Origin of the sequence: Oryzicola mucosus (assembly GCF_014534685.1) — a bacterium.
Taxonomy (GTDB): Bacteria; Pseudomonadota; Alphaproteobacteria; order Rhizobiales; family Rhizobiaceae; genus Oryzicola; species Oryzicola mucosus.
The window spans coordinates 57,332-115,002 of record NZ_JACVVX010000009.1 but is presented as its reverse complement, the minus strand read 5'-3'; the positions used below and the strand labels follow the sequence as shown (position 1 = coordinate 115,002).

General features: G+C 60.2%; 44 protein-coding genes and 6 pseudogenes (2 of these 50 running past the window's edge). 28 read left to right on the top strand and 22 right to left on the bottom strand.

The window, feature by feature from the left end; genetic code table 11:
* Positions 1-657: the 3' portion of a hypothetical protein gene (locus tag ICI42_RS21030; protein ID WP_188166596.1), read on the top strand. 402 nt of this gene lie to the left of the window's left edge; only the last 657 of its 1,059 coding nucleotides appear in the window; its start codon lies off the left edge, out of view; its stop codon occupies positions 655-657.
* Between the two features lie 390 nt (positions 658-1,047).
* Here ICI42_RS21030 and ICI42_RS21025 read toward each other — a convergent pair whose 3' ends face one another.
* The 6 genes from ICI42_RS21025 to ICI42_RS21000 all read right to left on the bottom strand — a co-directional run bounded on the left by ICI42_RS21025 (position 1,048) and on the right by ICI42_RS21000 (position 5,605).
* Positions 1,048-2,079 carry an IS110 family RNA-guided transposase gene (locus ICI42_RS21025; protein ID WP_188166564.1) on the bottom strand — a complete coding sequence of 344 codons (1,032 nt, stop codon included), beginning with the start codon at positions 2,077-2,079 and terminating at the stop codon, positions 1,048-1,050.
* A 114-nt stretch (positions 2,080-2,193) separates the two neighbouring features.
* A protein-coding gene (locus ICI42_RS21020; RefSeq protein WP_188166563.1) for an IS5 family transposase occupies positions 2,194-2,948 on the bottom strand; the annotation gives its coding sequence in 2 pieces (ribosomal slippage) (positions 2,194-2,615 and positions 2,615-2,948; 756 coding nt in all).
* A 331-nt stretch (positions 2,949-3,279) separates the two neighbouring features.
* Complete coding sequence (locus tag ICI42_RS21015; protein WP_188166562.1) at positions 3,280-3,576, bottom strand: hypothetical protein; 297 nt, start codon at positions 3,574-3,576, stop codon at positions 3,280-3,282.
* A gap of 332 nt (positions 3,577-3,908) precedes the next feature.
* Complete coding sequence (locus ICI42_RS21010) at positions 3,909-4,238, bottom strand: DUF736 domain-containing protein (RefSeq protein WP_188166561.1); 330 nt, start codon at positions 4,236-4,238, stop codon at positions 3,909-3,911.
* Between the two features lie 614 nt (positions 4,239-4,852).
* A complete protein-coding gene (locus ICI42_RS21005; protein ID WP_188166560.1) occupies positions 4,853-5,293 on the bottom strand; it encodes a hypothetical protein in 441 nt (146 codons plus the stop codon).
* A gap of 144 nt (positions 5,294-5,437) precedes the next feature.
* Positions 5,438-5,605, bottom strand: a complete 168-nt coding sequence (locus ICI42_RS21000; protein WP_188166559.1) for a hypothetical protein — start codon at positions 5,603-5,605, stop codon at positions 5,438-5,440.
* A gap of 334 nt (positions 5,606-5,939) precedes the next feature.
* Here ICI42_RS21000 and ICI42_RS20995 point away from each other — a divergent pair.
* Positions 5,940-6,501 (top strand): annotated as a pseudogene (locus ICI42_RS20995) (flavin reductase family protein).
* A gap of 10 nt (positions 6,502-6,511) precedes the next feature.
* On the opposite strand, the gene ICI42_RS20990 reads toward ICI42_RS20995, so the two are convergent.
* From ICI42_RS20990 to ICI42_RS20965, 6 genes and pseudogenes are all read right to left on the bottom strand, one after another.
* Positions 6,512-7,447: a DUF2493 domain-containing protein gene (locus ICI42_RS20990; RefSeq protein ID WP_188166558.1), complete on the bottom strand. Its 936-nt coding sequence runs from the start codon at positions 7,445-7,447 to the stop codon at positions 6,512-6,514.
* Positions 7,448-7,761: 314 nt separating this feature from the next.
* Positions 7,762-8,808 (bottom strand): DUF7146 domain-containing protein, encoded by a 1,047-nt coding sequence (locus ICI42_RS20985; protein WP_188166557.1) that lies wholly within the window; start codon positions 8,806-8,808, stop codon positions 7,762-7,764.
* 167 nt (positions 8,809-8,975) lie between these two features.
* Positions 8,976-12,397 (bottom strand): annotated as a pseudogene (locus tag ICI42_RS20980) (strawberry notch-like NTP hydrolase domain-containing protein); the annotation flags it as partial.
* A gap of 152 nt (positions 12,398-12,549) precedes the next feature.
* Positions 12,550-12,951 (bottom strand): hypothetical protein, encoded by a 402-nt coding sequence (locus ICI42_RS20975; protein WP_188166556.1) that lies wholly within the window; start codon positions 12,949-12,951, stop codon positions 12,550-12,552.
* 97 nt (positions 12,952-13,048) lie between these two features.
* Positions 13,049-15,192 (bottom strand): annotated as a pseudogene (locus ICI42_RS20970) (ParB/RepB/Spo0J family partition protein).
* Positions 15,193-15,366: 174 nt separating this feature from the next.
* A complete protein-coding gene (locus ICI42_RS20965; protein WP_188166555.1) occupies positions 15,367-16,560 on the bottom strand; it encodes a DUF932 domain-containing protein in 1,194 nt (397 codons plus the stop codon).
* Between the two features lie 350 nt (positions 16,561-16,910).
* Here ICI42_RS20965 and ICI42_RS20960 point away from each other — a divergent pair, with 350 nt between their 5' ends.
* The 3 genes from ICI42_RS20960 to ICI42_RS20950 all read left to right on the top strand — a co-directional run bounded on the left by ICI42_RS20960 (position 16,911) and on the right by ICI42_RS20950 (position 19,292).
* On the top strand, positions 16,911-17,516 hold the full coding sequence (locus ICI42_RS20960; protein ID WP_210317434.1) for a type IV toxin-antitoxin system AbiEi family antitoxin domain-containing protein: 606 nt from the start codon (positions 16,911-16,913) through the stop codon (positions 17,514-17,516).
* A gap of 166 nt (positions 17,517-17,682) precedes the next feature.
* Entirely contained in the window at positions 17,683-18,060 is a 378-nt protein-coding gene (locus ICI42_RS20955) for a helix-turn-helix domain-containing protein (protein ID WP_183825920.1), read from the top strand.
* Positions 18,060-19,292 carry a type II toxin-antitoxin system HipA family toxin gene (locus ICI42_RS20950; protein WP_188166553.1) on the top strand — a complete coding sequence of 411 codons (1,233 nt, stop codon included), beginning with the start codon at positions 18,060-18,062 and terminating at the stop codon, positions 19,290-19,292. The genes ICI42_RS20955 and ICI42_RS20950 overlap by 1 nt, the downstream gene beginning before the upstream one ends.
* Positions 19,293-19,513: 221 nt before the next feature.
* Here the strand turns inward: ICI42_RS20950 and ICI42_RS20945 are convergent, their stop codons facing one another.
* Both ICI42_RS20945 and ICI42_RS20940 read right to left on the bottom strand, forming a co-directional pair.
* Positions 19,514-20,428, bottom strand: coding sequence for a hypothetical protein (locus ICI42_RS20945; RefSeq protein ID WP_210317432.1), 915 nt, complete (start codon positions 20,426-20,428; stop codon positions 19,514-19,516).
* A gap of 68 nt (positions 20,429-20,496) precedes the next feature.
* Positions 20,497-22,581, bottom strand: a complete 2,085-nt coding sequence (locus ICI42_RS20940) for an ATP-binding protein (RefSeq protein ID WP_188166552.1) — start codon at positions 22,579-22,581, stop codon at positions 20,497-20,499.
* 502 nt (positions 22,582-23,083) lie between these two features.
* Between ICI42_RS20940 and ICI42_RS20935 the strand changes: the two genes are divergently transcribed.
* The 16 genes and pseudogenes from ICI42_RS20935 to ICI42_RS20860 all read left to right on the top strand — a co-directional run.
* A complete protein-coding gene (locus ICI42_RS20935; protein ID WP_188166551.1) occupies positions 23,084-23,377 on the top strand; it encodes a HigA family addiction module antitoxin in 294 nt (97 codons plus the stop codon).
* Positions 23,374-26,172, top strand: coding sequence for a class I SAM-dependent DNA methyltransferase (locus ICI42_RS20930; RefSeq protein WP_188166593.1), 2,799 nt, complete (start codon positions 23,374-23,376; stop codon positions 26,170-26,172). Before ICI42_RS20935 ends, ICI42_RS20930 begins: the two co-directional genes overlap by 4 nt.
* A complete protein-coding gene (locus ICI42_RS20925) occupies positions 26,169-26,951 on the top strand; it encodes a hypothetical protein (RefSeq protein WP_188166550.1) in 783 nt (260 codons plus the stop codon). Before ICI42_RS20930 ends, ICI42_RS20925 begins: the two co-directional genes overlap by 4 nt.
* A complete protein-coding gene (locus ICI42_RS20920) occupies positions 26,948-29,008 on the top strand; it encodes a DEAD/DEAH box helicase (protein WP_188166549.1) in 2,061 nt (686 codons plus the stop codon). The genes ICI42_RS20925 and ICI42_RS20920 overlap by 4 nt, the downstream gene beginning before the upstream one ends.
* Positions 29,001-30,200 (top strand): GIY-YIG nuclease family protein, encoded by a 1,200-nt coding sequence (locus ICI42_RS20915; protein WP_188166548.1) that lies wholly within the window; start codon positions 29,001-29,003, stop codon positions 30,198-30,200. The genes ICI42_RS20920 and ICI42_RS20915 overlap by 8 nt, the downstream gene beginning before the upstream one ends.
* A gap of 37 nt (positions 30,201-30,237) precedes the next feature.
* On the top strand, positions 30,238-30,930 hold the full coding sequence (locus ICI42_RS20910) for an HNH endonuclease (protein WP_188166547.1): 693 nt from the start codon (positions 30,238-30,240) through the stop codon (positions 30,928-30,930).
* Positions 30,927-31,565 (top strand): hypothetical protein, encoded by a 639-nt coding sequence (locus ICI42_RS23485; protein ID WP_210317430.1) that lies wholly within the window; start codon positions 30,927-30,929, stop codon positions 31,563-31,565. The genes ICI42_RS20910 and ICI42_RS23485 overlap by 4 nt, the downstream gene beginning before the upstream one ends.
* Complete coding sequence (locus tag ICI42_RS20900; RefSeq protein ID WP_188166546.1) at positions 31,565-31,852, top strand: nucleotidyltransferase family protein; 288 nt, start codon at positions 31,565-31,567, stop codon at positions 31,850-31,852. The genes ICI42_RS23485 and ICI42_RS20900 overlap by 1 nt, the downstream gene beginning before the upstream one ends.
* Before the next feature lie 354 nt (positions 31,853-32,206).
* Entirely contained in the window at positions 32,207-33,082 is an 876-nt protein-coding gene (locus tag ICI42_RS20895; protein ID WP_188166545.1) for a sigma-70 family RNA polymerase sigma factor, read from the top strand.
* On the top strand, positions 33,075-33,665 hold the full coding sequence (locus ICI42_RS20890; protein ID WP_188166544.1) for a hypothetical protein: 591 nt from the start codon (positions 33,075-33,077) through the stop codon (positions 33,663-33,665). Before ICI42_RS20895 ends, ICI42_RS20890 begins: the two co-directional genes overlap by 8 nt.
* Positions 33,666-33,668: 3 nt before the next feature.
* Entirely contained in the window at positions 33,669-37,073 is a 3,405-nt protein-coding gene (locus ICI42_RS20885) for a UvrD-helicase domain-containing protein (RefSeq protein ID WP_188166543.1), read from the top strand.
* A gap of 84 nt (positions 37,074-37,157) precedes the next feature.
* The gene (locus ICI42_RS20880) at positions 37,158-37,901 is read left to right on the top strand and encodes a multiubiquitin domain-containing protein (RefSeq protein ID WP_188166542.1); all 744 of its coding nucleotides are present in this window, start codon (positions 37,158-37,160) and stop codon (positions 37,899-37,901) included.
* The gene (locus ICI42_RS20875; RefSeq protein WP_188166541.1) at positions 37,901-38,284 is read left to right on the top strand and encodes an E2/UBC family protein; all 384 of its coding nucleotides are present in this window, start codon (positions 37,901-37,903) and stop codon (positions 38,282-38,284) included. The genes ICI42_RS20880 and ICI42_RS20875 overlap by 1 nt, the downstream gene beginning before the upstream one ends.
* Positions 38,281-39,627 (top strand): HesA/MoeB/ThiF family protein, encoded by a 1,347-nt coding sequence (locus ICI42_RS20870; protein ID WP_188166540.1) that lies wholly within the window; start codon positions 38,281-38,283, stop codon positions 39,625-39,627. The genes ICI42_RS20875 and ICI42_RS20870 overlap by 4 nt, the downstream gene beginning before the upstream one ends.
* Positions 39,624-40,148 (top strand): DUF6527 family protein, encoded by a 525-nt coding sequence (locus ICI42_RS20865; protein ID WP_156631028.1) that lies wholly within the window; start codon positions 39,624-39,626, stop codon positions 40,146-40,148. Before ICI42_RS20870 ends, ICI42_RS20865 begins: the two co-directional genes overlap by 4 nt.
* A 676-nt stretch (positions 40,149-40,824) precedes the next feature.
* Positions 40,825-41,618: pseudogene (locus ICI42_RS20860) on the top strand (tyrosine-type recombinase/integrase); the annotation flags it as partial.
* Here the strand turns inward: ICI42_RS20860 and ICI42_RS20855 are convergent.
* Together ICI42_RS20855 and ICI42_RS23785 are read right to left on the bottom strand one after the other, a co-directional pair.
* Positions 41,584-41,870, bottom strand: a pseudogene (locus ICI42_RS20855) (helix-turn-helix transcriptional regulator). The pseudogenes ICI42_RS20860 and ICI42_RS20855 sit on opposite strands and share 35 nt — an antisense overlap.
* Positions 41,871-42,323: 453 nt before the next feature.
* Positions 42,324-42,947, bottom strand: a complete 624-nt coding sequence (locus ICI42_RS23785) for a DUF3299 domain-containing protein (RefSeq protein ID WP_230980482.1) — start codon at positions 42,945-42,947, stop codon at positions 42,324-42,326.
* A gap of 191 nt (positions 42,948-43,138) precedes the next feature.
* Here ICI42_RS23785 and ICI42_RS20845 point away from each other — a divergent pair, with 191 nt between their 5' ends.
* A complete protein-coding gene (locus ICI42_RS20845; protein WP_330999214.1) occupies positions 43,139-43,759 on the top strand; it encodes a methyltransferase family protein in 621 nt (206 codons plus the stop codon).
* A gap of 101 nt (positions 43,760-43,860) precedes the next feature.
* On the opposite strand, the pseudogene ICI42_RS20840 reads toward ICI42_RS20845, so the two are convergent.
* The 4 genes and pseudogenes from ICI42_RS20840 to ICI42_RS20825 form a co-directional block, all read right to left on the bottom strand.
* Positions 43,861-44,401 (bottom strand): annotated as a pseudogene (locus ICI42_RS20840) (DinB/UmuC family translesion DNA polymerase); the annotation flags it as partial.
* A gap of 166 nt (positions 44,402-44,567) precedes the next feature.
* Entirely contained in the window at positions 44,568-45,881 is a 1,314-nt protein-coding gene (locus ICI42_RS20835; RefSeq protein ID WP_188166539.1) for a TRAP transporter large permease, read from the bottom strand.
* A 2-nt stretch (positions 45,882-45,883) separates the two neighbouring features.
* Entirely contained in the window at positions 45,884-46,462 is a 579-nt protein-coding gene (locus ICI42_RS20830) for a TRAP transporter small permease subunit (RefSeq protein WP_188166538.1), read from the bottom strand.
* Between the two features lie 76 nt (positions 46,463-46,538).
* Positions 46,539-47,564 (bottom strand): TRAP transporter substrate-binding protein, encoded by a 1,026-nt coding sequence (locus tag ICI42_RS20825; protein ID WP_188166537.1) that lies wholly within the window; start codon positions 47,562-47,564, stop codon positions 46,539-46,541.
* Between the two features lie 276 nt (positions 47,565-47,840).
* Between ICI42_RS20825 and ICI42_RS20820 the strand changes: the two genes are divergently transcribed.
* Entirely contained in the window at positions 47,841-48,548 is a 708-nt protein-coding gene (locus ICI42_RS20820) for a FadR/GntR family transcriptional regulator (protein WP_188166536.1), read from the top strand.
* 518 nt (positions 48,549-49,066) lie between these two features.
* Here ICI42_RS20820 and ICI42_RS20815 read toward each other — a convergent pair.
* A complete protein-coding gene (locus tag ICI42_RS20815) occupies positions 49,067-50,392 on the bottom strand; it encodes a class-II fumarase/aspartase family protein (protein WP_188166535.1) in 1,326 nt (441 codons plus the stop codon).
* A gap of 75 nt (positions 50,393-50,467) precedes the next feature.
* Positions 50,468-51,442: a tripartite tricarboxylate transporter substrate binding protein gene (locus tag ICI42_RS20810; protein WP_188166534.1), complete on the bottom strand. Its 975-nt coding sequence runs from the start codon at positions 51,440-51,442 to the stop codon at positions 50,468-50,470.
* Positions 51,443-51,600: 158 nt separating this feature from the next.
* Between ICI42_RS20810 and ICI42_RS20805 the strand changes: the two genes are divergently transcribed.
* The 5 genes from ICI42_RS20805 to ICI42_RS20785 form a co-directional block, all read left to right on the top strand.
* Complete coding sequence (locus tag ICI42_RS20805) at positions 51,601-52,740, top strand: GntR family transcriptional regulator (RefSeq protein WP_188166533.1); 1,140 nt, start codon at positions 51,601-51,603, stop codon at positions 52,738-52,740.
* 1 nt (position 52,741) lies between these two features.
* Positions 52,742-53,218, top strand: coding sequence for a tripartite tricarboxylate transporter TctB family protein (locus tag ICI42_RS20800; RefSeq protein WP_188166532.1), 477 nt, complete (start codon positions 52,742-52,744; stop codon positions 53,216-53,218).
* Between the two features lie 10 nt (positions 53,219-53,228).
* Complete coding sequence (locus ICI42_RS20795; RefSeq protein ID WP_188166531.1) at positions 53,229-54,731, top strand: tripartite tricarboxylate transporter permease; 1,503 nt, start codon at positions 53,229-53,231, stop codon at positions 54,729-54,731.
* 272 nt (positions 54,732-55,003) lie between these two features.
* Positions 55,004-57,151, top strand: a complete 2,148-nt coding sequence (locus ICI42_RS20790) for a TonB-dependent receptor (protein WP_188166530.1) — start codon at positions 55,004-55,006, stop codon at positions 57,149-57,151.
* A 77-nt stretch (positions 57,152-57,228) separates the two neighbouring features.
* Positions 57,229-57,671 carry the 5' portion of an AraC family transcriptional regulator gene (locus tag ICI42_RS20785; protein WP_188166529.1) on the top strand. It continues 373 nt past the right edge of the window, so only the first 443 of its 816 coding nucleotides appear in the window; it begins with the start codon at positions 57,229-57,231; its stop codon lies off the right edge, out of view.

Below are 57,671 nucleotides of genomic sequence, written 5' to 3'. Positions count from 1 at the left end.
ATCAACGACTTGCGCAAGATCGTCGCCGGGGATGACGAACTTGCTGAGGCGCTGGAGGACCTGATCGCCGACACGATCATTGATGAGGTAATCGAAAAGCCAGAGGTGGATGGTCCAAACGATCAAGGGATGCGGCTGGCGACCAGGCTGCGATCAATCGAGCAGGCGGAGCCGGGCTGGAAGGCGTTCGAACTCGCCTGCGAGGAGGCAATCCGTTTCCTATTCAGCGCTCATCTCTCGAACTTCGTCCGCCAGCAAAGAACCAGCGATGATCTTAACAGAATGGATCTTGTGGGCAGGATCAGGTCAACCGGAACATCGTTTTGGTCCGATTTGGCTTCTGACTTTTCGACGAGATACGTGGTCTTCGAAGCAAAGAATTACGCAGACCCCATCGGTCAGCGCGAGATTCAAATTACCGAGAAGTACCTCGTGGCCAATGGCTTAAGAACTGTAGCGATCATCATTGCCCGAAAGGGCGCCTCGAAGCACGCGGTAGACGCAGCAAAGGGGATCCTTCGGGAGTATGGGAAGTTTATTCTTACCATCTCGTTGAATGACCTCTGCAAGATGCTCGAAGGGGCTTCGAAAGGCGATCAGCCCGAGAATATCCTTTTCGAGCGTATGGATGCTTTTCTGATGGCCCTCGGGCGGTAGTACAAAAACGACATGGAAGGCACAGACCGCTCTAGGCTCAGGACTTCGGTAACGGGGCCGATGCAGTCAAGCAAAAAGTGACTACCGCAGCAGCGCGGTCATGCTGCCAGTGCGGCAAATAATTGTCATGGATTCCCTATCGCCGATACCTAGCTCGCTTAGCCCTTCGTTTTTGGTCGCCCCGGGTTCATGCTTCGGTCCGTGGTCAGCGCGATGGCCGCCAACATGATGCTGGTTCAGTGCGGCAATTCCGATGTGCCCATCTCATTGGCGTGCTCGACCGAGGCCTGCTACAGTCCTGACCACGGCATCATCGGAACCGCGTCCCGGTTGGGGACCTCGAAGGCCTGCGCTCACGCAGACATCAACGATCTGGTTCTGATATAACGCTCAGGCCGACGTGGCGATCAACGGGACTGCGGAGAATTCAGTACCATCCTTCCACATCCGGTGCAGGATGGTGCCGATGCGCCTTGCCAAAGCCACCATCGCACGCTTTGCACCTCGGCGTTTGGCAACTTGCGCAGCCCAGCTTCTCAGCCATGTCGAGCGGCCCCGATGTATCATGACGGTAGCCGCTTGACACAAGGCTCTTCGCAGATTGGCGTCCCCAGCTCGCGTAATGCCGCCGATCACGTCGCGCTCCCCGGACTGGTTGCGCGACGGTGTAAGACCAACCCATGGACCAACTTTCTTGGACGATGAGAACCGCCCGGGATCATCGACAGCTGATCGGAAAGTTAAGGCGACGACCGCCCCGACGCCTGGCATCGTCATCAACAGCCGGCACGCAGCATCGTCCTTTGCAAGCAGACGAACCTGACGTTCGAGCCCGGCTAGTTCATGGCGCAGGCTGGTGCGCGCACGTAACATCGGCTCGGCCGCTGCTTGTAGCATGGAATTGCCGTCCACCAATTCCCTGATCCGGGCGTCGAACTGGCCGCGTGAGATGGCGCCAACCTTCAGGCCAAAGTTTCTCAGCAGTCCGCGCAGCGATAGCTCCAGCGCGATCATGCCTTGCTGAATCGCCTTACGGGCGGCCAAAAGCGCGCGAACCTCCTGTGCAGACACGGATTTGCAATGTACAGGCCTGAACCAGCCCAGATGAAGCAGTCGGGCAATCCCCTCAGCGTCGCGCCGATCCGTTTTGATCGGCATTGCCTTCAGTGCGCCCTTCACTTGTCGGGTTTCCATCAGAACGACGTCCAGTCGGGCATCGGCCAGACCGCGATGCAGCCACTGGGACAGCGGTCCGGCTTCCAGCCCGATGATGGCGACCGCTCCCTGCAGGGTGTTTGCAAAGTCCACGATCGCCTGGGGATCACTGGGAACCTGCGCTTCCTTTGCGATCTTGCCATGCTCATTGATCACACAGACGGCGGTCTTCGCCAGCGATACATCCAGTCCGATAAACAGTTTCATCCCGTATTCCTCCGATTGAGACTGATACGGGAACAGCGACAGCTTGCCGTGAGCAATTGCAAGATGCTTGAGCCGGTGGCGCACGGCGCAGGCCCCGTTACAGCATCTCATTGATCAGAGCCAGAAGATGACGGCGGCTGCGATGCAGATTGCCGAGAAGAAGGTGTGGGCGCATCGGTCGTAGCGGGTTGCGATGCGCCGCCAGTCCTTGAGCTTGGCGAACAGGTTCTCGACCTTGTGGCGCTGGCGGTAGAGGGCTGTGTCGTAGGGGTATGGGATCTTGCGGCTTCGGCACGACGGGATGCACGGCTCGATGCCCCTGGCTTCCAGTTCCTCGCGGAACCAGGCGCTATCGTAGCCACGGTCGGCAATCAGATGAGAGGCTGGCGGCAGGGCACCGAGCACCAGGCGTGCACCCTTGTGGTCGCTCATCTGGCCTTCCGACAGGAGCAGGATGATCGGTCGGCCGTCACCGTCGCAGACTGTGTGGAGCTTGGAGTTCAGCCCGCCCTTGGTTCGCCCGATACGGCGGGGAACATCCCCTTTTTTAGCAGACTCGCCGCAGTGCGATGAGCCTTCAGATGGGTTGCGTCGATCATGATGCGCTCGGGCTTCGGACCCTCGCCGGCAAGCCCGGCGAAGATGCGGTCGAACACGCCCATCAGGCTCCAGCGGATGAAGCGGTTGTAGAGCGTCTTGTGCGGGCCGTAGCCTGCGGGGGCGTCCTTCCACTGCAGCCCGTTGCGGATCACGTAGACGATGCCGCTCACCACCCGCCGGTCATCCACCCTTGGTACCCCGTGCGACAGCGGAAAGAACGGCGATATCCGCGCCATCTGGCGCTCGCTCAGCAGAAACAAATCACCCATCACGGCCTCCTTCTCGGAAACCGTGAATCACAACTCAAACGGAATTAATAGGTCCTGAGCCTAGATAAAGCTCCCCAGGACCACTGTATTCCTGCCTGCCCTTCTAAAGCATACCGTTGTATTAAACCCATCGCGGCCACGGGAGCCCGGGCCCGAAACGTCCGCTTTGGGCCAACATGAGACAGAGACTAGAGACTACGCTGGTCGCCAATGACGGCAATGGTGTCGGTTGCGGACAATCAGGTGCTTTGGTCGATAATTGGGGCGAAAGGCATGGGCAGCAATTGCCTGTGATCCCGGCTCGTCGATATGAGTGACGAGTTTAGCTTCGTTAGCCCATAATTTCCACGACCTCATAGTCGATGATAATTGGTTCAAGGCCCCAGTTAATCAATGTCAGCAAAGACTCCTTTGTGGCGGGTAGCGTCGTGATCCTCTCGATCTGAATACGCCGCTTGCTGTTCGGCGATGTCTCGTCTGTATCTTCAAGCAGGTCGATTACTTCCGTACGAACCTCGTCGAGCGTCTCGAAGTATGCGTTGTCCGGAAGCTCGGCATATTTCCAGCGCGTGTTGTGCGGATCCTCGCTATGGAGTGTGTAGGTGTAAAGGACGCAAAGTTCGCTCATGACTACTGGTCTCCAAAAAGGTTGAACGCGGCTTTGAATAGACCGGGGAAGCATGCGGACAAACGTCAAATCTGCATTCTAGCCAGAAGCTGTTTCGTGGGTCTCTGTTGATGCCATTGCCAAGATATCGGCTGCTGCGCCATCCGCTTTATCAAGAGCTGCCGTTATAGAGAGGACGAATCCGCGGGCGTAGGGCGGCCCACCATCACAGCGAGAGCGGTGCAATTTGTCCGCGAGTAAGACGAAGTCATGATGCATGGACGATGGGCTCGCAGAACTGCGGCCTGTAAGGGAGGCCCCACCCGATTGTCCGGGCAGGGCCTTGGTGGGTGCTATTCTCCGTTGCGGCGACCGTTCGGGCGGGACCAGATAAGGCTGAAGCCTTCGCCTTCCTCGTCGTCGAAGAGGTTGGCGTAGATCGGTGCGTTGAAGCTGGGATCGTCGAGCTTCAGGCCCAGATAGGCGCGGCCCTCGTTGGAGGTCTTGGACCAGGCGGCGCCAATCTCGGCGCGGCCGACAAAGACGCGGTGGCTGGGAGCGTTCTCGCCGGTGGCGCGGGCGTCGGGGACGATGCGGACGTTCTTGGTCTGGACGCTGAGGGTGACGATTTCGCCGTTGAACTCGTTGTTGCCGGTCTTCTTGAAGGTTCCGATGGTTGCCATGGTATTTCTCCTTGAACTCTGTTCCGAGCCCGCACCATTGCGGCCTCGATGGCGATCGACCGGCCGAAGGCGATGGACGACGCACCCCAAAGGGGCATGACAGCAGAGGAGGGGCTTTCTTGGCGCGCGAGGAATGACGGCGACCCGGGGTCCCTGCGCGGTTTGCCGCGTGGGGTGGGTTCCGGCAGGGGAAGAAAGTTCCTACGCCGCTGTTGCGTCATAGGCGATCGAGGCACAGCCGACCTTCGGCCAGATCAGCCCATTGACGAGGCCGTTCTGGAGCGGTCGACCTGACAGAGACGCATCACAGGAGAATATGGCGGCCATCCCGGACCGATATGACCGTAGCGACGCCTGACACCGCGGGTCAAACCAACTCCGCCAGACGCTACGTACCGCCGTTTCCTGCCCGTCGCCCACGGGATCGCCCCCTCCCGGCACTTGCACCGTCTGCGCGCTGTCACGGCATTGCCCCCGGCACCGTCACCGATGGCATGGCACGTCAGTTGGAGTAGCCCTCGATCCGGTCAGCGCGATTGCAAACGAGCCTGGCGACGTGGAAGGCGCGACCGCTAAGACATCAATTTACCATCCCGCCGGCGCCTGCACCGATGTCAGGCCCGCGCGATGGTCTGCCCGGTTGGTCCGGGCGCGGCCATTGCCGTCACCCGGATCAGCGCCGTGACGCCAACGGCGATTGCGCCGATAACTGAGAAGATGAGCTGCCAGATGTCGGAGGGCATGGTGTGTTTCACGATGCCATGCGTCGCGTGGTAGCCGGCGAGCGCCGCGGGCGCGACAGAGGCGAGTGCGATCGCGAGCCGTATCGAGAGCGGACGGATGAAGGCGAGCAGGAACTGCCCGACGCCGAGTGTGAGTGCGGCGGCGACAAGGCCGAGGAGGATTGCGCCGAGCCAGCCGGCGCCGGTCTGATAGGCCCATGTCCCGACGCTGACGCCGGCCAAGAACGGCAGCGCGAAGACAGCCAGCGTGAACAGCAACCAGCAGAGAACGCTAGTCGCCGCGATGCTGGAGATGATGCCGATGAAGATCATGGTGGTGTTCTCCGTGAGATAAAGGTCTGACGGTTGCGCCTCCACCACCACCACGGCGCATTGATAGTATAGCCGAAGAGAAGGCAGGACGGGAGCGGAAATCCCATGGGACTTCCGCTTGCGGCCCTGTCACCTTGCCCGCGACTAGCGGGCGAAGGGGTCGATCTCGTGAACGATGGCGGCGAAATCGCCGTCATATTCGCTGGCGGGCATGACGCCCATGGTGCCGTCGCCGGTCTGGAAGATGACGATGGAGACCATGAGGGTGGTGGCGAGGCTGAAGGCGAAGGCGTGAGCTTGATTGAGGGACATGTGACCGGCTCCTGTTGGAGGCGGGAGACCATCTCCCGCGCGACAGGCGCCCGATGTGTCCAGCCGATGGCCGCAATCATCGCGCAGGCGAAGCCGGAGCGGCGGCACGCTTTGCGTAGTCCGACCCTTTATGGGTTGATGGCGTCAGGCCAACGGTTGGACCAAGGATCAGCGCAATGGAAGCGGGAGATGGTTTTCCGCCATGAAAGGGGCCACGAGGGAAACGCCCGTTCAATGCTTTCGCACCAAAGCAACGCCGCGATGCTGTCGGTCGTGATGCTGCCGACATGGGCGGGTATGTTCATGCGAAGCGCAACAGCCGAAGAGAACGCCCATGCCGAAGCTTCCCGAGAGGATCGATTTCCCCGTCAGCCAGGTGCGGCGCTATCTGGAGCCCGGCCCGATCGTGCTGGTGTCGTCGAAGTGGCAGGGCGCGACCAACATCATGACGCTCGGTTGGCACACGATCCTTGAATTCTCGCCGTCTCTGGTCGGCCTGATGATCTCCGGCGGTAATCACAGTCACCGCATGATCCGCGAGAGCCGGGAGTGCGTGATCAACCTGCCGACGACGGCGCTGACCGATACCGTGGTCGGGATCGGCAACACGTCAGGAGCCGAAATCGACAAGTTCGTCAAATTCAATCTCACGGCGGAAGACGCGACCAAGGTTGATGCGCCGCTGATCGGCGAATGCCATGCCAGCTTCGAGTGTCGCCTTCACGATGATGCGCTGGTCGACAAATACAATTTCTTTCATCTTCGAGGTGGTGAAGGCACATGTCGCAGCGTCGCCAAAATATCCCGAGACGCTGCACTATGCCGGCGAAGGCGTGTTCGTGGCGTCCGGCAAGATCATCAGCCGTAGATCGCTGTTCCGACCTGTGATGCTGTGAGAGGCGGCGCTTACGCGCCGCCTCTCTTCGGCCGGAAATCGTACAGCGGGATGCCGAGCTTCCTCGCCTTGTCGGCAAGGTTGTCCTGGATGCCCGTGCCGGGGAAGACGATGACCCCGATCGGCAGCACGTCCAGCATCTGATCGTTGCGCTTGAACGGTGCGGCCTTGGCGTGTTTCGTCCAGTCGGGTGCGAAGCCGACCTGTGGCACCTTGCGGGCGTCGGCCCATTTGGCCGCGATCTTCTCGGCGCCCTTTGGCGACTTGCCGTGCAACAGCACCATGTCGGGGTGTTTGGCGTGGACCTGATCGAGCTTGGCCCAGATCAGGTGGTGATCGTTGAAGTCGAGCCCGCCGGTGAAGGCGATCTTCGGACCGGCGGGTAGCAGCACCTGATTGTCGGCGCGCTTCTTGGCTGCGAGGAAGTCCCGGCTGTCGATCATCGCCGAGGTCAGATTGCGATGGTTGACCATCGATCCAGAGCGCGGACGCCAGTTCGAGCTGGTCTGGCGCTCATAATGTTCTGCGGCCTGGTCGCGCATCAGCTCGAAAGCGTTGCGGCGTTCGATCAGGGTCTGGCCCTCGGCGGTCAGGCGTTCCAGCTCGACAGCCTTCACCTCGCTGCCGTCCTGCTCGCGCTGGCCGCGGCGCTGCGCCTGCTCGTTGTCGTCCAGCTCGCGCTCGATCCGGTCGGTGGCACGGTGGAAGAGGTTGACGGTCGACCAGAGGAGATCGTCGAGGTCGGGTTCGAGGCGGGTGTTCTCCAGGGTGACGATCAGAGCGTCGAAGATGTCGGCGATGGCGCCGGCGACATGGTCGCCCTCCGGAAGCGGTCGTGGATCGGGTTCATCCGTGAAGGGACGGTAGCCGTAAAGCTGGAGTTCGCTCAGGACATGGTCGGTGGGGGAAGAGGTGTGGTGCGGCTCAAAGTCATCGTGCTCGCTCATGGGATGCTCCGTCGGTTCGACCGCAACCCTCGCGGCCTTCATGGCGACGAAAGCCGGCGGGCGGGCCGGACCTGCACCCGCAGCGAAGCGGAGGGCCGGAGCGCAGCGGAGGAGGGCGAAGGGCGGGCTATTTTGCCTCGCGATGGAAAGAGGCCCGCGGCCGCGCCGGAAAATAGTCCGCCGCAGGCATTGCGGGTCCGGGCCGTTTGCTGGCCGATCGCCCTCTCGAAGGCCGGGGCGCGGTTCTCTCCGACATAGGATCATCCGAGCGATGCCGACGATGGCGCTTCCACCGACTGCATTCTCCTGTCGGCCTATTCCGCCAGCGCCGTGAAGCGCGCTACATCCTGTGGCGCGATCTGCACCCGGGCCGCTGCCCGGAGGCTGTCCAGACCAGCCATGCGGAGATCCTCGTTGAAGTCGCCCAGGTTTGGAGACACCACGACTGCCTCGATCCCGGCCGCGTTCGCGCGTTCGATTAACGTGGCCATCGCACCGTCGCCGGCCGGATCGTTGTCGCGGGCGATATAGAGCCGTCGCAGCGTGTCGGGGAACAGGATGGCCGAGAGATGCGCCGCCGAGAGCGCCGCCGCCATCGGCATGTTGGGCAGCGCCATCCTGAGCGACAGCATCGTCTCGATGCCTTCGCCCGCCGCCATTACGTCGCCAGCCACACCGAAGCGAACGGCATGTCCGAGGAGGTCGCCCATCGCCCGTCTCGGCGTGTCGATTGGTGCCTTGTCCGATCCGTCCGGGGCGAGCCAGGTGCGATGCGCGCCGGTTTGACGTCCGTCCAAATCAGTGATCGATGCGATCATTGCTGGCCAGGTTTCGGTCGGGGAGTGCTCGTCAGGCCGGTAGTAGCAGCGGGGGTGGAAGCGGAGGCTTCCGGTTCCGTGCAAATCCGTAATGCCGCGTGTGCGGAGATACGTCTTTACGAGTGTGCCCGAAATCGGCTGCGCCATGGCAAAGAGCCGACGCGCTGCTTCCGGCGATCCTGATGGCGCCGGCGACTTGCGCTCGCCAGAATGCGGACGATCCGGCTCGGGATGCGGCATCGACAGGAAGGTGCGCGCCTCATGGGCGACGTCCTTGAAGTCGACCAGGCCGCAGCTCTCGCGGATGACGTCGAGGAGATCGCCATGCTCACCGGTTGCAGCGTCGGTCCATTTGCCGGCGGCGCCCTTGCCGGTTTCGCCACCCTTCAGCCGTACGAACATCGAGCGGCCGAGTGTGTTGCGGACATCGCCGACAAGCCAGTAGCGGCCCTCGCGATGTCCCGCGGAGAGATAGTGACGGCATACCGCCTCGGCCTGTCGGCCGAGACGTATCGCCAGTTCGGAGGCGTCGTGCCGTGCCATCACGCCGCCTCCCGCTCGCCGATATGCTCGACCGGGTAGCGATCCAGCACCTTGGTCAGGATCACGGGGCCGGTGGGATCGGTCGGCACGAACATCCGCAGCTTCCACGAGATGATCTCGTGAAACAGGCCATAGGCCCGGAGGCGATCACGCATGGCGTCGGTGAAGCCGGACAGTTCGATGCGGTTGGCGCCCATGACCCGGATCGGCGGCAGCTCGTCTTTGATGCCGGTGGAATCAGTCAGCGACAGGCCGGTGGCGTCCTCGAACATCTGGAGCGAGCAGCCGTCAACCTTGCCGCGCACCAGCAGCAGGTAAAGCTGCCGCAGGGCGTCGCGGGCGTAGTAGCTCTCCAGATTGTCTTCGGGCCGGAACAGACCTTGGCCGCCAGTCTGGCGCTGGCCGCGTGTGATCGCGCCCAGGGTGTCGAGGCGGCGGGCGATGGTCGAGAGGAAGCGCTTTTCGGCCTTCACGTCCGTCGAAATCGGTCGGAATAGCGGTGGCTGCGCCTGATTGGTCCGGTTTGTACGGCCCAGGCCCTGAATGGCGGCGTCGGCCTTCCAGCCCGGCTCCAGCAGATAGTGGACGCGCAGCCGCTGGTTCCGCGCCGACAGATCGGCGTGATAGCTGCGCCCGGTGCCGCCGGCGTCGGAGAAGATCAGGATACGCTTCTGATCGTCCATGAAGGCTGCGGCCTCAGCGAGATTTGCGGAAGCCGCACGGTTCTCCACGGCGAGGCGGTCAATGCCGCCGGGGCTGGTCATGGAGTTGGCACCCGACTTGCGGACGATGCGGCGCGAGCGTCCGGTCACCTCCGCCACGACATCGGTGCCGAAGCGCTGGACGATCTGGTCAAGCGCGCCGGGGACTGGTGGCAGCGAGGCGAGTCTTCCGATCAGACGGTCACGTCGGGCAACGGCATCGCGGCTCTCGACGGGCTGACCGTCGCGAAACACCGGCCGCGACGACAGATTGCCTTCGCTGTCGGTGAAGGGTTCGTAGAGCTGCACTGGGAAGGAGTGGGCGAGATAGTCCAGAACGTACTCGCGCGGGGTGATATCCACCCGGACGTCGTTCCATTCCTCTGTCGGGATTTCCGCGAGGCGACGCTCCATCAGGGCTTCGCCGGTCGACACGATCTGGATCACGGCGGCATGGCCGTCGGCGAGGTCCTGCTCGATCGAGCGGATCAAGGTTGGCGTCTTCATCGAGGTCAGGAGGTGGCCGAAGAAGCGCTGCTTGGCGGATTCGAAGGCCGAGCGGGCGGCGGACTTGGCCTGCCGGTTGAGCGTGCCCCCACTGCCATCAGGGCCGCCGGTGATGTTGGCGGCCTGCATCGCGGCGTCGAGATTGTTATGGATGACGGCGAACTCCCCAGCATAGGCGTCATAGATGCGCGTCTGCTCGAGCGTAAGCTGATGCTCGACCAACTCGTATTCGACACCGTCATAGGAGAGCGACCGCGCCGTGTAGAGGCCGAGCGAGCGCAGGTCGCGGGCCAGCACCTCCATGGCCGCCACGCCGCCGTCCTCGATCGCTTCGACAAATTCCGCGCGGGTCGAGAACGGGAAGTCCTCGCCGCCCCAGAGACCGAGGCGCTGGGCATAAGCGAGATTGTGGACAGTGGTCGCGCCGGTCGCCGAGACATAGACGACGCGCGCATTCGGCAACGCATGCTGGAGTCGAAGGCCAGCACGGCCCTGTTGCGAGGCGGCGACATCGCCGCGTTCGCCCTTGCCGCCGGCGGCATTCTGCATGGCGTGGCTCTCGTCGAAGATGATCACTCCATCGAAGTCGGAGCCCAACCATTCGACGATCTGCTTGACGCGGGAAAGCTTCTCGCCGCGGTCATCGGACCTTAGCGTGGCATAGGTGGTGAATAGGACGCCTTCGGACAGGCGGATGTCCTTGCCCTGCGGGAAACGCGACAACGGCGTGACCAGCAGCCGTTCCATGCCGAGGGCCGACCAGTCGCGCTGGGCGTCCTCCAGCAGCTTGTCGGATTTGGAGATCCACACCGCCCTGCGCCTCCCTCTCATCCAGTTGTCGAGGATGATGCCGGCCGACTGGCGACCCTTACCCGCGCCGGTGCCGTCGCCAAGCATGAAGCCCCGGCGGAAGCGCACGGCGTTGGCCGCATCGTCTGGCGCTGCCGAGACGATGTCGAAGGTCTCGTCAACCGTCCACCAGCCTGCGAGGAAGTCGGAATGCGCCTCGCCGGCGTAGATGACGGTTTCAAGCTGGGCGTCGGAGAGAAGCCCGTCGGTGACGATGTTGGCTGGAAGCCTGGGCCGATAGCTCGGCTTGGGCGGCGCGACCGAGGCCATCGCCACCGACTGCACGAGCTTGGTCGGGTGAGCTTGAGCGCCGGGAATACGGATCGCCTGCAATTCGTATTCTTCATAGATTGCGTCGGTGATCCGGCCGTCTTCGGCGGGTGTCCACTCCACGGTCTCATAGGCGAGTTCGACGCCTTCGGGCTCGATGGACGCGGGCGTGGCGGGACGTGCCGCAGTAGTACGCGCGGGGTATCCGCGAACGGTCCGAGGCGTCGCGGTAGACGCCGAAGTTGCCACTGGCGGCAGGGTGGCAGTCGGACGCGGCGGAACCTGAGTCTCGATCCAGCCGAGCAACGTGTCGACATCGGGCGCGATGCCGGGCGAAGGGGGAATGCCGAACGATCGTCAGCCGGCAGCTTGTCGATGACCGTCAGCCGCGTGTCGATGGTCGTGCCGTGCTTGGCATAGACCGAGCCGTCCACGGCCGCGGTGAAGACGATGCGGCCACGCTCCTGAAGCCGGACGAAGGCCGCGGCCCAAGCCGGATGGTCGGGGCTGAAGTTGGCGCCAGTGATCGCCACCAGCCGCCCGCCATCGGCGAGCCGGGCCAGCGCCGAGGCGACATGGCGATAGGCGGTGTCGACCACGCGGCCGGAGACGTTCGCCATAACGGAGAATGGGGGGTTCATCAGCACGACTGTGGGGGTGGCGTCCGGCGCGAGGTGATCGTCGATCTGGGCCGCGTCGAAGCGCGTGACGGCAGGGGCCGGAAACAGCGCAGCGAGAAGATCGGCACGGGTCTCGGCCAGCTCGTTGAGGAGGAGCGTTCCGCCTGAAATCTCCGCCAGGACGGCGAGCAGGCCGGTGCCAGCCGATGGCTCCAGCACGATATCGCCAGCGGCAATGGAGGCGGCCGCCACTGCGGCGAGGCCGAGCGGCGCCGGCGTCGAGAACTGCTGGAGCGCCTGCGATTCTTCAGAGCGCCGCGTATGCGTCGGCATGAGCCCGGCGATTTTCCCAAGAGCGGAAAGACGTACAGCCGGAGACGCGGCCTTGCGGAAAAGCGCCTTTCCGTATTTGCGCAGGAAGAGGACTGTCGCGACCTCGCAGGCCTCATAGGCCGCCTTCCAGTCCCAGGCGCCGCTGGTGTCGGATGCGCCGAAGGCTGTTTCCATCGCTGCACGAAGGATCGCGGCATCGACGCGCTGGCCGCGTTCGAGATGTTCGAGAAGCTTTTGCGCCACGGCGAGGGTCTGGGACGCACGCGTGACGGGCACGGCCGCAAGGGCCACGGGAGACAGAATGTTCATGGAAGGAACCTTGGGAGAGCGGAAGGGACAAGCTCGGTTGGCGCTCTCTCTCGACCGCCCGAACTCGACCCATCCCGGCCGTCCTCTTCCTCTTGTCCGCTGACATTAAAAAAGCGCCCGACCGTGAGGCCGGGCGCGCGCATGGTCGGGGATCATCGCATTCGGCTTTCGGCCAGCCAGCGGCCGGTACTGATCCATTCAATCGTGCGGCCTGTGCCGAGGTCGAGCAGATGGGCGCCGCCGGAGAAGCCGTCCACGACAGGGTCAGAAGCAATACCGGCCCACTGAAACCTCCAGGTGCCGGTGAGTGCGAATGTCTCCGCGCAGCGGGTGACGAAGGTGACCAGCAATTGCGGATCGGCGGTTCCGGGGTCGCGAAGCCAGAGGCGTGTCGCGCCATGCTCGGGCGTGAGCGAGAGCAGGAAGGGTTCGGCGGGCGGGTCCTCGCGACCGTTCTCGGCCATCAGCGCGGTGTAGATGTCGAAGGCCCGCGCGACATTGGCCACTGAGCCGACGTCGAGCAGGCAGGAGAAGCGGGTGAGAAAATCGGGCATGTTGGGCTCCTGAAACGAAAAGAGCCCGGCGCTGTGCCGGCCTCGGAGTGGTTGGAATTGGAAGGTGCGGAGCGGCCGAAGCCGCCCCGCGAGCCGATCATTCGGCGGCGACGAGGTGACGTTCGTCGTCCTCGCTATCGGCCTGCGATTCTGAGTCCTCGTCGGTGCTGAGAAAGTCAGGCGGTCTGGGCCCTTGGCTTCTTCGCCACCACCCGCGTCCGATGCCGGATCCCCGTCAACGCCGGCAAGCCGAAGCGGCTCGGGCAGCCAGCCGCTGTCGGCCAGGAGACGCTCGGCCTCCTTGGCCATATCGCCCTTCTTCAGATGGTCGATGAGCTGGGCCGCCCGTTCGCCGGCGCCTTCCCGGACGGCTTCGAGAATGCGCGGCTTGGTGACACGGCTGAGATAATTGCCGAAGGTCGGGCGCCAGCCCGCTTCGACCATGTCGAGCCCGGTCGCCCGCGTCAGCCGATCGGCCTGCGCGAGCCTCATATCGAGCGTGTGCTGCGACACGCCGCCCGCGCTGTGCGGGTTCGGCCGCTCATAGAGCGCGTTGACCCCGTAGCTGACGCAGTGTGCCAGCAGCGCCATGCGGCTGGCGTCGTCGAGCCCGGCGAGCCAGTCCCAGAGGGCGTCGTCGTCCTTCGGGATGTCGGCGGCCCAGGCGTCGTGACGCTCCTGCACGGCCCGCGCGGAGGGGCTGTCCTTCAGCGTCTCGTCCTGAACCGGGAAGAAGATGTGCTTCACCCCCGCTTCCATGGCGCCCGTGTACATGCGGGTCATGAAGTTGTCCGAGACCAGCATGTGGAGAAGCGCCGTCATGGCGATGTGCGGATTTTCCGCGACCGCGTTGCGCAACGCGAGGGTGCGGTAGGCGGTCAGCTCGATGACAAGGCGTTCGGGCAACGGCTTGATCCTGTCGTCCTCATCGTCGTCCTCCGGTTCGACAGGCCGGCCGCCGATGGTGATGACGGCGCGCTGCAGCGACGGGCTCGCGGTGCCATCGGATTCGATGTCCGTCTCCGATCCTTCCTCACCATCGGTCCGGACCTGAGGCACATCCTCGGGCCGGACGTAGCCGCGATCGACCGAAAGCGATCCGTTGGCGTCGATGCTGACGAAAACGCCGGCGATGGCGATGTCGGCCGGGTCGAAGTGCTCGGGCCGGTCGTCGAAGGCTGCCAGAGCGGTCTCGATCTCGCCCATGCGCTCGTCGACCTCATCGGGCAGTTCGTCGGCGTCCTGATATTCCGCTTCGAGCCTGGCCTGCTCGGCAGTGAGCGCCTCGCTGGTCGCCTGTTCCTCGGCCGATAGATCGAACGGCGTGCCGGAGACCTGGTGCAGGCCGCGCGTGGCATCGTATGGGAAGCTGACCGCGACCTCGATCCACTTCCAGCCCTCGGCGGCGATCGCCTCGGCCTCGGCCTTCAGCTTCTCGGCGACGAGGCGATCGAGAAGACCGACGTCCTGCAGCCAACCGCCATCATCGGCCTGGAACAGGTCGCGCATGACGATGCCGCCAGCCGCCTCATAGGCTTCGATGCCGAGGAAAACGGCACGCTTGTCGGAGGCGCGCACTGTGGTCTCGGTCAGCATGCGCCGGATCTGATAGGGCTCTTTCGACCAGGCGTCCTTGATCGCGTCCCAGACCTGCACCTGACGATCGTGGTCTTCGGAGACCGTGAAGGCCATGAGCTGCTCCAGCGTCATGCCGTCGTCGGCATAGACGTCGTGCAGCGCGGGCGACACGGTTGCGAGGCGCAGCCGCTGCTTGACCACGTTGACGGGGACGAAGAAAGCCGCGGCGATCTCCTCCTCGGTCATGCCCTTGGTCAGCATGTCGTGGAAGGCCCGGAATTGATCGAGCGGAGGGAGCGGCGCGCGCTCGATATTCTCGGCCAGCGAGACCTCCTCGGGGAGGATGGCGCCTTCGCGATCACGGACCACGCAGGGCACGGGCGCGATCTTGGCGAGACGCTTCTGCTTCACCAGCAGTTCGAGCGCGCGGAAGCGGCGGCCGCCGGCGGGCACCTCGAACATGCCGGTCTCGTTGCCTTCGGCATCAACGACGGGAAAGACGCTGAGGCTCTGGATCAGGCCGCGACGAGCGATCGAAGCCGCCAGGTCTTCGATTGAGACGCCGGCCTTCACGCGCCGGACGTTGGACTGGCTGAGCACCAGCTTGTTGAAAGGGATGTCGCGCGAGGACGACAGGATGATCTTCTGAACGGCAGTAGCCATCGGGATTTACTCCGCGACGGGCGGCCGAGAGACTCTCTCTCAACCTCCAACCCGTCACGGAGCGAAGCGCCGCCCTCTTCCTCTAAAGGGGGCAGCGCACGGACCGGCGAACCAGAAAGGCACGGAAGCGCAAAGCCGGAGACACGGAAAACCGCATCCCCGGCTTCGCGGCGATCAGGCCGCTCGATCGAGCAGCTTCTTGGCCTTGCCCTCCATGTCGAGGCGGGCGTCCTGATGCGGCTTGTCGCGCGCGACGGCGGTGATGCCCTGCACGAAATCGAAGATGGACTCCGGAGGGCGGCCTTCCTCGGCCAGCACTCTGTCGATGATTTTGCCCGTCTCGGCCTTGGAGAAGCCACGCCGACGCAGGAAGTCGGTGCGGTCTTCGTCGGTCCTGGCGACGATCCGCTCGCGGGCCGCCCTGATGCCGTTGACGAACGGCAGGGGTGAGGAATTCGCGAAGTTCAACAGCGCCGGGGCTGCCTCGTGCGCAAAGCGATTGGCCGCGTATTTGGAGTGGCGGATGGTGATCTCCTCGAAATTCTCCACGCCCCACAAGTTTCGATTCTGGCAGACGGCGCGGAGATAGAAGCTCGCCATGCCGAGCGTCTTGGCGCCGACCTCGGAATTCCAGCAGTAGAAGCCCCGGAAATAGAGATCGGGAGAACCGTCAGGCAGCCGGCCGGCTTCGATGGGGTTCAGGTCATCGACGAGGAACAGGAAGACGTCGCGGTCCGAGGCATAGAGCGTCGTCGTGTCCTTGGTGATGTCGACGCGCGGATTGTAAATCCCGGTCGACCAGTCGAGCACGCCCGGGACCTTCCAGCGGGTATCGCCCGTGCCATTGCCGGCGATGCGTTGGACGGCCTCGACCAGCTCGTGGTCGTAGATGCGGCCATAGTCCGGGCCAGTGACGGCGCGCAGTTCGACGCGGCCGGTGTCGGTTTCGAGCGTCTTGATCTGCTCGGCCCGATTGGAGGTCAGGCCGTATTGCAGGTTGATGCCAGCAAGGGCGGCGGGGAGCTGCCGCAAATAGGCGGCGGGCGCTCCGACCAGGCTAGCGAGTTGTCCGAAGGACCAGTGCGTCGGCGCGATTGGCGCATCCGTGCCCGGCAGGATCAGGGCCAGCCGCTCCGGGTCGTTGCGGTTCGCCTCGACGTGGATGAGCGCGCTCTCCACCACCCGCGTCCGGCTGCTTTCGGTGCGGTCGCGGACCGTCCGCGCCAACTCGGAGAGGGACAGGTAGCGCTCGTCGGCCGGACGCGAGAACCATTCGGACGAGACGCGGCCGACCCGCTCGCCACGGCCGACATCGACCTTGTAACCGCCGCTGGTGTCACGGCGCGCATTGAGGACCTGCATGTTCATGGGACCAATCTCCATGACGGGCGTCAGAGACCTCTTCTCCGACCTTCAACCCGTCACGGGAAACAAGTCCACTCTCTCACTCTCAGCGGGGCGTTGCGGGGCAGCCGCCCCGCAGAAGGGGTCGGTCGAGACCAAGGCTCGGACGCAGGGGAAGGCCTTCCCCTCCCGGTGTGGATGCAGAAGACGATCCGAAGATCAATCGTCGCTGTTTGCTCAAGTCCGTTTGAGGCGGACGCGTTTCGTAGGGCGGCAGCCTCTTCTAGCTGGCACCTTTCCTCGCCATGCGAAAATGATACAAATCCTCGGATAGTAAGTCCTATGTTCCGAGTTTCCGTATCGTGCCATTATCCATGTCCCAACGCCAGATTGCCCATACCATTTTGACCGCGCGCGGAATTTCGCGCCTGGCAGAGCTGCGCGAGGCGGGCGTAACAGCCGCCACCATGAGCCGCATGGAACGGGACGGCGAGGTGCTTCGGCTCGCGCGAGGACTTTATCAACTTTCTGATGCACCCCTCGACGTTCACCACAGTCTGGCAGAGGCCGCCAAACGGGTTCCCAAGGGCGTCGTTTGCCTCGTTTCCGCCCTTGCGTTCCACGGGCTGACCGATCAACTGCCGAGGCAGGTTTGGCTCGCCGTGGGCCAGAAGGACTGGCCCCCGAGATCCGAAGGCACGCCCATTCGGCTGGTACGTTTCACAGATCGTCTCCTGACGGAGGGGGTTGAAACCCACCCTGTCGAGAGGGTGCCCGTGAAGGTTTTCGGCGTCGCAAAGACGATCGCCGATTGCTTCCGATATCGAAACAAGATTGGCCTGTCGGTGGCGATCGAAGGCCTGCAGGAAGCGCTGCGTCAGCGCATGACGACGCCAAGCGAAATTGCCAGCCAGGCCGAGCGAGGAACGGTCGCCACGGTCATTCGGCCCTATCTCGAGGCACTGACCGCCAATGACTAAGGAGATCGAGAATATCGGCTCCTCAGTTCGCGCCCCGCCTGTCGCAGATTGCCAAAATGAGGTGATGGTGGACCGGGCGGGCGCGGACTAGAATTCTTGACCTTGGAGCTAATTAGTCATATATGATGGGTTTATAAATTTTTTGCATCATATATGGATGATTGAGATGGGTTCTCCTAAGGCGAAGCCAGCACTGGAACGGCTGGGCCAGGATATCCGCAACGCGCGTCTGCGGCGCGGCATCGCCGTGGCGGATCTCGCCGTGCGTGCGGGAACCTCGCCAAGTTCCATCGCGCGCCTTGAACGGGGCGATCCGGGCGTTGCCATCGGAACGCTTGCCGACGTTCTCGTTGTGCTGGGGCTTCTGGAGCGGCTCGCTGACCTGGTCGATATCCGCAAGGATGATCTGGGGCTGGCGCTGGTAGCGGAGCAAGGACCGCGCCGGGGGCGCTCCTTCGCGGCAAGGCTGAAAAAGCAGAAGGCTCAGACGGAGGAGACGCAGGATCGGCAGGACGTTGTGGACCCTGACGGGGCTTCCTTCTGATGGCCGATTTCGTCGCCCATGTCGCGCTTGGCGAGAGCCGAACATCGGTGGGCCAATTGCGATTCACCCATACCGGGCCACGCCAATTCTCAACTTTTGCTTATAGTCCCGAATGGATCGAAAACCCGCGCGCCTTCGCCATACAGCCCGATTTCCCTCTTGAGGCCGGCCCATTTCACACCTCGGGGCAGCCCGGCAACATGCGCGACGCTTTGGCGGGCGTTTTCGCCGATGCGGCTCCGGACAGTTGGGGACGAAGGCTGCTCGAACGCGCCTACGGCAATGGTCTCAACGAATTCGAGTATCTGACTCTTTCCGACGATACCTGCCGCCAAGGCGCGCTACGCTTTCTGGATGACAAGGGCGAGGTCATTCGCGGCAAGGCAGCGGACGCCGTTCCGCGTCTGGTCGATCTCGAAACCATCACGGCGATCGCGCGGGCCTATGAGCAAGGCAAGGAAATCTCGCCAGAGGAAATGCAGGCGCTGGCCGGCGCCGGCGGCTCCGGCGGCGCTCGCCCCAAAGCCAATGTCAGGGACGGCGATGCACTGTGGCTGGCGAAGTTCACCTCGGTCCACGATCAACAGCCGACCGAGCGCGTCGAGGTCGCGACGCTGCGCTTGGCGGCGGCCTGCGGTATCCGCACGCCCGAGGCACGACTCGAACTGGCGGACACGCCGTTCCCAGTTGCGCTGATCCAGCGGTTCGACCGGCGTGGGTCCGCACGTATTCCCTACATCTCCGCGCGCACCGCACTCGGCAAAACGGGGGTGGAGCTGGGCTCCTATACGGAGATCGTCGATTTCATGCGGGCTTACTCACCCGATCCTTCCGACGATTTCCGTGAACTCTATCGGCGTCTGATCTTCACGATCCTCGTGTCCAACAAAGACGATCACCTGAAGAACCACGGCTTCCTCTATGTGGGAGCGGGTCAATGGCGGCTGTCGCCGGTATTCGACGTGAACCCAGCACCGGATCGCAACCCCCATCTCGAGACGGCGATTATCGAGGGCGGGGCCCATGATCGGTCGATCATCGTCGCACTGGAAGCCTGCGAATTTTTCGAGATTCCCGAGGCCGAGGTACGGGAGATCATCCGAACCATGGCGCAACGCATTTCGGACGGCTGGCGGGAAGCCTTCAGACAGGTTGGCGTCTCTGGCGCGCTGGCGCGGGACTATGAGGCTGCTTTCGTCGGCGGTGAGATGGAAACAGCTCGCGGTCTTTAAGTCATATCTGACGGATAAGGTCCAATTATTCGTCAAATATGAGCGACTTCAAGGGCTGGTCCGCCTCATGAACTCTGCTGCACAGTTATCGGACGAACCCGAGACCATGGAGCCGGGCACCGTATTCAAGGCTTCAAACACGCGTGCGTTGATATCGCCACGGTTCGATCAGGCGCCCGTGACGGTCGGTTTTCTTCCGAACGATCTCCGCCGAAAGAACGTCATCTATCCGCGCGCGCTGCCTCCTCTCTCAAGACCACCGTTTGCCGCTTTTCAAAGTCACGCTCCCATAACAGGGCCTCCTGGCATTCGAGGACGACGACCCTTTCGGCGAGGACTTTGGGATGCGTGTGCAGCCTGCGTACAAAGGCGACAGCATCCGGTGTTCGCTGCCATAGGTCGCCGCACTGATTCAGATAGTGGCGAGCCGTCTCCGGTTCTGCAAGGTTCGACCCGTGCCAGATCGCAAGCGCCGCCGGCTCGGGGTTCCCTGACAGCATCTCGGCGATATAGCCGTTTGCGACAAAACCATGGCGCAGCCTGGTCGCGGCAGAGACGGGGTCACCGGCCTTCAGGTGCAGCAGGGCATGCTCATAGTGATAGGGCGGGTAGTGTGCGGCTTCGTCGGTGAAAATGCGCTCGGCCTTTGCCGTTTCGCCAGCGCGAAGATATTCCGGACCAATCAGGTAGCGGATGCCCTGATTGTCGTTCGGATTCCAGGCAAGCATCTTCTCCATCAGTAGGAGAGCGTCCTTGCGCTGGCCAAGCCGGAGCTGCGACAGTACAACGCCATGTGCCGCGCGCAGAAAGGGGCGGTTTTCCAGGAAGCCCCATTCGATCGAACCGGCATAGCCGGCGGGGATCGCACGCTCACCTACTTCCAGATCCTCAAGGCAGGCTTGGAGTGCAAGCTTGGGCTTGCCTTCTTCCATGAGTGCATAGCCCAGATGGGCATGGCCATCGATGAATTGGGGGTGACGATCGACCAGCGCCTTCAGCGTCTTGACGTACTTTGCGGGCGCGAGCGTCCCGCCATCGCGCTGCTCAAGCGCGTCATCCAGTTCCTCGACGATCTGCTCATAACCATCGTCATAACGGAGAACACCGCCGTCATCGAAGATTTCAAGCGTGAGCATGCCCTATCTCCTGTCCTGTCCTGTCTGCGGGCATATGTCTGCTTTCGATCAACCTCGCATCGTAATTGTCAGTGCGGACGCTCGTCGCTGGGGGCTGCGGGCGGAGCAGATGGGTGAGCAGGCTGCTCTGGATCTTCCGAGGCACCAGTCGCAGACTCATCCCCATTGCTCTCATCGGGTTCCTCCACAATGACACCCTCCAGGTATTGGCTGTGCTTTTCCTGGAGATACTTGATCGCGGTGCTTTCATCTGCTGAATGTTCCAGATGTTCCTGGAAGAACTGTAGTCGAGCACGATTGTCCTCGATTAGCTCGCCCCACGTCTTGATTCCCACAATATGTCTCGGCCCTTTCGCGATCAGACGCCTTTCGCGATCGGGTCCGCTTTCAATTTCGTGCTTGGCAAAATCGTCGTAGGCGTTCGAAACGAGCCAGAAATGCCAGCGGACCCCATCGACGGTCGAGAACCGCTCATCCGAGGTGACGGCGATTGCGTATTGTTTTGCCTGCGTGATTTCCTTGGCCCCGATCTTCACCCTAGGAGCTTTAAGTTCGACGATCATGTGTTCGATGTCGTTGGCCCGATGCCGCCGGGTGGAGCGAGAGAACATCAGATCGATGATCCCACGCGCTTTTCCGATCACCTTGACTGGCTCGTCGATCGAGATGTCCGGGTCGAGATAATCGCGATGCTTTTCAAGGACGCGACGGAGGTCCTTGTCGCTCACCCATAAATTATACTCTTCTTCGAAAATCCACGTATTCTCGGCAAGTATCTTGTGAAGTTGGGTTCGTTCTTTCAGTCGACCTTTGGTTTCAGGATCAAATACAATCGACTCTAGGGCAGATATGAACTTGAGCCGATCGGCAACCGTTTTGGCGGCGGTGATGATTGCTGAAAGTGTCGTCTCTTGCAGGAGGGTGGCGAGTTCTTTCTGCTTGCGCGCAGGGAGGTCTAGAACTTCCTTCAAGATCAGTTGCAGCTCCTCGGGTCCGCGCTCGATTGCGTTCCGAAGCATACGAAGGTGCAGAGCTTTCGCCTTGGCCGAGCTGATCGCGAGGTCCGGCGCCAGCTCTTGAACCTGAACTGCAACGATATCAAAGACTTGACGCTCAACCTTTTCGACGGCGTTTTGCGGCTCGCCTCGGTATGGGTAGACATCCTCGGCGATCCATTCGTCGACGAGCGATCGGGCCTTTTCTGCGGCCTTTTCACGGAAATAATTTTTTATCGCTGATCGGGCGTTTTCGACTGCCGCGGTGAGCAGAGGATCCATCTCCGATAGGGCGACCCGCTCCTCGTTGTGAAGCTCCTCGACGTAGGTGGATTTCAAGTAGGCGGAGAAAGAGAAGCCGGGCACGTGAAAGCGGGTCTCGACCTGATCGAACGGAAATCCGCTTGCGGAGCAGAGATATAGTACTCGGCGCGCGTCCGTTCGCCATTCAATAACCTCCAGCTCAACGTTGTGCCGGGCACCTTCCGCAGTTTCGATCGGCGGCAGCGAAACTTTATGGTGGCTGGCGATCGCCTTTTCGGGATCGAGTCTCTGGCCAGCGATCGAGATGGAAACGGCCCGATAATTCATGAGATAGAGCGCGAAAATCTCGTTCATGTCCTGAACGCCTTCGTCGCTCTCGAAGGTTCTGAAGTCGCGCCGGAGATCGTCGATCTCGACGATGACCCCTGTCGAGCGGTTCGGCGCTGGCGCTTCCTCAGTGATGGTAACGTCCGTGAGATCAGCTTCGAGCAGCTTGACCTCAAATGCCTTGCGCCCAGACGGTTCGTCGTAACACACCTTCCAAGTGGCGGACTGGCCGAGAGCGAATGCCTTGTAGCGGCCGCGTCCTTCTTGCCCATGGATTATACGATGGTTGCGCTTCGTCTGACGGATATGGCGTTTCCAGGAGCCACCCAGATTGCCGAAAAGAGCGCGCGCGTCGTTTCGTGAGAACCCGTCACCATTGTCATAGACGACGATTTTGGACATTCCGCCGGCTAGGTCTTCGTATACGAACTCCACTGAGACATCGGTGGCATCACCATCGAGGCTATTCCACAATAGCTCCGCGAGAGCAGGTATCGGCTTCGCCTTGGTCTGCCGTGCCAGGAAGTCATCTCTTACTGCAACGGAAACGTGTTCTTCGCCTGGCATGAGCCCTCCAGCCCCAGATTGGAGATATTTACTTTCGACCGGATAAGCTATGGCCTGCAGATCGGCAGCAATTTTTAGTATCAGACCCGCTCCCACACCTTTCTGGCAAGAGGGTTAGCGCTTCTGCGACATTAGACCGGCACGTCCACGGAAAATCTGCGTCTTCACTTGCTGGGGTCGATGTGCAGGTCGCAGATATCAAAATCCCGCGTGCGTTTTTGTCGTCGGGAGCACGGGGATCGGCGTCGGCGAATCATGACAGCATTCGTCACGGCGTCCATATGGTAGCGGAAACGCGACATCGCTATTGCCGACGCTGCCTGGATGATCTGCCGAGAGGTCGTTAGGCACCGCCGCAAGGTGGATCCGGTCACGCCTCCGAGCGCCTCCGTCACCGCGAATATTGCGTGGAAAGGATGATCCAGATGCTGCGCAAGTGATTGTCGAGTGTCGATTATCACTATAGGGTCACGGAATGTGGTTTTAATGAGTCGATTGGGCAATGCATCCAGGATCAGCAGTTCGGCAGGAATGTCTCGAAAAGCACGGACTCAGCGTGACCGACGCCGCGCGCGTGCTTGGTGTGGATCGCCAGACTCTCAGCAATCTGCTCAACGCTCGCTCCGGCATCTCGCCTGAAATGGCAATCCGGCTGGAGAAGGCGTTCGGGACACCGGCTCGAGAGTGGCTGATGCGGCAACTCGATCACGAGCTGGCAGAGGCGCTGCACAAGGCCGACAGCATAGAGGTGCAGCCCTTTCCTCGCGCCCCGGACGAGATGCGGGGACGCTCATGAACGCGGTCGAAATTGAAGAAGCCATTTCCGCGCTGGTGGAGCGACCTTTCGACGCCGAGGAGTTTCCCTACGCGTTTCTGGAGGCCTTCGGAAACAAGGAGACGACCCTCAAACGCTTGCGCAAGGGCGATTCCAACAAGTCTGACCTGTGCGGTGTGCTTCAGACGAACAACATTCACATCGCCACCTGCAAATTGGGCGATGTGACGCGCACGTTGGAGGCGTTGAAGGCGAGCCCGGCCACGGTGCGGGCGAAGGCACGCTTTGTGCTGGCGACGGACGGCGACATGTTTGAGGCCGAAGACCTCACGTCTAACGAGGCGCCGATTTCCTGTACCTATGCCGATTTCCCGAACCACTTCGGTTTCTTCCTGCCACTGGCCGGGATCACCACGGTCAAGCAGGTCCGCGAAAGCTCGTTCGATATTCGAGCGACCAGCCGCCTGAACCGGCTCTACCTCGAGCTGCTGAAGGACAATCCCGAGTGGGGCACCGCGCAACGCCGACACGACATGAACCACTTCATGGCGCGGCTGATCTTCTGCTTCTTCGCGGAGGACACCGAGATCTTCAACGGTAGCCGCGCCTTCACGTCCGCCGTCGAGACCATGAGCGCGAAGGACTCTGCGAACACGCATGAGGTGATCAGCACGCTGTTTCGTGCGATGAACACCAAGGCAGACGAGCGTGCCGCCGCCGGCGTTCCGCGCTGGGCCGATGGCTTCCCTTATGTGAATGGCGGGCTGTTCTCCGGCAGCACGGATGTGCCGCGCTTCAGCCGCATCGCGCGATCCTACCTGCTGCACATCGGCAGTCTCGATTGGAAGAAGATCAACCCGGACATTTTCGGTTCGATGATCCAGGCCGTGGCCGACGACGATGAGCGCGGTGCACTCGGCATGCACTACACCAGCGTGCCGAACATCCTGAAGGTGCTGAACCCGCTGTTCCTCGACGACCTGCGGGAGAAGTTGGAAGAGGCAGGCGACAATGCTCGCATGTTGCTCAACCTGCGCAAGCGCATGTCGAAGATTCGGGTGTTCGATCCGGCCTGCGGCTCGGGCAATTTCCTCGTCATCGCCTACAAGGAAATGCGGGCAATCGAAGCGGAAATCAATCAGCGCCGCGACGAAGCTGACCGACGAACGGAAATTCCTCTGACCAACTTTCGTGGGATTGAGCTGCGGGATTTTCCGGCCGAAATTGCGCGCCTGGCGCTGATCATCGCCGAGTATCAGTGCGACGTGTTGTATCGCGGCCAGAAGGAGGCGCTCCGCGACTTCCTGCCGCTCGACGCGCAGAACTGGATCACTTGCGGCAACGCCCTGCGGCTGGATTGGCTGAGCATCTGCCCGCCGACGGGAACTGGCGTGAAACATCATGCCGATGACCTGTTTCACTCGCCGCTCAATCAGGCCCAGATCGATTTCGAGAACGAAGGCGGAGAAACGTATATCTGCGGAAACCCCCCCTATCGCGGCAGCACGTGGCAGACTGATGAACAGAAGGACGATCTAAAAGCGATCTTCGACGGGCGCTGCAAGCAATGGAAGTCGCTCGACTACGTGAGCGGCTGGTTCATGAAGGCGGCAGACTACGGTCGGCACACGCCGACTGTTATTGCCTTCGTGTCCACCAACTCGATCTGCCAGGGCCAGCAGGTGCCAATCCTCTGGCCGTTGATCTTCCGATCTGGCCACGAGATTGCCTTTGCGCATACCTCGTTCAAGTGGGCGAACCTTGCCAGCCACAACGCCGGGGTGACCGTTGCAATCATCGGCCTATCGCGGCCGCCCATCGCCGCCCGCCGCTTGTTCGACGAGGAACGCGACGTCCGCCGCGGAGAAGCGCGCATGGCAGTGCGCGATGTGGAAAACATCAACGCCTATCTGGTCGCAGGCGCAAACATAGTTGTGGAGAAGCGCGGCAGACCATTCGGTGATTTGGCTGAGATGGATTTCGGCAATAAGCCGGTCGATGGCGGCAACCTACTTCTTAGCCTCGACGAGGTGGAGGCGCTTGCGTTGAGCGACAGCCAGCGCAAGCGCTTCGTTCGTCGCATCTACGGTTCAGCTGAATTCATTCGCGGCCTCTCGCGCTTTTGCATCTGGATCAAGGACCAACATTTGCAGGAAGCGTTGGATATCGAGCGGATTGCCCAGCGGGTCGAGGCGGTGCGGCAGATGCGGCTGGCTAGCACCAAAGCCGCTACACGCGCTGGCGCTGGAACAGCTTATCGATTCGACGAGTTGCGGCAGACTGGATTCGAGACAGCAATTATCGTGCCCTCTGTTTCGTCCGAAAGTCGCAGTTTCTTGCCGGTCGGGTACTGTGAACCGGGCACGATCGTTTCCAACCTCGCTTTCGCCCTCTACAACGCGCCTCTCTGGAATCTCGCGCTCATCGCCTCGCGCGTACATCTTGTGTGGATCGCCACCGTCTGCGGCAAGCTGAAAACAGATTTCCGTTATTCCAATACACTCGGCTGGAACACCTTCCCCGTTCCCACGCTGACCGAGAAGAACAAGGCCGATCTGACCCGCTGCGCCGAAGATATTCTGTTGGCGCGCGAGGCGCATTATCCCGCGACCATCGCCGACCTCTACGATCCAGACGCCATGCCTACCGATCTGCGCGAGGCCCATGAGCGCAACGATGAGGTGTTGGAACGGATCTACATCGGCCGCCGGTTCAAGAACGACACAGAGCGGCTCGAAAAGCTGTTTGAGCTTTACACGAAGATGGCTGCGGCACCGAGCAATGCCACCAAAGCTCGCAAGGCGGCGACCGCATGAGCGACTATGTGTTGTTCCAGATGTGGGGTCCATTTCGGCAGTCCCTAATTGCCGGCCACAGGTTCTATGTTGAACAGGCGCAAAAGCGCTTGCTCTCACAGTTCGAAGACATCGAGGCCGAAGCCGACAAGGCTGCTGACGAATGGCTTGAGAAAAGCAGCGGTCGTTTTGACCCTGATCGGCACGACCCTGGCGAATTCTACGAGGCTGCCAATGACGCCGGGATCGAGTTCTACAGCCTTCTGAGCGGCATGCGTGACCAGACGAGTTTAAGTGTCGTCGCTGGGATGTTTCATGAATGGGATAAGCAGCTTCGTGACTGGCTCGTGCGTGAGATTCAACACTGGCATCATGGCGATGTTGCTGCACTAAAGGTCTGGTCGGCTGACTTCGTCCAGATTGCGGAACTGCTGGAAAGCCTTGGCTGGAAGATTGCCAGCACTGGCTACTTTTGCCAGCTTGATGCCTGCCGCCTTGTGGTCAACGTCTATAAGCACGGCAAGGGGAAATCCCTGGAGGATTTGAAGCAGAAATTTCCTGAGTACCTTGAAGACCCGTTCGGTGGATCGGGCGGCGCTTTCTCAGGCGTGGAGCATCGTGACCACACGCATTTGAAGGTGACCAAGGATCAGTTCCACGCATTTTCAGGCGCTATTGTCGCTTTCTGGCAGGCTGTGCCGGAGAATATATTCGAGTCACAAGTCAAGGACGTGCCCGACTGGTTTGGGAAGGCTTTGCTGAAAGACCGCACCGGCCAACCACAGGGGAAGACGAAATGACCTTCAACCCACCAAAATCAGTCCCCTCTGTCTCGGTTTCCTATTCAAGCAATGGCAGTTCGACCAAGGCCAACGAGTTTGGCATGCGACCGATGCAGGAGCGCGCGTTCGAGAAGCGGGGAGAGCAATACCTGCTGATCAAATCGCCGCCGGCATCTGGCAAGAGCCGCGCGCTGATGTTCATCGCGCTAGACAAGCTGACCAACCAAGGCGTCAAACAGGCGATCATCGTCGTGCCGGAAAGATCCATTGGCTCCAGCTTTCATGACGAGCCGCTGAGCAAGCACGGCTTCTGGGCGGACTGGCACGTCGAGGCGAAGTGGAACCTCTGCGACGCGCCGGGCAACGACAATGGCGGGAAGGTCAATGCGCTCGGCGCATTCCTTGAAAGCGACGACAAGGTGCTGGTCTGCACCCATGCAACTTTCCGTTTAGCCGTCGACAAATTCGGCGTCGAAGCTTTCGATGATCGGCTGATCGCGGTGGACGAATTCCACCATGTCTCGGCCAATCCCGACAACAAGCTCGGCATTCATCTGGGCGAGTTCATCACCCGCGACCGCGTGCATATCGTCGCGATGACCGGCTCCTATTTCCGGGGCGATGCCGAGGCGGTGCTGGCGCCACAGGACGAAGGCAAGTTCGAGAGCGTTACCTACACCTATTATGAGCAGCTCAACGGATACCAGTATCTGAAGCAACTCGACATCGGCTATTTTTTCTATTCAGACTCGTATGCCGACGACATTCTCAAGGTGCTGAACCCAGGCGAGAAGACGATTATCCATATCCCCAACGTCAATTCGCGCGAGAGCACGAAGGACAAGATCAAGGAGGTGGAGCACATCCTCGAGGAGCTGGGCGCCTGGCAGGGGACCGATCCAGCCACCGGATTCCAACTGATCAAGACGCCGGAAGAGCAAACCCTGCGCATTGCCGATTTGGTCGATGACGATCCAGCTAAGCGGGATCGCGTATCCGCCGCGCTGAAAGACCCTGCGCAGAAGAACAACCGCGATCACGTCGACATCATCATTGCGTTGGGCATGGCGAAGGAGGGCTTCGACTGGATCTGGTGCGAACATGCGCTAACGGTTGGCTACCGCTCCAGTCTGACCGAGATCGTGCAGATCATCGGGCGCGCCACCCGTGATGCACCGGGCAAGACCCGCGCGCGCTTCTCAAACCTGATTGCTGAGCCTGCAGCTGCCGACGACATCGTGACCGAAGCAGTGAACGACACGCTGAAAGCGATCGCGGCGAGCCTGCTGATGGAGCAGGTGTTGGCCCCTCGCTTCGAGTTCAAGCCAAAAAATCCGCAAAACGAGCCGACTCCGGGCTTTGACTATGGCGAGGGCGGCTACGACCCGAACAAGTGCAACGTCGGCTTCAACGAGGAATCCGGCAAGTTCCAGATCGAGATCAAGGGCCTCGCCACACCCAAGAGTGAGGAGGCAACTCGCATCTGCCAGGAGGATCTGAACGAGGTGATCGCGGCCTTCGTGCAGGACAAGACGACGATCGAGCGAGGCCTGTTCGATGAAGAGTTGGTTCCCGAGGAACTGACCCAGGTGCGCATGGGCAAGATCATCAAGGATAAGTTCCCGCATCTCGACGCAGAGGATCAGGAGGCCGTGCGTCAGCATGCTGTGGCGGCGTTGAATCTGACCCAGAAGGCGAAGGAAGTCGCGGCGGGCAGCTCGCTCGGCGAGGAGAGTGCGAATACCGCCTTTGTCGATGGCGTGCGCAAGTTCGCAATGGATGTGCGCGAGTTGGACATTGACCTGATCGACCGGGTCAATCCGTTCGGCGAAGCCTATGCGATCCTCGCCAAGACGATGAGCGAGGATAGCCTGAAGCAGGTTGCTGCGGCGATTGCCGCCAAGCGCACCAGCCTGACGCCGGAGGAGGCGAAGGTGATCGCCAAACGTGCCGTTGAGTTCAAGCGGGAGCGCGGGCGGCTGCCGTCGATCAGCTCGGCCGACGCTTGGGAAAAGCACCTGGCAGAAGGTGCTGCCGCGTTTGTCCGCTTCAAGGATGAGGGCCGCTATGAGTGATCTTGACCTTGATGAACTGCGTTCGGAGCTCGACGATTTCACGCAACCGGAAAAGAAGGGTGGCCGTTCCCCCCGGGAGGAGCGCATTATCGCGGGCTTTGAAGAGATTCAGCGCTTTGTCGAGAAAACCGGCCACGCTCCGCGCCACGGCGAGCATGGTGATATATTCGAACGGCTCTACGCCGTGCGGCTCGACCGACTGCGCGCGCTGAAAGAATGCCGGTCCCTTCTCACACAGTTTGATCACCAGGAACTGCTTACAGATGCGTCTATGGCGTCTGGCCCGCCCGCTGACTCGATGGACGAGGACGAACTGCTCGCCGAACTCGAGGGCGCTGCCGGTTCACCCGATATCACCAGGCTGCGCCATGTGCGCACCAGTGCGGAGAAGCGCGAGGCCGAAGAAATCGCGAGCCGCGAGAAGTGCGCGGATTTCGAGAGATTTAAGCCCCTGTTCCAGCAGGTGCAGGCCGATCTTGAGAGCGGGCACCGGATCACAAGACCCTTCGTCAAGGATGCCGGTTTCCTGAAAGCCGACATTCAGGTCGGACAATTCTTCATCCTTGGTGGCCAGACAGCTTATGTGGCGGAGGTCGGAGAGCTGATAAAGGCGCCGAATGGCGAAACCGACGCGCGGCTCCGGGTGATATATTCGAATGGCACCGAGAGCGACCTGCTGCTGCGATCGCTGCAGCGCGCCCTCTACAAGGATGAGGCTGGTCGGCGTATTACCGAGCCCAGCGCCGGCCCGTTATTCGACGACCAGACTGGCGATGGTGATCAGGCCAGCGGCACGATCTATGTGTTGCGGAGCAAGTCCGACCATCCCCTGGTCGCAGCCAACCGTGAGATCCTGCACAAGATTGGCGTTACGGGCGGTAGCGTCGAGCGGCGTATTGCTAACGCTCGGCTTGATCCAACCTACCTCATGGCCGACGTCGAGATCGTCGCGACTTACGAACTCTACAACATCAACCGCGCCAAGCTCGAAACGTTGATCCACAAGGTCTTTGGCGCCGCTCGCTTGGATGTCGAGATCAAGGATCGTTTCGGCCAGCCAATCGTGCCCAAAGAGTGGTTCCTAGTTCCTCTATTCGCCATTGATGAGGCCGTAGGTCGCATCAAGGATGGCGCGATCACGGGTCATGCTTATGATCCGAAGACTGCGCAATTAGTGCAATTTGACCGCTGACGTTCTCAAACGCGGGCGACCGAAGACTGGAGATCGGATGGCAGATCGTAAGGCGATACCAGCTGCAACACGTCTGCGCCTCTTCGCGGCTGCATCGGGGTATTGTCAGAAACCAGATTGTCTTGATTCACTCTTTCCCGCTGAAATGGGTGGGGACAAACACATCGCTGAAATGGCACATGTCATCCCGCACGGCAACGCAGGGCCACGCCACGAAGACCGACCGGCAGAAGGTTTCGACCCCGATACGTTCGAAAATCTGATCTTGTTGTGTCCGACCTGCCATACGAAGATAGACAAGGATCCCGACGCTTATCCACGCACTATTCTGCTTGATTGGAAAGCCAATCATTTCGGACGACTGGCGCTCAAGCAAGGAATCAAAGCCTACGACAATCGGGAACAGGCGAGGGCCGCACTCGCTGGCATCATGGCTGAGAACCGGGCAATCTGGGAGAAGTTCGCACCCGAGGAAGGCTCGGGCTTCGAATATGATCCGGAATCCGGCAGCGCGGCGGCCTGGGACCATCGGATGAGAAGCGTAATCCTGCCCAACCACTATCGCACCTTGGCGATCATCGAGGCCAATCTGGGCCTCGCCACAGCGGATGAGCGGCGCACCTTCGCTGAGTATCAGGAGCATGTGCGCGGCCTGTCGGAGCGTCACGTATGCGGGGTTGCCGGCCGCGCCATTCGCTTCCCGGATTCGATGGAGGGAATGTTCGCTTGAACTGGCAGATCAAATACGCGCTCGCCGCTTTCGCAAAAGAGAGGCAGTCGAGCGCGGAACATGTCGGCGGTGACCTCATCCGGATCATGACGCAGGATCGACCTGACGTACTTGCGGCCATTACGTCCGTCGAGACGGTCGATCAGGCGACGGCAGCTCGATACCGGGAACAGGTCGAGGGCCTCGATTTCCTATGCGGCTATCGCGCAGAATGTGTCTGGGAGGGGGAGGCAATCCAGTATCTCGAAGAAAACTGTATAGGCTGGGGAAGCTTCGGCACACTCAGTTCAGCGGCGCTGGACGGGAATGCAAACTCGGCGCCGCACAAGGTCTACAAGTTCTCGGATCGGCTTCTGCGGCAATATGGGCGTGTGGAGAAGGTTGATAGAGAATTCGACCGCATCCACCGGATCACCCTGCGGAGTGGCGCGACGTTTCGGATCGGCATGATTGCAGACTATGAACCGACGGCCAACGAGGTTCGCTCTATGTGGGACCGTTTTGGCCCGGTCGACATCGTGTGGAACATCAATCCCAATGGCACGCCGCAGCCCGAAGCGAACGAGGCGGGCCGAGAACTGGGGTGCGAGGTGATGAAATGGGAAGAGTTGAAGGAGCTCCTGAGCAGGGCTTGATGACTGCCCGCGAGATCGCGGTCTACCTCTTGGGGTCTTGCCCCTCGCTTGAGCATTTCGATGCGTTCATGTTTGGCTCGACCCTACACGGTATTGGCCAAGATATTGATATTCTCATTGTCGGCCCGGGGGGTAATCTGCTGGCGCAGCTCAAGAAGGAATTGCAGTACGCAGGGAGCAGCTTGCCGTTTCACATCCTCTACATGCAACCATCCGAAGAACTTCACACGCAGTTTGTAGCGAAAGAGAGATGCATTCCGCTTGCGCACCTTGCCGCGTCATGTTGACGAAGCTGCGCTCGAATTCAGCTTTGATGTCTTTGCGGCGCGCGGTCACCAACTCGGCCATGGGGCAGCCGTGACTGATAAGGTAGACCGGTTAGGCTGGATCATGGCGCGCGACAGTTTGAAAATACCTGGTTTAGCGTCACGTCGGTTGGCAAATGTCGCATACAACCTTCTCCGATAGGTATTGGCGTCTTTAGGGTGGTATGCTTGCGAAAATAATCTCTAAAGCAGGAGCGGCGATTAGGATATGTAGCCAAAAGTGAATAACCCTTTGCAATCCGGGAATTCTACTGCTTGGTTAGAGTGACTGATAACTCGTGTGGGGTGACTTTGCGTTGAGCAACGATGTGTTCTGTGGGCGTCGTTTTTCTATTGGCTTTCACGGCGTTGATGGCGAGTTTCGGGTGGGGGGGATTCTTGGGTACGCGATACGTAAAACCACTAACGAAATGCAGATATGACGGCACGCTTTACACGCGTCGTGCGGATGTTGAGGAAGCGTTAGCGAGACTCATCGAGCAGTCGCGCCAGGAAATTATCGCTGCCTTGAAGATCCGCGACACGTCATCACCGCTCTACGTAAAGTCCGAGTGTATCGTCTATTTGATACGCGACACGCGGCACGACAACGACGAGAGCTATTTCAACGATCTTTATCGCGAACTCATGCGCCGACTCTCATCGGCACTGCCACGCATCGCCGGCGAAAGCATCGATGTGTCCGAGAGCGTCCATGCCGCGGATGCCCGCGATAGAGTGAAGGATACCTTCATCCGCAAGTTGATCGAGGATCGAGCCGAGCCAGGGTCAGCCCTCGATTATTTCGAAGTCATGTTTGCCGGTGCCACTGCAGCACTCCGCACGACATCCATGCACAGGGCGAGGAGACAGGCGGCGCGCACCGAAGCCATTGAGGCTGACCAGGAGACAAACGAACCCTCGCTGGCGGTAGAGAGCGCGGTCGGGAGTTTAGACCTCAAAGAGGAATTGCTGTCTGACGATCCGATTTACCGGTCGCGCGTAGCCGACGCGATTAGGTCCCTACCAGACAAGTTACGCAGAGTCGTTGAGTTGATCATGAGGGACATGCCAATCGATTCGTCGGACGACAGCGTCATGACCATTCGAAAGGCGATCGGCGTCAAATCCGAGAAAACGGTTCGGAATAGACGTGGCGCAGCATACCGACTGATACGCCAAGCTCTGTCGATTGGAGACGACCATGACTGACAGCCGCAACGACAGCGCAGAGGAGATCCTCCTCGCATTCGCAGTTGAGCAGGCGCACGACAATGCGACTCTTGACCGCTACCTTCAGCTATACCCACATCTTTCGGGCGAGTTAATCGACCTATCCCTTGATCTGAGACTGCAGCGCGCGACTGGAGAGATCACCGCGCCGGCCGATGAGGCGTGGGTAGAAGCGTCCCTTGCAGCCTTCCGAGCGACGTCGCCGGTTCAGGCATCCGCCGCGGTGGTCGACCCCTTCGCTAACGTCGCGCCCCAGGAGCTGGTAAGGCTTCGCCGCGCCCTTGATGTGCCCAGCGGGGTGATCCAGGGGTTTAGCTCCCGGCTTGTGGACATCGCCAGCGTGCCCGCGTGGTTCGTCGACGCTCTTGCGCGCGGCCTCCGCTCCACCGTGGACGACCTGCGCCGCTTCATGGCAGCACCACCTCGACTTGCTCCGGGCATCAGCTACAAAGCCGACGGCGCTCCATCCGCCGAGCAGGAGAAAATCACATTTGAGGACCTGCTTAAGCAGTGCAAGGTACCGGATGAGCGACGGCAGCAGTTGCTGGCCTCACAGGATTGACCCATGCACGCTGTCGAACTCGCGCGGCAGCGTGCCGCGGCGCTTCACGATGAGGTGGTCTCCAAGGGCGCTGACCCTTGGGATCCCGAGGCGCTCGTTAAAGCCGCCGCATCCAGTCTGGAATTGGACATCGAGCTTGTCGAGCCAGGCAGCGCGATCCTGGAGGGCGGCCGGGCACAGTTCGATCCAATAAATCGTGCCATCAGGCACGAGGACTCGGGAACAACCTTCTTCAAGGCCTTCCTGGTGGGCCACGAGCTCGGTCACGCCACGCTCGGCGACGACCGGGTCGAGCACGTCGCCCACGACGTCGATCCCACGCGGCCAGCAGAAGCTGCCCCCGTTGGCGAGGATCGGGTCGTCGACTACAGCCGGCGGCAGCGCCGCGAGGTCCAGATGGACCTGTTCGGTCGCGAGCTCCTGCTACCGCGCAAACGGGCTCGCGCACTCCACCTTGACGGCATGACGGCATCAGAGATTGCGACGAGGCTGGGAGCCCCCTTCGACGTCGTCGCGCTACAGCTTCTCGATGCGCTGCTGCTTCCGGCGGTCGAGCCGGACCCCGACGAGGCCGAGGTAAGGCCTCCGAAGCCGCTCAACGATGAGCAGCGCGAGGCTGCACGGCATCGTGGGGTCCCCTATCTTCTCGAGGCCGGACCGGGAACGGGAAAGACGCAGACCCTTGTCGGGCGGGTCGCCGGCCTCGTCGATGAAGGAAACGACCCCCGATCGATTCTTGTGCTGACTTTCTCCAACAAGGCTGCCGGAGAACTATCCGAGCGCATCGCCGGACTGCGGCCAGAGGCAGCGTCGGCGATGTGGATTGGGACATTCCACGCCTTCGGTCTCGATCTGGTGCGAAGATACCACAAGCAGTTGGGCTTCCCGAGAGAGCCCCGCATGATGGATCGCAGCGAGGCGATCGCGATCATGGAGCGCGAATATCTCGCACTGGACCTCACCCATCATCGGGAGTTCATGAATCCCGATCGTCCCCTCAAGGACATGCTCACCGCGATATCCCGGGCGAAAGACGAGGTCGCGGACGCTGACCGCTACGCCGCGCTGGCGCGGGAGATGCTGGACAGGGCCACCGACCCCGAGGCCCGCAATGCCGCTGAGCGGTGCGCCGAAGTCGCGCTTGTCTATAAGAAATACGAGGAGTTGAAGCTCGCGGCATGCGCGGTGGACTTCGGCGATCTCGTGTCCCTGCCCGTAAAGCTGCTCGAGTCCGATGCCGAGGCAGTCTCGATTCTGCGCGCGACATATAGCCATATCCTCGTCGACGAGTATCAAGACGTGAACCGCAGCAGCGTGAGGCTACTCCAGAGACTGACGGATGTTGGCAAAAACCTCTGGGCCGTTGGTGACGCGCGGCAGGCGATCTACAGGTTCCGCGGCGCATCCTCATTCAACATGTCGCGATTCAAGACCGAGGACTTTCCTGGTGGTACTGGTGATCGGCTGCGTCTCAACTATCGCTCGACGCCCGAGATCGTTGGCGCGTTTTCGAATTTCGGCGGGGGCATGCAGGCTGGCACCGGCGATGCCTCCCTCAAAGCAGATCGACCGTCCAGCGGTGTCCCGCCAGAGCATTTGACCTTCGGTGACAATGACGACGAGGCGGACGCACTCGCCGACGAAATTCTGCGCCATTCTCAGGACGTCGCCTTCCGCGACCAGGCTGTGCTCTGCCCCGGCAACGACCGGCTCAACCGCATGGGTCGTGAACTGGAGCGACGCGGAATTCCGGTCCTCTACCTCGGCAATCTCTTCGAACGACCCGAGGTCAAGGATCTGCTGTCCGTTCTGTCGTTGCTCGTCGACAGGCGGGCCATGGGATTGGTGCGTAAGGCCTCGCTCCAGGGATTGTCGACCGGGGTAAGTCTGCCGGGTGCCGCAGCGGTGCTCGAGCACCTTCGGCAGGTGGAAGCCGGACCGCTCGCCTGGGCCGGTTCATTGCCCTCGCTGCCAACCCTGGACGCCGCAGACACTGAGGCCATGCGCCGGGTGGCCGGCATGCTGGACGGCTTTGGCACCGATGCGCTTCCCTGGTCCGTGCTGGCGCATGTCATGCTCGATCGGACACGAACGGCGGCGCTGATCGCTTCGACGGACGATATCTCGAGTCGCGCCATGGGCGTGGCGATCTGGCAGCTGATGGGTTTCCTGCGCGCTCAACGTGCATGGCCGGGTTTGCCGATCCACCGCACGCTCGACGGGATCAGGCGACTTGTCCAGCTCGCCGATGAACGGGATCTTCGACAGATTCCGCTGGCCGCTCAGGGCATCAACGCGGTCCGGCTGATGACCATCCATGGTAGCAAGGGTCTCGAGTTCCCCGTGGTACACGTCATGGGTCTGAATAAGGGGAGCATGCCCAGCACTGCACGTAAGCCGGCCTGTCCGGTGCCAGATGGCATGATCGCTGGCGGAGAAGGAGGAACGATCGCTCTGGCTGCTGCGGATCACGCTCTCGAGCAGGAATGCCTTTTATATGTCGCCGCCTCTCGTGCCCGGGACCGCCTCCTGCTTTACTCAGCGACCCGAATGGCGAACGGCAACCGGCGCAATCCCTCGGATTTCATCGCACGGTTAGGTGTAACGACAACCCGCGCGGCAACGCCGCACGCGGATCGGAAACCGGACCCCGAGGATGAACCGCTCCCGATCGTATTGGGGCCTGAAATTAAGGTCACGACAGCGCAACTGGATCTCTATGATCGGTGCCCACGGCGCTTTTTGTACACCCATGTGCTTGGCGTCGGCGGTCGACGCACGCCAACAACCATGACGACAATGCACGATCTGGTCCGCGCCATCGTGACGGAAATCGCCGCCACTGATCCCTCCGTCGTGTCGCTTGGTGACATGGAGAGACTGCTGGAGCAGAGATGGTCTGAAGGGCCACTGGCTGGGGACGAATATCGGCTGCACCGTGAAGTTGCGACCCTGCTTGTCCAGCGGTTCGTGGCGATGCGCGCGGGTACAACCCGCTCGATACCGCCTTCTCTCCAAACAGGGCTCGGAACGACTACCGTCTCGGCAAATGCAGACGATGTCGTGATGATGCCTAATGGACGGCATATCGTGCGAATGGTTCGGACCGGTCACCGATCCTCCAAAACCGGACAGGGCCTCGCCGACGCCGCCTTCCAGATGGCGGCCGCCAACTCACTTCCCGGCTGCACGGTCGAGATCGTCCACCTCGGCGATGACGATCACACTACAAGGGTCGAGTTCGACCATAAGGCGCTCGGCAAGAGAACAGAAAAGCTTGCGGAAGTCTTCGCGGCGATCAAGGGCGGAAACTTCACGCCTAAGCGATCCGACCGCACATGCCCCTTCTGTCCCGCCTTCTTTACCTGCGGTCCAGTGGCCGACGGCAGGCTGCAAATAAATCTCTGACCAAAATTACCGGTCGGCCGATGCTGGCGAGATTAACCCTGTGAGATCGACGCAATCAGGCCGAGGTCCACAGGAAAACAAAATATGTCTCTTATCGAAAACCCCGACATCGACGATGTCGCACTCGCCGTGCAGGAAGATCGCCCCCTGCGCCCCGGTCGCTACCGGGTCTCGCTCGCTGTCGACAGCGTAGATTTCCACCCGCTTATCCTCGACGATCCGGTTCCGCTCGGCCGCCAGATCCTGAAGAAGGCCGGCATTAACGACATCGATGGTCACTCACTGTTCGTGATCATGTCCGAAGGCGACTTCGAAGATGTCCGGGCGGATGAGGAGGTCGATCTGCGCGATCGTGCCGCCTTCCGCTTCATCACTTTCAGCACCGACCCGCTCTACCGCGTCAAGCTCAACGAGGCGCGCATCGTGTGGGGCCGTTCTTCCATCCCTGAAGCGGTGCTGCGTGCGCTCGCCGGCATCGGCAGTGACGAGGCGGTCTTCCTGGAGGTGCGTGGCGGCAAAGACAAGCTGATCGAACCGGGCACCGATGCGGATCTCGCCGCCAACGGCGTCGAGAAGTTCATCACGGCGCCCAACAAGGTCACCTACACGTTCTTCGTCAACGGCAAGGCCTATGAGACCGATAAGAAGAAGCTGACCGGCGCGCAGATCAAGGCGATGGTATCTGACTGGGATCCGCAGCATGACCTGTCGCTGGAGGGCGAGGGCGATGACCCGGACCGCATCATCGCCGATGATGATGCTGTGAGCCTCGTTCCGAAGCATGGTGTCCGCCGTTTCTCGTCGGTCCCCAAGGCGAATTTCGGCTGATGCCCGGCGTGTTCGACATGCAGCTGGAGCAGCTGCGGGAGCGCTTCGGCGACGTTCAGACCCGGCAGTTGCCGAGCGGCACCACGCTCGTCACCGTGCCGTGCGTTTGCCTGCCGGAGGGGTGGTCGAAGTCGTCGACCACCATCCGCTTCATCGTCCCGCCTGGATATCCATTTGCGCAGCTCGACTGCTTCTGGGCGGATCCCGATCTCCTTCTTGCGCATGGAGGTCCACCACAGAACTCCGCGTCAACTCCCGTCCCGGAGACCGTCGAGCCGGCACTCTGGTTCTCGTGGCATTTGACGGGACCATGGAACCCCAACCGCGACAGTCTGTCGACGTGGATGAATGTGGTGATCGATCGAATGAGGCAGGTCCAATGAGCCGCGTCCGCTTTCCTGCACCTCTCTATTCCGATCTGGCGTCGATGCTGCTCGACGCCAATGACCTGGAGAGCTGTGCCATCGCCTATGCCCATCACGATGCGCATAGTGACACATGGATCGTCGCCGACGCCAGACCCGTGCCGGACGATGCGTATGAGAGCCGTACCTGCGTATCTGCGATCCTCAAATCGTCTTTCCTCATCGAGGTTGCAAACCGCAGCAGGGTCACCGGCATGGCCGTCATCGCGATCCACACGCATCCGGCCAGCCCCGGCCATCCGCATTTTTCGCCGGTCGACGATGCGGGCGAGACGGAACTGGATTCGTATTTTGTTCGGCGAGCGGCACCAGTGCCACATGTCGCACTGGTGATCGGGCCGCAGGGCTGCCGTGCGCGCCCTCTCGGAAAGGACGATGAGATCGACGTATGGGAAGTGGGAGAGAGGCTCATGCTCCATTCGCCCATGCACGGCGTGTCCGATCAGGAACGCGACGACCGGCAGGTCAGGGCATTCGGAGCGCCGGGGCAACGGCTGCTGCGCCGCCTCCACTTCGGCGTGATCGGTGCGGGTGGGACGGGATCGCTCGAGTGCGAGCAACTTGCCCATCTCGGCGCCAGGCAGATCACGGTGATCGACCACGACCTAGTCGAGGAGACGAATCTTAATCGCCTCGTCGGCTCTGTCCCCTCAGACGTTGGCCGGCCGAAGGTCGAGGTCGCGGCTAGGATGATCCGCGCCATTAACCCTGATGCCAAGGTGGTCCCCCTTCAAGCCGACATCGTCGACGAGGAGGTAGCTAAGCTCATCACAACCTTCGATTTCGTGCTGTTGTGCACGGATTCCCATGCGAGCCGGGCGGTCGTCAACCAAGCTGCCTACCAGTATTTGGTGGCCGTAATTGATATGGGCGTCAGCATCACTGTCGCGAACGGAGCCGTCAGCCATATCACGGGACGCGTGCAGATGCTTGCGCCCGGACTTCCTTGCCTGAACTGCTCGGGCGCACTCGACGGCGAGGCGATTCGGCGGGAGATGCTGACGCCTGAGCAGCGCGCGGCGGACCCCTATGTACAGGGCGAGCGCGAACCCCAGCCCGCGGTTTTGTCGATCAACTCTACCGTGAGTTCGCTCTCGATGACCATGCTGCTCGGGGCTGTCACGCCGGTTCCGATCAAACCACGCTATCAGGTTTATGACGGCATTCGTGGCCGAGTGAAGGAGATGGCTGTCGCCGTGCAGTCGAATTGCGTGGCCTGCTCTTCAATGGGCGCCTTCGCTAAAGGGCCAACCTGGAATCTGCCGGTCCGGCCAACACGTTACAATAGGAGCGGCAAATGACAGAGCCTGCACGAATGGTCCGGTTGGTCGGCGATGCTGAGTACAGGGACCAGGCTGAAGCAAGCCTCAGCACCCCTGGCGACGCTTCCATGGTGTTTCGCTCACGACCCAGATCGATTGTCATGGCGTGCCCTGATGGGTGCGGCGAGACGTTAGTAATCAACCTGGACAGTCGCGCCGACAAGGCATGGCGCTTTGATATGCGGGGAGAAGGACTTACCCTCTTTCCCTCAGTGTGGCGTGAAGGAGGGTGCGAAAGCCACTTCATCGTCTGGCGTGGTCACATTCTGTGGTGCGACCGATTTGAGGGGGGAAATCGGGAGCCGCCTTATAATCCCGAGATCGAAGCGGCCGTTCTCAGCGCAATGGACGAGGTTCAACCACGCAATGCCGTGGAACTAGCCGATGCGATCGAAGAACTCGTCTGGGACGTCAGTCGCGTCGCAAATCGGCTTGTGGGGCGCGGCCTCGCACGATCGTGGAAGATTAATGGAGGGTGGGTGTTCGTGCGGGTGGTGTGACGTGTAGCGGAGAACGATAGGCATGCTCTTGCGCGCTGGGTTCAGGTCGAACTTGCCCTGATATTCTGACCCGCCGTTGTCGAGGAACTGGTAGTAACGCCCCCGTGAAAACTCGTTTGGGTGTCAGAACAAATTTGCCTGGTAGGCAGTCGCCATGAATGACACCCGCTCTTCCAGCGGGCGGGCGCAACTCAAAAAACGTGGCTGCTGATAGTTTGAAAATGCCCCGTTTAGCGTCGCGTCGGTCAGCAAATATGGCATATGGCAAACCCTCAGTCTTCGTCTTGATACAAATCCTTGGATTCTGGCGCTGAAAACCGCACTTTGGTGTCAGCCAGCCAGAGAGGCTTAGCCCATCTCGGCTCCCTTGTTCGGCAAGGCCACCCTGATCCCAGCAATCTGGGATGAGGGCGGATGTATTGATTTCGCCGGTTTTGACGGTACTTTATCGGAGGCAAGGGATTCGAGATTTGAGGTCAATGCCTCACTGTGAAACGGTCGATAGATCCCGATAGTTCACAGAAAAATTTCTGGCCAGAAATTCCTTAAAAACCCTGCAAAATCAAAATGCTAACATTTTGACGGCCTCCATCGCGGCGCAGGGAACCAAAAAGGAAATTTTTTGCAGGAAAATCAAATCCTTAGGGCAGAAAAAATATTAGAGTGGGAATGATTCAGGCCTTCGCCTGCGACCGCCATCCACGTGAGGGATATCCTGAAGCAAATTTACGGCTTCGCCATTCTGCACGGCGAGAAGGTCGCCAATCCGGCCGATGAGGTCGGTCCGGCTTCGATCGCCACCTTTACGCCGAAGGACCGCGCGCTTTCACCCGCCGAGATCCGCATCATGTTCAAGCAGCTCGAGCATGTCGCGACGTTACCGACGATCCGCCTCGGCATGAAGCTTTACCTCCTCACCATGGTTCGGAGAGCGAGTTGCAGGATGCAGTGTGGGACGAGATCGATTTCGACAACGCCGTCTGGACGATCCCGAAGGAACGGATGAAGCGGTCGAAGCCGCACAACGTCTACCTGTGCCGACAGACCTTGGACATCATGATCGCGCTCAAGACCTGTGCCGGTAACTCCCGGTACTTGCTTCCGTCTCGGTACGACGCGGACGCACCCATGTCTCGCGCGACCTTCAATCGGATCACCTATGCCGTCGTCGAGCTAGCCAAAAAGGAGGGGCTGCCGCTGGAGCCTTTCACGGTCCATGATCTGCGGCGAACGGGCTCGACGCTGCTGAACGAGCTGGGCTTCAATAGCGACTGGATCGAAAAGTGCCTGGCGCACGAGGACGGGCGTTCATCCCGCGGCGTCTACAACAAGGCCGAGTATGAGGTGCAGCGCCGGCATATGATGCAGGAGTGGGCGGATACCGTGGACGCCTGGATCGACGGTCGGAAGCACGCCCCAACGCTTCTGCCGACAGCTATGCCCTTGATGGAGCTAGATCCCGCCCTTTGACGGGGCGGGTTTTTTACGCTTGGTGACGTCAGGATGCTGTGCTTGACGGATCGGGGCAACTCGCCGTGCTGTCAGCCAAGCCTCGACCTCGGCGAGGTCCCAAACGATACAACGTGGCGAGAGCGCGAACCGACGGGGGAATTCGCCGCGCTGCTCCATTTCATAGATCGTGCTGTCAGCCATCGGCACCATTTCTCGCAACTGGTGCCGCCGGATTGTTTTCCGAGATTGGGTAGTTTCGACCTTTGCCATGCTCAATCTCCTGCAGTGCTGAGACGATTGAGAACGATAGCTGTTGATACTGGAAGCCCCTTCGAAATGCCGTGCGGTATTTTCGGGCTGCAGCGTACCCATCGGCGGGTTCTCCCTGACTCCTAGGTTCAGCATAGGGGCGAGCACGCGCTGGTGGACAGGCTTGAAAGGTGTGAGGCCTGCGGCAACGCCTACGCCTGCTGTAGACACGACTCCCTCAAAAGCGGACATTCGACTGTGTACCGCGAAGTGCTATGTTAACGCCGTATGCCTGGTTTCGGAGTTCCGATCATCGCCACTGAACTCGTAAGCTCAAAGCTATTGACCGCAATATGTCGCTAGGCTCAGAATCTATTAATTTGGGTTGGGATGTGAATCACGGTCTCTGTTGAGGAGGCCGTGATTCAGATCTCAATCGGAATTAGTAGGTCCCTTCCTAGAGGCAGGTTGCTGCTATCTGGTCAGCAACTTCCACGGGTTACTGCTTGGAAGGGCAGCCGTAGGAGGCGTAACGCGTTTTTCGACAAAGGCTTTGCCTATGCCGTAACCCGATGTCAGGACCGTTGGTCCGTCCATGATGAAGAGTTGTGTTTTCTCCAGTTCCGGACGGAGTGTTCCAAGGACCGACACAAATTCATAAGCGCGATCAATCCCGAACGGGACCGACGGTATAACGTGCACCATCTGGTTTGGTGGCGGCTGTGGAGTGTGGCTACAGGCGCCGAGCCAAGGTACGAGCAAGAACTCGTAGACCAGATGCTGATCGCGATCGATCGGCAAAACGTAACCTTCGATGCGCACTGCGATCCCCGTTAGGTCACGAGACAGGGTTTCGCCCTGAGCCCGGGATCCAGCCATCCCGGGGAAGATCGAGTTGTACTCCCCCTGTCCCTCCGGCCGCAGGTCCGACCAATCGATATGACGCCCGGCCACTTCACTGGCTTGGATTGTTCCCGGCAGCAACGATCCGAACGCGGCCAGGACACAAGGCAGGACAAATACATGGCAGATTCGGAGATTGACCATACGAGCACGCTGGTGGCGTTGCCATGTCGTGTCAAGCCTCGTCATGGCCATCTTGAACTCCTGTTCTCAACATTGCGCTTCAACAGCCGCCATCCTTCAAAAACAAGAACCTTCGCAGCTACAGCAAATGCCGCGTCAGCGGATTTTTCAAGCCCAATTCCTTAGATCGTCGCTACGCCCTAGAATAGCCACGTTTCTCACAAGCATTGCCACAATAACTCTGGTGATGACGTGAGGGGCTGGTGAACTCTGCAGACGCGAGCGCATTGGCGCGCTATCAACGGGCTCGCCGTGTCATCCTCGCAATCGTCATCGTGCTCGCCTTCACGATGCTGATGTTCGGAGGATCGTTGCATGATGAGTTGATGCACGAGTACATCGAGACGCTTGGCCTGGCACTTGTAATGATCGGGATCGGCGGACGGCTTTGGGCGACGCTGTACATTGGCGGGCGTAAGTCGGCTGTGGTCGTGTCAAATGGGCCTTACTCTATTACCCGCAATCCGCTCTATCTCTTTTCCTCCATAGCGGCGGCCGGGGTCGGAGCACAAACGGGAAGCTACGTCGTTACCTGTATGTGCATTGTGATGTCTGTGGCATTCTTTCAACTCGTGGCTCGGCGAGAGGAGCGATTCTTGTCAGCGACGCTGGGGGACGAGTATTACACCTATCTGCGGCGGGTTCCGCGCTTTTTGCCCAATCCACTAATCTACCGCGACGATGTGGAAGTAACGTTCAACACCGAGAGGGTTCGCGCCACGTTTGTCGACGGTCTCGTCTTCTTTGCTGCGATCGCGGTGCTCGAGGCAATCGAGGTGGCCCAGGAGGCCGGTACGATTCCCACTCTTTTCTGGCTTTTCTGAGTCTGTGACGGCAGGGCAATCTAGAGCATGTCGCATTAACCGGATTCGGATTTCCGGTTAATGCGACTCTCTTTAAGAGAGTCCTGAGGACCTAGCCGCTCTCAGAAAAGCGCCAACTGCCCTCCGGCGGCGCCAGCGTGTTCTTCCTCGAGTGAGGACAATGTAACACCGAGAAGACGGATGCCCTTCGTTACCGGGAATGTACCGGCCAGAAGGTCTCGGACGGCGTCCAGCATCTCATCGGGGTTACCAATCGGTCTTGATAGTGTCCTGCTGCGGGTGACTTGCTGGAAGTCCGCGAACTTCACCTTCAAGGTCACGGTACGCCCGGTGATCTGCTTGGCATGGCAGTGCTGCCAAACCGTCTCAGCCAGAGGCGTAAGCTCGGCCTTCGCGGCTTCGAGATCGAACATGTCGCTCACGAAGGTATCTTCCGCTCCCACCGATTTGCGCTGCCGGTCTGGCTGAACCGGCCGTTCGTCAATCCCGCGCGAGATCCGGTAATACCATCCACCTGACTTGCCGAAATGCGCCTGCAGGAACTCAAGCGGCATTGCCCCGCAGATCCGCTCCGGTAACGATCCCCAGCCGCTGCATTTTGGCAGCCGTTGCCGACCCCGCGCCGTGGAATTTCTTGCGCGGTGGTGACCGCGGGCAGCATGCTGGTGGAAAATCCTCTATTAGCTACACGCTATTTTGGCCGCTCTAATCGTCGTGGTTCTGTTGGCGCCATGGCTGCGCGATGACAGGTGCAAAATGTCGTTCGGCTCAAGGCTTAGGGCGGCGGAAACCGCTGCCCTAAGCGGGCTTAATTGATTGCCCAGGTGGCGATGGGTGGGAAAAACAGGATGATCGCCAGCACGGTCAGTTGCAGCGCGATAAACGGCAGCAACGCAGTGTAAATGTGCTTGAGCGTGATCTCCTTGGGAGCCACGCTCTTGAGGTAGAACGCTGCCGGGCCAAAGGGCGGGGTCAGATAGGACACCTGCATATTCACCGCGAACAGGATGCCGAACCAGATCGGGTCGTAACCGAGCTGGATGACGATAGGCACGAAGATCGGCAGGGTTAGCAGTGCGATGCCGATCCAGTCGAGGAACATTCCCAAGACAAGCAGGATCAGCATCATGACCATGATGATGACGACCGGTGGTGCATTGATTCCGAGGATGGCATCGGCAACAAAGCGGTTGCCGCCCATAAGATTATACACGCCCACCAGAACCGCTGCAGCAATACCGATCCAGATGATCATGCCGCAGGTTTCGAGCGTGTGGACCAGACTATCCTGGAGCATCTTGAAGGTTAACTCCCGCCGTGCCAGCGAGATCAGCAGCACCGCTAAAACGCCCATGGCTGCAGCTTCCGTGATCGAGGCAATACCGCCATAGATCGAACCGAGAACCACAAGCACGATGAACAGCGGAGCCGCCAGCGACCGCAGCGCGCTGCCGATGGATTCCTGCGCCATTTCCTCGTCCGACATCGGAGGGCCAAGTTCAGGATTTCGCCAACATATATACAGCACATAGGCCACATAGAAGCCAAGCAGCATAAGCGCTGGCGTGATGGCTGCCAAGAAAAGGTCGGCAATCGAAACGCTGGCCACCAGCCCATAGATGATGAGCACGATGGAAGGTGGCATCATCGTTCCGAGCGAACCGCCAGCGACGACGACGCCGATGGACAGGTTACGATCGTAGCCAAGACGCAACATCTGTGGCAGGGCCAGAATGCCGAGCAGGACGATTTCGCCGCCGATAACGCCGGACATGGCGGCAAGCAGGATCGCGACGATCAGGGTTTGAACCGCAACGCCACCGGGTAAGCGACCTGCCAGAATGCGCATCCCGCTAAACAGCGACTTCGCAATGCCCGAGCGATCCAGCAGCGCCGCCATGAGAATAAACATCGGAATGGCGACTAGCGAATATTCGGTGATGAAGCCGAAAATGCGCGCAGTGACGAGGGGCAGGGCCATGCCGCCAAACCAGCCGAAGGTGAAGACCAGCGCGACGAGGCCGGTGACCCAGGCCAAAGGCTGGCCGGTTAGCAGCAGCAGAAAGATGGCGGCGACCAGAATGTAGGAGCCGTATTCGACGCCTAGGGAACTCAAGCCCATGACTATTTCTCCCCGGCAGTGTCAGCCGGCGCGGAAACGTCGCGCCGGATCGCCGCAATCAGGTGCAGCAGGGTTTGCACGAACATGATGCTGACGCAGATCAGCACGAGCATTTTGAGCAAGGCTGGCGTGGGTGGATTCCAAGAGGTGCCTGTGCCTTCAAGGCGCAATTCGCCGATCGGCGAGAACCATGACTTGCTCACCATGATCCAGCCGGCAAAAGCCAAGCCGCCGAAGAAGACGAGCGCGAGGACGGAATTGAAAATGTCGAGAAGCCGGCGGCGCGCAGGCGAGACGCCATCATAAAACATGCGGACGCGAATATGCTTGTCGCGCGCCAGCGCAATGGGGCCGCCGATGAGGAAGGTGGCCGCAATCAGAAAAGTCGTGCTTTCGTGGGCCCAAAACGTGGGGCTGTTGAGCACATAGCGCGCCACCACTTCGACGACCGTGATGACGAAGGCAGCGAAGATCGTCCAGGCCAGAATTTTGGTCGATCCAGCAATCACACGGTCGAAGCCGGTGCGAATTTCCGCATCGGCATCTTCGACCTTGGCGATAATTTCAGCTACTTTGGCCATCGGTTTTCCTCCTCCGATACATCTGCGCCCGACGAAAGACTCGCCGGGCGCAGACTATCTTCGATTGTGGGCTGGACTAGAGCAGATTACGGCCGCTCAAATAGGCAGTGACCGTGTCGTAGTAGCGCTGGGTCATTTCGCTGCGCGACGCCCAGTTCTGCCATTCCTGCTGTGCGATGCGGCGGAACTTGGTGCGTTCATCGCCCGACCAGTTAATGATCTCGATCTCAGGGTTAGCCTTGGCCAGTGCAACAGCAGCGGCATCCAGCTGACGCACGGAGTAAATGTGGTTGAAGCTGAACTGCTTGACCGAAGCACTCAGGATGGCCTTGAGATCTTCAGGCAAACCGTTCCAGATTTCCTTGTTCATGGAAATGTCGATCATCGGCAGCGAGTGGAAGCCGGGATAGAGCGGGTAATGAGCAATGTCGTTCATCCCCAGCGCCTGATTGGTGGCGAACACGGTATTGTCGGCCGCATCCACGACGCCCTTGTCGAGAGCCGAGAAAATTTCTGAACCGGGCAGGGATACGGGCGCAGCGCCAGCCTTCGAGAAGATCTCGAACACCATACCTTCAGGGGCACGCAGCTTCACGCCTTTAAGATCGGCGACGGTGCGGATTGGGACGCGCGACACGAATGCCTCTGGCTCAGTTGCTGCTGCGCCAATGAAGTGGACGCCATAGGGCTCGACCAGCTCAGCATAAAGCTCGTTGCCGCCGCCCGATTCCATAAATCCGAGAAGTTCGAAAGGATCGCTCCAGGCGCCGACTAGGTTCCCCATCATGGCGAATGCGGGGTCTTTACCCGAGAAATAGCTTGGATCTGTCAAGTGGCCTTGCAAGATCCCGGCGCCAACGGCGTCCAGCGTATCGGTGTGAGGAACGACCGAGCCGATAGGCAGAATTTCGATGGCAATGCGGCCGCCCGACAGAACACCGACGCTAGTCGCCCACTTCTGCTTGTTGACAAAACCGGGCTCGCCCGCAGTTTCAGAAGTTTGGAACGTCCAGTTGTAGTCAGCAGCCATAACGGAACCGCTCATGGCCAGAACCGATACGGCAATCGCGGCCAAACCAGCAAGCTTGCTCTTGAAGCTCATCTCTCTCTCCCGTTGGTCGATGCGCATTTCGTGTTCTTTGTCATTACCGGGAGGGGCATCGTCCTGCCGGTTAGTCTGGAGATGTGCATGGATAGTGGCTAGGATCAATAATGCCACGCCATTTTTTTTGAACTTTTCTACATTATTGTCAGACCAGTTTAGTCAACTTCATCATTCTTATCGCGCGTGTTTTCATAAAAGCTTGCCACCGTAATCAGAATCTGGTGCTTCTGGTCCTACAAAAGCTTACCGCTCGTGTCGCCTGGAGACGTGAATGTGACCACCACCGAAGCGACTCCATCGACGCCACCAATGCAGTCGGCGGTTGAGAGGCTGGTGTTCGAGATCCGGGCGCTGATCGACAATGAAGTGCTGCGCGTCGGCGACACCCTGCCGTCCGAGCGCGAACTGTGCGAGCGCTTTTCCGCCAGCCGAAACACAGTGCGCGAGGCCATGCGCGTCCTTAAAGCCTATGGGTTGGTGGATGTGCGGCCCAAGGTGGGGGCCACGCTCATCGACAATCGCATGGCGCGGGCGCTAGACCTGTTTTCGTTCAACACCATCGAGATTTCGCGCAAGACTTTTACCGATATCCAGGGCTTTCGCACGTTGATCGAGGTCAATTCGGTCGATGCCATGTTCGAAAAGCTCAATGACAAGCACCTTGAGGTCATGGGGCGTGCCAACGAGGCAATGCGCAAGGCCAGTACGGTCAGCGCGGCCTCAGAGGCCGACTTTGCCTTCCATGTTGGCCTTATGCGGATTTTGGACAACGCGGCCTTGCTTGAGATCTACCGGATCATGAAGCCGGTGATTATCGGCATCATGGAGAAGGGCAAATCGCGGCACGATTTCCGCACCTCGACCTATGGCCAGCATGCCGAGATCATCTCCGCCCTGCGCCAGCGTGACCGGATCAGCTATCAATATGCCCTGCAGTTTCACCTCAATTTCGGCTACGGCACCTTCGGCGAGGCACGCTGAAAGCACACCACGGCGGCGCTGATTACGGCGTGTTGCGGACTGGTGTGAACTGGTGTGATATGGCGGCTTGGGATGGAGAGCATGAAATGTCGCGTAGAGCCGCCCGCGTTTACAAAGCCGCGGACCGAATGCCGCCGAATTGCGCTGCACTAAGATCTAACGCAGTGAAAACAAAAATAATTTTCTCGTATGCCTAGCGATATCTATCCGGTCGGCATAGATCGCGTTCGTCGGCTCCGCTGACGGACCTCGCCCTTTTGATCAAGGCAAAAACGAAAGTACCGTCATCAAAATGAAGTTCGGTTCACTTGTATCTGGCCCGGCGAGACGAAACCGATCAATGGTGGTCCAGCAGAAAACTGGCAGACCTGAAATGGCGGGGCTGCATTCTGGAACGCGCCTTCAACCCCGTCGTTCAATCGTGCTATACGCGGGTGCAGAGCTGCCATTCGGCCGCTGCTCGTTCTTCTGGCAGACTCTAGGTTCTGATCGCTTCCGTTGGTGACTGAACCGCCTCATCACCCGGAGCCATCCCTGATGATCTCGCTGATCTCGCCGAGATAAGCCGAGGGAGAGAGATTGAGGCGAACATCCGCAAGTTCTACCCTTTGCAGGGCGTTCCGCATCGTTTCGCCAAAAGGGGTCCCTTGCGTGGCAGTTTCCTGTGCAGCCTCATAGAGGAGATGATGGGCCTTGTGGCGCCCAATCATCGGGGCTAGCTGCATCATGGCCGCTTCAGACATGATCAGCCCTTGCGTCAGCTCAAGATTGCGGGCCATGGCCGCCTCGTTCACCTTGAGGCCGCCGAGCACGCGTTCCGCTGCTTCCGCGATCGAAGCGGCCAGGATTGCCATCTCGGCGACCACGATGTCGCAAACATTCGTGGCGGATGAATCGCCTTCGTCCATGCGCACCATGCTCGACAGGATCAGCGGCATGCGCGCCTCAAGAAGCCTGCAGAGGCTGACTAGAACGAGGGCCGCCGAGGGGTTCCGCTTCTGGGCCATGGTCGAGCTTCCGACCTTGCCCATGTGGAAAGCTTCCTCCACCTCGCCGACTTCCGTCCTCTGCAGGAAGACGATGTCGCCGGCAATCTTCTGCAGCGTGCCGGACAGGACGGCAAACCCGGTCAAGTAGTCCGCCACCCGGTCGAAGGACGAGCGCATGGGCAGCCTTGCCGGTGCAAGGCCGAGCAGTCGGGCGGCTTCTTCTTCCACGGCGCGGCCCTTGCCGCCCATGGCCGCGAAGGTGCCGATTGCGCCGCCGAAATAGGTGAGGAAAGCGCCGTTCGCCCGGGCTGCGAGGCGCTCGCGGCCGCGCCGCAGTTCCGCATGCCAGGCGGCCGCCTTGAAACCGAATGTCATTGGCAGGGCATGCTGACCATGGGTACGTCCGGCTTGCAGGGTTGCCTGATGTTGAAGGGCAAGCTTTCCGACATGATCCTCGCATCGCTGCAGAACGCCGATCAGATGCGCATGGGTCTGCTTCAACTGCAGGGCGATGGCCGTGTCGAAGATGTTCTGCGTTGTCGCGCCCCAATGCAAGAAACCGGCGGCCGGTTCGCCGCAGCTCTCTTCCAACTGCTTGAGCACGGGCACGAAGGGATGCTGTGCAAAGGCGATCTCGCGGCTCAGCCGCTCGTGATCGAAACGTTCGGCCCGGCAGCAGGTAGCGATCCGGTCCGCGGCGTCCTGCGGGATCATCTCGAGTTTCGCCTGGGCGCGCGCCAGTGCCGATTCCACGTCCAGCCATGCCTGCAGCGTTGCATCGTCCGACCAGATCGCGATCGCTGTCGGACTGAACCAATGCCGGGTGATGAAAGACGTGAACATGCCGACACTCATACGGAACCTCAACGGAATGGCTGTGCGTAGCGATGGTGGCGCCCGACACAGGTCAGGCGCCACGGGATCTTCATCTCACTCGACAACGATCTCGGCGCTGTCGATGACGCCTTTGTAGGTCATGGCCTGCTGGGCCACGAATTCCTTGAACGCGGATGTGGCAAGCGGTGCCGCACGGAAACCCACGTCGGCGTAGCGCTTCTGCACCTCGGGGGTCGCCAGGGCATCCCTGATCGCCTTGTCGATGGCGGCGATGAAATCGGCCTGCGAGCCGGCCTTGGCGAAGATGCCCTGCCACAGCGGCAATGCCAGTCCGTCCATGCCAGGGATCTCAGCGAGCGTCGGCACATCCGGCGCCTGCGGGGCGCGCTCGCTTCCGGAAACGGCGAGAATGCGGATCTTATTCTCCTTGGCCAACGGCAATGCCGTAGACAGGGTCAGCACAGCAGAATTCAAGACGCCGGCCAAAAGGTCGTTGGTCACCTGCGCCCCGCCGCGATAGGGGGCATGCAGCAGCTTGACGCCTGCGCGCTGCGAGATGATTTCGCCCAGAAGATGCTGGGCAGAGCCGATACCCGGCGAGCCGTAGCTGATGCTTTCCGGGGTGGCCTTGCCGGCGGCCAAGAGCGCGGCCATGTCCTGGTAATCGGACTGCGCCGGAACCACCACCGCCATCGACGTGGTTGTTGTGCGACCGACGGCGATCGTGTCCGTCTCCCAGTTAGCGCCCACTTTGGCATTGGTCATCGGCACGGCAACCGTATCGAAACCGCCATAGTAGAGCGTATTGCCGTCGGCTGCGCCGTTGATCAGCTTCTGCAGGGCGATCATGCCGCTCGCCCCCGTCGCATTTTCGACGATGACTGTGCGGCCGATGCGGCTGGAGATCTCTGGCGCGATGATCCGGGCGGCCAGATCCGCGCTGCCGCCAGCCGAATAGCCGACCAATAAGGTCAGCGGCGCATCGGATTGCGCCAGGGCGGCAACCGGAGCAGTGAGCCCGAGCGCAAGGGCCAAGCCCGCCAGTGCATTTCCAATCCTATGAAACATGTGAATTCCTCCTCCGAGTGATACATATTGTATTAAATCAAACCAGTACAGACTTCGGATATTTGTTAGTTTTAATATGAAGATAAAGCAACAAAATTTGCTTGAAATGTTGAAATACATTATTGATGATACAATTTGTAGTGTGATAGGAGGCCGGCATGGAGAAGATTGGGAAGCTGCAGGACTATCTAAAGTCGCTGGCCGCATCGGCTCAGCCGGGAGACCGGTTGCCCACGGTTCGCAGCCTCATGCGCGATTTCAAGTTGGCGCAGCCCGGGGTGCAGCGTGCGCTCAAGGCGCTGAAGGAAGAGGGGCTCATCGACGCGCAGGTCGGGCGCGGCACATTTTTCGTCGGTGGCAGTGCCGGCCAGGGGGCGGCAAGCATGCGCAGCCTGCCGCAGAAGGGCCGAAGCGTGATCCTGCTGCGGCGGCCGAGCGCCACGCAACGGGCCCGCCTCGTCATGGATAGGCTGCAGGCGATGGTCGCAGACGGCGGCGATATGACCTTGGAGGTCGGCTATTCCGATGCCAATCATGCGCGCCGCGTGCTGCAGTCCCTGCCGCGTTTCGATGCCTGTGTCATCCAGAATTCCTTCGAACAGATGCCGGTGGAAATGCTGGCGGCGCTCCGCCGCAAGTCGGACAATGTGATCGTCGATGGCGCTTGGCTGGTCGGCACGGATGTCGATGCAGTCGGCTTCGAATGGGGCCGGCCTGTCGAACGGGCGGTCCGCCTGCTGTCGACAGGCAGGCATCAGCAGATCCACTACATCACGACCGCAAATTCCTTTCTCGCCAATGAACTTGGCCTGCATCGCTATCGGCAGATACGAGAGGAAGGCCCCCGTGGCACGCAGTTGCGCGCGCCGGACCTGCTGCCCTCCCTGCCGTCACGCGAATTCGAACTGGCTGTGCTGGAGCGGCTGGCGGCCATCGCCCGCGAGCCCGGCGGCGAGCGTCGCGGCGTTCTCGTCTGGGGCGTGGAGAGTGGACAACGGTTGCGCGCCGGCCTGCATGCGCGCGGCATCCGGGTGCCAGAGGATATCTCCATCGTCCTGCTTGGCCGCAGCGATATCGAGACCGAGCGGGAAGGATTCTTTCACCTGATCGGATACAGCGCCCAGGAGCAGGCCGAGGCGCTTTATGCGCGGCTGAAAAGCCGGTGGAGCGACCCGTACGCGCCCTACGGACTGACATTGATCACCATGCACGAGATCGAGGGACGCTCGGTGCTTCCGGCGGCGCCTGCCGCCCCGGAACGTCCGTCGAATCCGGCCGAGGATACACCGGGAGGATAGGATGGCACTGAGAATAAGGTCGAAGAGGGAGTTTGGCAGCGCGCTGCTCTATGGGGCGCTGGGCATGGCCGGTTTTGTGATTGCAGGCGACTATGGTTTTGGCACTGCCGGCCGTATGGGACCGGGATATTTCCCAAGGGTTATTTCCGGTCTCCTGATACTGGTCGCCCTCGCATCGCTGCTGCGCAGCCTGCAAAGGGATGGGGATCCGATTGGCCCGGTCAACTGGAAAGCGCTGCTGCTGGTCACGGCATCCGTTTGCCTGTTTGGCCTTTTGCTGATTGGGGCAGGTCTGCCGCTGGCTCTGACTGTCCTCTTGCTGGTGTCCGCCTCGGCGAGCGAGCATTTTGCAATGTCGACGCGTTCGCTCGCCGCTCTGGTGGCGCTCGTTGCGGTCTGCACGCTGGTCTTTGCCGAGGGATTGGGCGTGCCCATGCCGCTGGTGGGAAGCTGGCTTTCACCCCTGTTCGCCTCCTGAGGACCCCGCCATGGACATGCTGTCGAATCTCTGGATGGGGCTCACCGTCGCCTCGTCGATCACCAATCTCGGCTATTGCCTTCTTGGCGTCTTCCTCGGCACGGCCATCGGCGTCCTGCCGGGCCTCGGCCCGGTTGCCACGATCGCCATGCTCTTGCCGCTGACCTTTGGCCTGCCACCGGAAACGGCGCTGATCATGCTGGCGGGTATATATTACGGTGCCCAGTATGGCGGCTCCACCACCGCCATTCTCGTCAATCTGCCAGGCGAGCCGTCTTCCGTCGTGACCGCCCTTGATGGCCACCAGATGGCCCGTCAGGGTCATGCGGGACGGGCCCTGTCGACCGCCGCCATCGGCTCGTTCATTGCCGGAACGATCTCGACGCTGCTGATCGCGCTTTTTGCGCCAGCGCTCGCCGTCGTGGCGCTGCAGTTCGGCCCGGCGGAATATTTCGCCCTGATGGTGCTCGGCCTGATCGCCTCCATCGTCATGGCGTCCGGTTCTCTGCTGCAGGCATTCGGCATGATCCTGACCGGCCTGCTCCTAGGCATGGTCGGCACGGACGTCAACTCGGCCGTTCCACGCTTCACCTTCGACCTGCCGATGCTCTCCGACGGTATCAATTTCGTCGTTCTAGCTATGGGCATCTTCGGGTTGGGCGAGATTGTCGCCAACCTGGAATCGGAAGGCGAGCGCACGTTGCTCACCCGCAAGGTGACCAATCTGATGCCGACGCGCGAGGACTGGCGCCGCATCATCGGCCCGATCGCCCGCGGCACGGCGCTGGGCTCGGTGCTTGGCATCCTGCCCGGCGGTGGAGCAGCGCTGGCATCTTTCGGTTCCTACTCGCTGGAGAAGCGATTGTCGAAGGAACCGGAGTGTTTCGGCAAGGGCGCGATCGAAGGAGTGGCGGGTCCGGAATCAGCCAACAATGCCGGGGCGCAGACATCGTTCATCCCGATGCTGACCCTCGGTCTGCCGTCTAATTCGGTGATGGCCCTGATGATCGGCGCCATGCTGATCCAGGGCATCCAGCCGGGCCCCTCGGTGATGACGGAACAGCCGACCCTGTTCTGGGGCCTGATTGCCTCGATGTGGATCGGCAATCTGATGCTCCTCGTCCTGAACCTGCCGCTGATCGGTCTCTGGGTCCGGATGATCGCCATTCCCTATCACTTCCTATTCCCGACCATCATCGCGCTCTGTGCCATCGGCGTCTTCAGCGTCAACAACAGCGTGTTCGATGTCTATGCCATGGCGCTGTTCGGCGTGGTCGGCTACCTGTTCCGCAAGCTGGAGGTCGAGCCCGCGCCCATGCTGCTCGCTTTCATCCTGGGGCCGATGATGGAAGAATTCCTGCGCCGCACGCTTCTGTTCTCCAAGGGCGACCCGAGCGTCCTCCTCACCCGGCCGCTGAGCGCGGGCCTGCTCTCGATCGCCGCGATCATGTTGCTGCTCGTCGTTCTGCCGTCGGTCAGAAAGAAGCGCGAGCAGGCGTTCCAGGAGGGGTGAGAGAGAAATGAAGAAGCGGTAACAGCCGGGCAGACTCCGAGACAGTTCATCACTTCGATGAACTGAAGTGGACATCAACACATCGCGATGGCCCTGCTGTCCGCTGTCCGTAAAACGAAGGCAGGAGCCCCTATGTCGTGAAAATGCCACAGGGCTTGTCTCCGAAGCCAGGTTGGCCGGAATGAAAAATACTTTGTCAATATGTCGATATGCTCGTGATCATGAAGCCGATTAGAAGACCTAAATAGTCAAGTTAATCGGGGCGATAGGGCATGAGCAGCAGCAATCCAGATAGTCAGCAAATCGGACAAAACAGACTCCAAATTTATCATAAAATGAAATGCCTTGCCCGTGTATCGTTGCTTGCGATTGTAGCCACGTCTGCCGTTCGTGCAAATGTCCAGGAAGCGATTGTCCTTGAGCCGATCGTCATTACTGCCCGAAAGACAGAAGAACAAATAAGGCAGGTGCCTCAGAGCATAACCGTCGTAAGGCAGCAAGACATTGAAAATAATGCGCTCGATTCAAGCGGAGCAATCGCAGCAACGTCTCCAAACGTCGTGTGGCAGAATTCAACCGTAGCACGACAGTTCTTTTCGATCCGCGGCATCAGTTCCCTGGGCGTGCCGAACAATTTTTCCGATGGCACAATCGGATTCACGGTTGATGGCATACCCCAGAGCATGATGAGCTCTCAGAATATGCTCTTCGACATCGATCATGTGGAAGTTCTTCGCGGACCGCAAGGAACCCTTTGGGGTACGAATGCGCTAGGCGGAGCAATCAATGTGACTACCAAACAGCCAGATGGAGAACACGAGGTTAAAATCACAACCGAATACGGCGAACATGGCTATGCCATGGGCGAAGCCACACTCGGCGGCGTCCTGATTCCCGACGCTTTGAACGGGCGGATGGCAATTCGCTTTAATCATTTCGACGGGGATATCGATAGCCTGTTCACCGACGATCTCGGCGCAAGAAAAATCGGCGCCTTTCGCGGAGGCCTGCAATTCAATGGCCTCGATGACACGACGATTACGCTGACGGGAAATTATCTTCGTGACAATTCAAACGCCCCATTTTCACTCCTTCGTGGGGCGCCGGGGTTCCCGATCAGCGGTGTCGTGACAGAACCTGACTATGTTACGACACATGCCGATGTCGGACTGAATATCAAGCACGAGTTCGAGAACTTTTCCCTCACATCCATTACGGCCTTTCAGAACAACAAGATAAAGTCCCGGACTGAAGCAAATGATATCCTCATTCCGTCGTTTTTCCCGCTCGTGGGGAGCAATGTTTGGCTCGGTGTCGACAAGGAAAAATCCTTCAGCCAGGAGATCCGACTGAACTCCCTTGAAGAGGACGATATCAGGTGGGTCGTGGGAGCGAGCCTCAATTATTCGGACCTTGACCATAGTTGCACGGCTCCTCAATGCGCACCGTTCCCATATTCCGGTCTCGTCACCATGAACACCAATCTTCGTGCTTGGAATCTTGGCCTGTTCGGTGACGCGTCTGTCCCGCTTGGCGAGAAATGGGAAGTGTCATTTGGAGGGCGTCTGGGCCACGACGACATCAAGGTGAAAAAGACCAACGATCTTCGGGTTCCCAGCCTCATAGGCAACAGCGATGCTGATGGAACCTATCTCACGGGACGCGCCGCGCTCGCTTACAAATGGAGTGAAACCGCGGAGACCTATGTCTCCATCGCGCGTGGGCATGGAACGAAAATCTATCCGCTGTTTTCATATCCGAATAACGGTATTGTCGCCGACGCTTACCCGGCTGCTGAAAACTGGACTTATGAACTTGGCACCAAGGTTGCACTTTTCGATGACCGTCTCGAATTGGACGGGAGTGTCTTTCATAACGACGTGAAGAACGGCGTCCTGAGTTATTTTGATCCTGGCATTGGCGGCTTCGCCACGACTTTCCAGAGTTATGAGACGTCGGGGTTCGAACTGCAGGCGCGCGCTGCAATGACGGACGAATTAAGCTTTAACGCGGGCTTGGGATATACACATACTCGGCTCGGCTCGGACGGAGCAAGTTCACTTTTTGAAGGAAACCGAGTTCCCAATATTCCGGAATGGAGTGTCTCGGTGGGCTTGGCTTACGAAACGGATGCTGAGATGGCGGGCTTGCCAGGCTCCTTCAATGCCGCCATCGATTATCAGTACAGAAGCTCTCGCCCCGCTGATGTGCAGTCCACATTCGACCTTGACGCATATCACATCGTCAATGCCCGGATCGGCTGGAAAAACGATGGCGGGGATTTTGAAATTTACGGTTTCGGACGCAACCTGCTTGACGAACGTTATGAAAAGTTCGGCGCCGCCGGGTCCTTCGGACGCCAAGTTGTTTCCGTCAGCCAAGGTCGCGTATTGGGGGTCGGGATTTCAAAGTCCTTCTAATACTGGCTACGGTATAGAGTGTTTGGACGACGTTTGGGCCTTCGCCAACACTGGCTGAAGATGGTGGAGGTTTTTCAATGCCTATCTTGGAGGAATTCGAGACCGAATTTGATCCTGACAGGGTGGAGAAACCTCTTGTCGCTGTGGGTGCGAAGAAGGCCATTTCCTACTGGGAGAAAGAGCAACACGCGCACAGGAAGGCTTCGCTTGTTCTTAACCTTAGGGGCATGGTGACCTGCGAAGCAGACGATGGTGTGTGGATCGTTCCGCCCCATTCTGCGCTATGGATGCCAGCAGGGAAAGCCCATTCCGGGCGCATGTCAGGTAATATCGAGTGTTACGCTGTCTTCATCGAACCCGAATTGATCACCAGGCAGCCAAAGTCATGTGCAACTCTTTACGTTTCGCCGCTCTTTCGGGAATTGGTTCTCCGCTGCGCGCAATCGCCTGTCGATGCGCCATTCTTCGACGCGGATTTTCGCATCTTGGCTGTCCTGTTGGATGAGCTTGATGCGGCACA

Excerpts from the sequence above, each read along its gene's own strand:
- ICI42_RS21025 (WP_188166564.1), bottom strand. The coding sequence starts at position 2,079 with ATGAAACTGTTTATCGGACTGGATGTATCGCTGGCGAAGACCGCCGTC.
- ICI42_RS21015 (WP_188166562.1), bottom strand. The coding sequence starts at position 3,576 with ATGAGCGAACTTTGCGTCCTTTACACCTACACACTCCATAGCGAGGAT.
- ICI42_RS21010 (WP_188166561.1), bottom strand. The coding sequence starts at position 4,238 with ATGGCAACCATCGGAACCTTCAAGAAGACCGGCAACAACGAGTTCAAC.
- ICI42_RS21005 (WP_188166560.1), bottom strand. The coding sequence starts at position 5,293 with ATGATCTTCATCGGCATCATCTCCAGCATCGCGGCGACTAGCGTTCTC.
- ICI42_RS21000 (WP_188166559.1), bottom strand. The coding sequence starts at position 5,605 with ATGTCCCTCAATCAAGCTCACGCCTTCGCCTTCAGCCTCGCCACCACC.
- ICI42_RS20990 (WP_188166558.1), bottom strand. The coding sequence starts at position 7,447 with ATGAGCGAGCACGATGACTTTGAGCCGCACCACACCTCTTCCCCCACC.
- ICI42_RS20985 (WP_188166557.1), bottom strand. The coding sequence starts at position 8,808 with ATGGCACGGCACGACGCCTCCGAACTGGCGATACGTCTCGGCCGACAG.
- ICI42_RS20975 (WP_188166556.1), bottom strand. The coding sequence starts at position 12,951 with ATGCCCGATTTTCTCACCCGCTTCTCCTGCCTGCTCGACGTCGGCTCA.
- ICI42_RS20965 (WP_188166555.1), bottom strand. The coding sequence starts at position 16,560 with ATGAACATGCAGGTCCTCAATGCGCGCCGTGACACCAGCGGCGGTTAC.
- ICI42_RS20960 (WP_210317434.1), top strand. The coding sequence starts at position 16,911 with ATGTCCCAACGCCAGATTGCCCATACCATTTTGACCGCGCGCGGAATT.
- ICI42_RS20955 (WP_183825920.1), top strand. The coding sequence starts at position 17,683 with ATGGGTTCTCCTAAGGCGAAGCCAGCACTGGAACGGCTGGGCCAGGAT.
- ICI42_RS20950 (WP_188166553.1), top strand. The coding sequence starts at position 18,060 with ATGGCCGATTTCGTCGCCCATGTCGCGCTTGGCGAGAGCCGAACATCG.
- ICI42_RS20945 (WP_210317432.1), bottom strand. The coding sequence starts at position 20,428 with ATGCTCACGCTTGAAATCTTCGATGACGGCGGTGTTCTCCGTTATGAC.
- ICI42_RS20940 (WP_188166552.1), bottom strand. The coding sequence starts at position 22,581 with ATGCCAGGCGAAGAACACGTTTCCGTTGCAGTAAGAGATGACTTCCTG.
- ICI42_RS20935 (WP_188166551.1), top strand. The coding sequence starts at position 23,084 with ATGCATCCAGGATCAGCAGTTCGGCAGGAATGTCTCGAAAAGCACGGA.
- ICI42_RS20930 (WP_188166593.1), top strand. The coding sequence starts at position 23,374 with ATGAACGCGGTCGAAATTGAAGAAGCCATTTCCGCGCTGGTGGAGCGA.
- ICI42_RS20925 (WP_188166550.1), top strand. The coding sequence starts at position 26,169 with ATGAGCGACTATGTGTTGTTCCAGATGTGGGGTCCATTTCGGCAGTCC.
- ICI42_RS20920 (WP_188166549.1), top strand. The coding sequence starts at position 26,948 with ATGACCTTCAACCCACCAAAATCAGTCCCCTCTGTCTCGGTTTCCTAT.
- ICI42_RS20915 (WP_188166548.1), top strand. The coding sequence starts at position 29,001 with ATGAGTGATCTTGACCTTGATGAACTGCGTTCGGAGCTCGACGATTTC.
- ICI42_RS20910 (WP_188166547.1), top strand. The coding sequence starts at position 30,238 with ATGGCAGATCGTAAGGCGATACCAGCTGCAACACGTCTGCGCCTCTTC.
- ICI42_RS20900 (WP_188166546.1), top strand. The coding sequence starts at position 31,565 with ATGACTGCCCGCGAGATCGCGGTCTACCTCTTGGGGTCTTGCCCCTCG.
- ICI42_RS20890 (WP_188166544.1), top strand. The coding sequence starts at position 33,075 with ATGACTGACAGCCGCAACGACAGCGCAGAGGAGATCCTCCTCGCATTC.
- ICI42_RS20885 (WP_188166543.1), top strand. The coding sequence starts at position 33,669 with ATGCACGCTGTCGAACTCGCGCGGCAGCGTGCCGCGGCGCTTCACGAT.
- ICI42_RS20880 (WP_188166542.1), top strand. The coding sequence starts at position 37,158 with ATGTCTCTTATCGAAAACCCCGACATCGACGATGTCGCACTCGCCGTG.
- ICI42_RS20875 (WP_188166541.1), top strand. The coding sequence starts at position 37,901 with ATGCCCGGCGTGTTCGACATGCAGCTGGAGCAGCTGCGGGAGCGCTTC.
- ICI42_RS20870 (WP_188166540.1), top strand. The coding sequence starts at position 38,281 with ATGAGCCGCGTCCGCTTTCCTGCACCTCTCTATTCCGATCTGGCGTCG.
- ICI42_RS20865 (WP_156631028.1), top strand. The coding sequence starts at position 39,624 with ATGACAGAGCCTGCACGAATGGTCCGGTTGGTCGGCGATGCTGAGTAC.
- ICI42_RS23785 (WP_230980482.1), bottom strand. The coding sequence starts at position 42,947 with ATGGCCATGACGAGGCTTGACACGACATGGCAACGCCACCAGCGTGCT.
- ICI42_RS20835 (WP_188166539.1), bottom strand. The coding sequence starts at position 45,881 with ATGGGCTTGAGTTCCCTAGGCGTCGAATACGGCTCCTACATTCTGGTC.
- ICI42_RS20830 (WP_188166538.1), bottom strand. The coding sequence starts at position 46,462 with ATGGCCAAAGTAGCTGAAATTATCGCCAAGGTCGAAGATGCCGATGCG.
- ICI42_RS20825 (WP_188166537.1), bottom strand. The coding sequence starts at position 47,564 with ATGAGCTTCAAGAGCAAGCTTGCTGGTTTGGCCGCGATTGCCGTATCG.
- ICI42_RS20815 (WP_188166535.1), bottom strand. The coding sequence starts at position 50,392 with ATGAGTGTCGGCATGTTCACGTCTTTCATCACCCGGCATTGGTTCAGT.
- ICI42_RS20810 (WP_188166534.1), bottom strand. The coding sequence starts at position 51,442 with ATGTTTCATAGGATTGGAAATGCACTGGCGGGCTTGGCCCTTGCGCTC.
- ICI42_RS20805 (WP_188166533.1), top strand. The coding sequence starts at position 51,601 with ATGGAGAAGATTGGGAAGCTGCAGGACTATCTAAAGTCGCTGGCCGCA.
- ICI42_RS20800 (WP_188166532.1), top strand. The coding sequence starts at position 52,742 with ATGGCACTGAGAATAAGGTCGAAGAGGGAGTTTGGCAGCGCGCTGCTC.
- ICI42_RS20795 (WP_188166531.1), top strand. The coding sequence starts at position 53,229 with ATGGACATGCTGTCGAATCTCTGGATGGGGCTCACCGTCGCCTCGTCG.
- ICI42_RS20790 (WP_188166530.1), top strand. The coding sequence starts at position 55,004 with ATGAGCAGCAGCAATCCAGATAGTCAGCAAATCGGACAAAACAGACTC.